This window comes from Pantoea sp. LMR881, from assembly GCF_027157825.1.
GTDB classification, from domain to species: Bacteria; Pseudomonadota; Gammaproteobacteria; order Enterobacterales; family Enterobacteriaceae; genus Pantoea; species Pantoea haifensis.
In genome coordinates this window covers 1-57,671 of record NZ_JAPVOK010000002.1, presented here as the reverse complement: position 1 = coordinate 57,671, position 57,671 = coordinate 1, and the positions used below count along the sequence as shown (strand labels likewise).

The following is a 57,671-nucleotide window of genomic DNA, read 5'->3' as shown; positions in this document are numbered from 1 at the left end:
CGCGGTTGAGGCTTTAATCCTGCGCTTTGCGGGTTGAATCACAGACATTTTTTCGCCAACCAGGTTGAATAGATCTCTTGATACCTGCCGCTCACTAAGCTGCCAGCACGACGTTTCGCTGCTGGCATTTTTATATCTGCCGCGTCAGGATAGTGTCGTTGTCTGGTTCAGTGCGGGAACTGCAATGTTTAAATGGCCCTGGAAAGCAAATGCCGAAGTCGCCTTAGCCGAATTGCCCTGGCAGCAAGCTCTGGCACAACCGATTTTTACGCTGCTTACCCACGATGAACAACGCGCCCTCGCGTTGCTGGCCCAACGCTTTTTATTACAGAAGAAACTGGTGCCGCTGGGCGGTGTTCAGCTTGATGAACTGCGCAGCGCACGTATCGCCCTTTTGTTCTGCCTGCCCGTGCTGAAGCTGGGACTCGACTGGCTGGACGGTTTTCATGATGTCTTGATTTATCCCGAGCCCTTTTCGGTAGAGGATAACTGGCAGGATGAAGATGGCCTGGTGCATCATGCCGCTGCGATACATGCAGGCCAGAGCTGGACTCAGGGGCCGGTAGTGCTCAACTGGCTGGATATTCAGGACTCCTTTGATCTCTCTGGCTACAACCTGGTCATTCATGAAGTTGCACATAAACTGGATGCGCGCGGTAGCGGCTACACCAGTGGTATTCCTGTTATGTCGCTGCGCGACGTGGCGGTATGGGAACGCGATTTGCGTACGGCAATGGATGCGATCGAGAGTGAAGTACAACTGGTCGGTGAACAAGCGGCCAGCATTGATCCCTATGCCGCCAGCGATCCCGCCGAATGCTTTGCCGTGCTGTCAGAATACTTTTTTACAGCACCCGGTCTGCTCGCGGAACGTTTTCCGGCAATGTATCACCATTTGCGACACTTCTATCAGCAAGATCCTTTAGCCCGAATGATGGCAATCTCAGCGGAATTTGTTTAATTCGCGATCGCTTTGCGCTAAAGCTAGCCAGTTGAATGATAATGTATTTTTTGCTGTTGACACCCACATGCCACACCGCTAATATTCGCCTCGTTCCAACGATTCCTCTGTAGTTCAGTCGGTAGAACGGCGGACTGTTAATCCGTATGTCACTGGTTCGAGTCCAGTCAGAGGAGCCAAATTTAAAAAGGCAGACGTTTACAGCGTCTGCCTTTTTCCTTTCTGTTATCGCGTCTTCACGCATCTGGCTGCGTTCCAATACTAATTTTCTGTCGCTGTTTACCCGGTGCGCCTGAGATCCCCTTCTTCAGGGCGAGGCTATAAAGCGCACAGTGAAAAAAAGCGCGCATAAAATGGCGGGCCTTCAGAAGGTTAGCGGAGAAAAAATATCATTTCTCATGATAGCGATGAATCAACGGATAGAGCTCTAAACCATAACGTTGACTGACAGGGATCATAATTTCTTGCTCTCGCCCCGCGTCTGACTCGTCAGCTGCCGCGGCGGTAAGCCAGGCTTCAAACCAGGCTTTCAGTTTTTGCTTCATTTACTTTTCTCCTGCAAGGTTGTCTGGCTGAGTTAACCTGCTTTCAGCAACAGAAAGAACCAAAAAATTCTGCACTGCTATGCTAAAACATCACTAAGGGACTCACCCCTTATCGCTGCGACTGTCGAGTGCGTCGCGCAGACCATCGCCGATAAAGTTAAAGCAGGTCACCGCCAGCGTGATAGCGATACCCGGCACCAGTGCCAGCCAGGGCGCCCGCAGCAAATATTGTTGTGCCCCATTCAGCATATTGCCCCAGCTCGGTAACGGAGGCTGAATGCCGTAGCCGAGAAAGCTGATATAAGCTTCAAGCAGGATAGCGCGCGCAACCGTCAGCGTGGCAGCAACAATAACCGGCCCAACCACGTTAGGCAGCAGTTCACGGAACATAATCCAGCGTCCTGACAGCCCCAGCATTCTTGCTGCCAGAATGTATTCCCGTTCCCGCAACGAGCGCACTTCAGCTTCGACAATACGTGCCACCTCCATCCAGCTGGTCACCGCGATAATCACCGTGATCATCACCGGGCTGGGTTTGATAAATGCCGCCAGCGCCAGCAGCAGAAAAACGCTGGGAAAGGCGAGAAACGCATCAACGATGCGCATCAGCAATGCGCCCGTTCGCCCGCCGTAATACCCCGCGACAATACCCACAACCGTGCCAAGCATGATACTCAGCAGCATGGCGAAGAAGCCCACCAGCAGCGAAATACGTCCCGCCATTAACAGGCGTGCCAGCACGTCTCGTCCCAGCGGATCGGTTCCTAACCAGTGCCAGCCGGTTAACGGCGGGGCAAAACGCGCCCGCAGGTCAATGAACAGATCGTCAAACGGCAGCAACAATGGCCCGAAGGCGCAGGCAAGCGCCATCAGGATAATGACAATCAGGCTCGCGCAGGCCAGGCGATGACGCAGGAAACGTTGTAGCGTGCGGTTATGCCACCAGCGCGCCGTCGCCACCGGTGGCGTCAATACCGAAGAAGTCATACATTCCCCTTACGTTGGACGAATACGCGGATCAACAAGCGCAGTGATCACGTCAGCCAGCAAATTTCCCACCAGCACCAGCAGAGCGGAACACATCAGCAATCCCATCACCACCGGATAATCGCTGTAGCCCAGGCTATCGAGAAACAATCGCCCCATGCCCGGCCAGGTGAACACGGTTTCTGCCACTAACGCCCCGCCAAGCACCGTGGGGAGTTGCATACCCGCCAGGGTAATCATGGGTAAAAGCGCATTGCCAACCACATGCTTCATTAACACGCGACGCGGCGGAACGCCTTTTGCGCGAGCGGTTTTGACAAAATCCTGATGGATCACCTCCAGCGTGGCGGTACGCATGTAACGGCTCCAGATCGCCACGTCAACGAATGTCAGAACCAGCACCGGCAGGATCAAATGGCGCAACACATCCAGCACGGAGCCGTCGCCCACGGTATACATGTTGCCCGCTGGCAGCCATTGCAGCTTGAGCGAGAAAAAGTAAATGGCCACTAACCCAAACCAAAAAGTCGGAATCGACAGCGCAATCATGGATGAGATCGTTGAGACCTGATCAAACAGACTGTCTCGCCTGGTGGCACTTTTTATCCCGGCCCAGGCACCGATTGCTATTGATAACACCATCGAACTCACCATCAGCAACAGCGTGGCGGGCAGGTGCGAAAAAATGATGCTTAATACCGGCTGACCATCACGATAAGAACGCCCCCAGTCGCCACGCAGCAGATGACTTAGCCAGTCGAAATACTGCACCGGCAGTGGCCGGTTAAGCCCCATTTGTTCGGCTATACGCTGCATCGCTTCCTGCGTCATGCCGGGCGTTAAGGCAAATTGTGATAGCGGTCCGCCAGGGCCAGGTTCAGCGCAGTGAAACCAATTACCGACACCAGTAAAAGCAGAATGAGGCTTTGCCCCACACGCCGTAACAGAAAAGCTGCCATACGCATTTTCCTCTTTAGATCTTCTGCGGCCTGATACTTTCACCCCAGCCCTCTCTCACCGGGAGAAGGAGACGCCGCTTTATCCCTTCCAGTGCCAGCTGTCCACATTCCAGCTATCAATGCGCACATTGATATTTGGCGTGATGTTTTCAGCCCCCTGTTTATGGCCGCGCACATTGGCAAACGTGAATAATGTCAAAAACGGCATATCCTTTCGTACCAGTGCCTGAAGCTTCAGATAAACCGCTTTACGCGCTTCGGGTGAAAACAGCGTCGCGCCCTCATCCAGCAATTTATCCACCTCGGGATTTTTATACTGAAAGACGTTTTGCCCTGCTCCACCCTGAGCAGGAATGGCATCTGAGCGCATATAGTTGGCAGTATCCGGATCGGATCCGATAAGATAATTCAGGCCAACGATGGCGCTGTCATATTTCGACTGCATCCAAAAGTCTCCCCACATCACCGCGGGCGGCAGGTTTGCAATTTTCATCTCCACACCAATCTCCTGAAAACTCTGCTGCATAAACTGCTGCATCTGTTCACGCAGATGGTTGCCTGCGGTAGTGGAATTATTGAATGACAAACGCACACCATTTTTTTCCCGGATCCCACCCGCACCCGGCTTCCAGCCAGCGTCATCCAGCAATTGTCTGGCTTTATCGGGGTTGTATTCGTGCTTCGGCAGCGCAGGGTTAAAGTAGAAGGACTGCATCGGCATATAGGTTTCAGTGGCCTTCGGCAAACCGTAGTAGAGCGCATCGATAATGGTCTGCTTGTCGATAGCGTAATAGAGCGCCTCACGTACCGCCGGATCCTGGAACTGCGGCTTGCCGAGATTAAAGGCGAAATTTTCAATAATGGCGCTTTGAAACACATCCACCACTTTATTCGGCAGCTTTTTCGCCTCGTCATAGTGATCGGCTGTGATCCATTGCAGTCCCACCACGTCAATATCGCCGGATGCAAACTGGGTATACATCACGTTGAGATCGGGGATGTATTTGTAGATCACTCGTGCCAGCAGAGGCCCCTCAAGGAAATAGCTTTTATTCGCGACCAGCTCAATATGATCGCCCGCTACGCGCTGTTGCCATTTGAACGGCCCGGTGCCAATCGGTGCGGTATTGAACGGGGCGGTATTCTTGTCGGCAACGCCCTCAAATGCATGCTTCGGCACGATAAAGGTGGCGGCGAGAATAGAGGTATAAGGCGCAAACGGTTTTTCCATTCGCCAGGTGAGTTCCGTCGGCGAGACGACTTTCAGATCGCGGATTAATTCATGTCCGCTACGGCTCCAGCTGCGAAATTCTTTATCGACCAGCAACTCAAGCGTGAATTTAACATCCTCGGCAGTGAAGGGTTTGCCGTCGTGCCATTTGACGTTATCGCGCAGTTTGATGTGAAAATGCAGGCCGTCAGCGGAGATGCCTCCGTTCTTTGTCGTGGGAACCTCTCGCGCCAGCTTAGGAAAGAAATTGCCTTTTTCATCCACGCCGATCAGTTGGTCAAACAGGCTGAAGTGCAGGCCATCATCCACTTCGATGTGCGGCATCAGTGGATTAAATACGGTGGGCTCCTGCGAGAAGCCGATCACCATTTGTCCCCCTTTCCCCCGTCAGGCATGGCCGCATGCGCCATGCTGCCACTAAACAGTGAAGGCAGCGCCAGTGCCGCCGTGCCCGATGCTAAATAAACCAGTGCCTGTCGACGCGAAATTTTAGGCCCGTTATCCACAAACTTATCGCTCATTTTTTTCCTCAGGTCAGGGAACGCGACGCCGGACACAGCCGCCCGACAAATCAAAAGCCAGTCATAATTTCGATTTTTGAACCGTCACTAAAGCGTGAAAACCGAAACGCAGCAGGATCAACCACGGGGGACGGCCCAGCACCAAATCGGCCATCAAACGCCCCGCTGCCGGGCCGATACCGAATCCGTGTCCTGAAAATCCGGTTGCCATGAACATGCCCGGATAACGTTCAACCGGCGAAATCACCGGGATCGCGTCAGGTAACACATCAATACAGCCCGCCCAGCGTTGAGCAATTTTTAAATTAGCGAAGGCGGGAATTTGCTGACGCAACTGATCCAGCACTTTGTCCGTTAAGGTTTTGGAGGGCGGCAGATCGAGAACGCGACAATATTCAAACGGGCTGGGTTCATCCATTTCCCAGCGATCGGGAATACGCATTTCATCAAAGAAGCGACCGCCCAGCCGCAGCCGCAGTGATTCCCATTCATGGCGCAGCGCAGGCATGAAGTCGCGGGCAAAACGAAACGTTTTTGGGACAATATCAACCTCGCTTTCATGCCCGGATGCGATGGTATAACCGCCGTCCTGTCGTTTTCGCACCGCAAAATCACGCGCCCACAAGGCTGATTCTGGCCCACCGGCCAGCGGAGCGGTGCGTACCACGCTGTTAAGCACTTTGAGCTGCGGCAGGCGTAGATCATAGCGACCAGCCAGCAGGCTCGACCATGCGCCGCCCGCCAGAACAACCTGCTGACAGGCGATGTAACCGCGCTCGGTGAACACACCGCACACCCGTCCGGCGGCAGTATCAATCCCGCGCACGGCGCATTCCGTCAGAATTGATGCGCCATGCTTGCGGGCGGCTTCAGCAATCGCCGGTGCCGCTTTTTGCGGTTCGGCACGCCCATCGTCTGGCGTATACAGCGCACCAATTCCGGTTAATTGCTGCCCCGGAAACAGTTTTTCAAAGCCGTGACGGTCAACCATTTCGCCCTTAAATTCGGTTTCCTGCAGATGGCGCGTCCAACGCTGATGTTGCTGATAAGTCTGATCGTCGGCACAGTGAAACACGATACCGGCACGCTGATAGCCCGTATCGGCCCCGACGCGCTGGTTAAGGGTTTGCCAGATACGCAACGACTCAGCCATGAGTGGTACTTCACGCGGATCGCGACGAGAAATGCGTACCCATCCCCAGTTCCGGCTCGACTGCTCCTGACCAATGCCCCCTTTTTCACACAGCGCCACGCTCACGCCCTGCTCCGCTATTTCCAGCGCGGTTGAGCAGCCAATAATGCCGCCGCCAATCACCACCACATCGACTTTTTCCGGTAGTTCAATATCCCCATGAACGGGTACAACAAACGGACCTGGCATAATAAAACTCGCGGTTGCCCAATATTATTTCGCCTGGTTGTTCAGGCGACCCCTGAATAAAGACAAAAGCTGGCCTGCCACGCAGACATAACTCTCCGCACGGCTTACATAACGAAAACGATCAGCCTGTGGCTGCTTCGCCGGGTATCGCCGCGACTAACTGGGCGGTATAAGCGTGCTTTGGCTGCTGAAAAACGGCCTGCGGCGTGCCTTGCTCAACAATTTCGCCTTTGTACAGAACCGCAATCTCATCGCAGATTTGGCTGGCAACACGCAGGTCATGAGTGATAAAGATCATGGCGATCTGGGTTTTTTCCTGCACTTCTTTTAGCAGCGCCAGTACCTGTGCCTGGATCGACACGTCTAAGGCCGAGACAGATTCATCCGCGACCAGTAACAGGGGATCAAACATCAAAGCGCGTGCAATACCGATACGCTGGCGTTGACCGCCTGAAAATTCATGCGGATAACGTTCCCAGACGCCCGGTTCCAGCCCGACCAGCCGCAACAGCTGCTGCGCTTTGCGTTTTACTTCCGCCTGGCTCATGCCGCCCAGCGCCAGCGGCCCGGCAGAAAGGATCGTGCCGATGGTGTGGCGTGGATTAAGTGAGGCAAACGGATCCTGAAACACCATCTGTATCCAGCGACGCAGCGGGCGAAAGGCGTTTTCGTTCATCGGCAGAATGTCGCGACCATCAAATAACACCTCACCGCTGTCGGCGGGTAAAAGCTTGAGCAGGACGCGCCCGAGTGATGATTTTCCTGAGCCGGATTCCCCGACAATGCCGAGCGTTTCGCCTTTTCTCAGGCTAAAACTGACATTGTTCAGGGCCGTGACTTCCCGGCTGCGGCTAAACCACCCGCCGTCGCTACGATAGGTTTTAAACAGATTTTTTACTTGCAGCACCTGCGGTGCCTTATCGCGTCGCGCGCGGGCCTGCTTATGTAAGCGCGGGACGGCGGCGATCAGTTGGCGTGAATAGGGATGCTGCGGATGACGTAATACCTGCTGCGCCGGCCCCGATTCCACCATCCTGCCTTTTTCCATAACAATAACCTGGTCGGCAATCTCCTCAACAACACCAAAATCGTGGGTAATGAACATCACGCTCATCCCTTTGCGCTGTTGAAGCTCGCGAATTAATTTCAGGATTTGTGCCTGGGTCGTGACATCGAGCGCGGTAGTGGGTTCATCAGCAATCAGCACATCCGGATCGAGCGCCAGTGCCATAGCGATCATCACGCGCTGACGCTGACCGCCAGAGAGTCGAAACGGATATTGGTGCTGAATGCGCGCCGGCTCAGGCAAGCCAACTTCATGGAGTAGCGACAACACTTTTTGCCGCTGTGAAAGTGCATCGCCCACATTATGTGCCTGCATAACTTCCATAATCTGCGCGCCAATGGTCATCAGCGGGTTCAGGGCTGACAGCGGATCCTGAAAGATGATAGCAAGGGTGCGGCCCTGTAGCTGGCGCAGCGCATCTGGCGTTAGCGTTAGTAAATCTTTATCGCGTAATAAAATTTCACCGCTGGTAATGCGCAGCGCGCGAGGTAATAAGCCCATTGCCGCATGAGCCGTGACAGATTTACCCGAGCCAGATTCTCCAATAATGCAAAGAATCTCTCCTGCCGCGAGATCAAAACTGAGATTTTCAACGGCAAACTGGCGATCCATTCCCGCCGGTAAAGCCACTGACAGCTGGCGAACCCGTAATAACGGTGAATGTTCTTCGGCGCTTTTTTCCATACTGAGCTTTCTCCTGGCTAAATAACATTCTGGCAAACAGGAAACGCGATAAATAAACCATTACAGAGTGGAAACAGCATTCACGCTTAAGCGTTTGGGAGTGAATAAATTTAACTGAATGACGATGTCGGTTAAAAAATGACACAGATCAATTGGTGGGAAATAATAGTTTTTACTTATTTTAAATAAGTGTGCGGATATTCCTACCTCAGCCTTCCCCGGCAATGGAGGAAGACAGAGAGAGGAACAGGCAGCAAAGCACTAGCCGCCCTTTGCCACCAGCTTGCGATAATTATTCAGCCAGTTACCGCTGTTCAGCCGCCACCAGAAGAACAGGCCGCGCACTGCCCAGTCCAGGAACATACCAAGCCAGACACCAATGACGCCCATACCTAAGACGATGCCAAGCAGATAACCGGCCACGACGCGAGCGCACCACATGCTGAACATGGAGACATACATGGTATAACGCGCATCGCGCGCCCCTTTCAGCCCGGCAGGCAGCACCCAGGAGGCTGCCCAGATTGGCATAAACAGCGCATTCAGCCAGATAAGATGCTGCGTCACGGTAATCACTTCCGGATCGCGGGTATAAAAACGCGCCAGAATGCCTGCCAGCGGCACCGTCAATAGCGCCATTGCAGTGAGACAAATTGTTGATAACCAGAAAATATGTCGCACCTGGCGTTCAGCCTGAAAGACCTGATTTTTACCCAGGCGCGTGCCGGTAATGATGGTCGATGCTGATCCCAGGGCGTTACCAGGCAGGTTAATCAACGAGGCGATAGAAAAAGCGATAAAGTTACCGGCAATTTCACTGGTGCCCATGCCTGCGACAAAGACCTGTGTCAGTAATTTACCGCCGTTAAACAATACGGATTCAATACTGGCGGGCACGCCGATGCTCAGCACCTCCAGTAAAATATTACTGTTCCAGCGTCGAAAGTAGCTCTTAAGGGTGATTTTCAGCGCAGCGTTAAAGCCAATCATCAGTACATAAATAACCGCAATCGCGCCAATGTAGCGGGTAATCGTCAGGCCCAGTCCGGCCCCGATAAACCCCAGCCCTTCCCGGGAGAAACAGCCGTAAATCAGCACGCTACTGATAACAATGTTGAGGATGTTCATTCCACCATTGATCAGCATCGGGATCTTGGTGTTGCCTGCGCCGCGCAGTGCGCCGCTGCCGATAAGGGTAATCGCCGCAGCCGGATAGCTCCACGCCGAGGTTTGCAGATAACTCAGCGCCAGTTCCTTCACTTTGGGTTCAGCCGCACCGGCGATCGCATCAATAATCAGATGGCCCCAGAATTCAATCGCAATCACCAGCGCAAACGACAACAGCGTCATCATGGCTAATGATTGCCGGGTCGCCGCACGGGCGCGTTTGCCGTTGCGTTTTGCCAGACTAAAAGCCACGACCACCGTGGTGCCGAGATCGATGGCGGCAAAAAATGAGATGATCACCATGTTAAAGCTGTCAGCCAGACCAACACCTGCCATTGCCTCTTTGCCGAGCCAACTGACCAGGAAGGTGCTCAGTACACCCATCAACAACACGCAGAGGTTTTCGATAAAAATGGGGACCGCTAATGGCGAGATTTCACGCCAATACAGCGTGCGATAAGCACGGCGTTTGGGATACCACGCCGTGCGCTTGATCGCCTGCATCACTGCTACGCCGGGATTTTGCAAGGGATTACCAAATCAGAATAGATTGGACAGGAGTTCTAATGATGATAGGGGGCGAGGATTTATGCAAAGTGTTTCCTCGCACTGTTTAATCATTATTACAAACTTTTTGCAGCGCCTGCGGCAGATTCAGCTCCGCCCCCAGATAGGCGCTGCGTACCTCTTCATTATTCAGCAATTCTGCCCCGCTACCGCTTAAGCGGATCTCGCCGTTGACCATGACATAGCCACGATCGGCTAACTTCAGCGCATGGCGCGCATTCTGCTCGACCAGAAACAGCGTCATCCCCTGAGCGGTTAACTCGCGCAAAATAGTGAAGATTTGCTTAACCACGATCGGTGCCAGACCGAGGCTGGGTTCATCCAGTAACAGCAGACTCGGGCGGCTCATAAGTGCACGCGCAATCGCCAGCATCTGCTGTTCGCCACCGGAAAGCGTCATGGCGCGCTGTTTTCGCCGTTCAAGCAGGCGGGGAAACAACGCGTACATGCGGTCTAAATCCTCTTTTTGAAAGCGATTACCAATAGCAATCGTGCCCATTTGCAGATTCTCCTCCACCGTCATATCGGCAAAAATGCGCCGTCCTTCCGGGGCCTGAGCAATACCGCTTGCCGCAATGAAATGGGTTGATTTATGGCTAATCGACTCGCCCCTGAAACGGATCTCGCCACTGGCGATGCGTGGCTGGCCAAAAATTGACATCAGCAGTGTCGATTTACCCGCACCGTTAGCGCCTATCAGTGCCACGGTTTCCCCCTCTGCCACCGTCAGCGATACGCCTTTCAGCGCCTGAAGCGGGCCATAAAACACATCTACTGCCTCAAATTCTAACAACCCGCTCATATCACTCCTCCTCATCCTCTGCGCCAAGGTAGGCGGCAATCACGCGCGCATCGTGCCGGATTTGCTGTGGCGTGCCTTGTGCAATGACATCACCGTGATCGAGCACCACAATATGATCAGAAATGCTCATCACCATCGGCATGTCATGTTCAATCAGCAATACGCTGATACGGTGATCGGCGCGAAGACGGTGAAGAATGGCGCTCAGGGCATCGGTTTCAACCGGATTCAGCCCCGCGGCTGGCTCATCCAGACAGATCAGTTCGGGTTGGGTACACATGGCGCGCGCGATCTCCAGCCGCCGCTGCTGTCCATAAGAAAGCGTGCCCGCCAGTCGGTTCGCTGCGGCAACCAAATCGACAGTTTCCAGCCAGTAGAAAGCCCGGTCGAGCGCGCGGTTTTCAGCGGCGCGATAGCTGCGGGTATTGAACACGCCCGCCAGCAGGTTACGGTTCACCCGCATATGCTGTGCCACCAGCAGGTTCTCAATCACCGACATTTCACGAAACAGGCGAATGTTTTGAAAGGTGCGTGCCAGTCCGGCGCGATTCACTAAATGCGCACCGCCAAACATTTTGTACCAGACACGTGCACCGAGCTGCGCAGGTTTAATCCAGTCGCTGGGATGAATTTTCTCGCCCAGTACCTGAATGACATCGGTTGAACGCTGGTTGGCATTAAGCTGAATGCGCCCGCCGCTGGCACGATAAAAACCGGTCAGACAGTTAAACACGGTGGTTTTGCCTGCGCCGTTCGGGCCAATCAGCGAGGTGACCGATCCGCGCTCGACATTCAGGCTGACATTATTCAACGCCTTGATGCCGCCGAAGCGCATCATCAAATTTTCCACCTGCAATATCGCATCACTCATGACGAACTCCTTTGCGCAGCGGCACGCCCACGCGGCTGGTGCGGACCAGCCCGCGAGGACGCCAGATCATCATCAGCACCATCAGCATGCCAAACAACAGCACGCGATATTCAGCAAAGCTGCGCAATAATTCTGGCGCAACGGTGAGCACAAACGCAGCCAGTACCACGCCTAACGTTGAGCCCATGCCGCCCAGCACGACAATCGCCAGGATCAGCGCGGATTCAAAGAAGGTGAACGACGTGGGATTGACGAAGCCCTGATAGCTGGCGAAAAACACCCCGGCAATGCCTGCGGTTGAGGCACCTAACATAAAGGCCGACAGCTTAACCAGTACGTGATTAAGCCCCATGGCGCGGCAGGCAATTTCATCTTCACGCAGAGCTTCCCAGGCGCGCCCGATCGGCATGCGCGTCAGGCGATATTTAATAAACAGCACCAGCATCACCACCAACACTAAAACGGTATAGATAAAGATGAACTTCATGTTGGGGTTATAGCTGAGATTGAAAAACTCATGGAACGGCACGCCGCCTTCACGCGCGCGCCGACCAAACTCCAGTCCAAGGAAAGTCGGAGACGGCACCGACACGCCATTCGGGCCACCGGTAAAATCGAGCCAGTTATTTAAAACCAGCCGAATAATTTCACCAAAGCCGAGCGTGACAATCGCCAGATAATCTCCGTGCATACGCAGCACCGGAAAACCCAGCAACGCCCCGGCAACCGCCGCCATCAGCGCCGCCAGCGGCAACATGCTCCAGAAGCCCAGGCCAAGATACTGATAACCCAGCGCCAGTCCGTAAGCCCCAATGGCGTAAAACGCCACATAACCGAGATCGAGCAGCCCGGCGAGGCCCACCACAATATTCAGCCCCAGCCCCAGCAGCACATAAATCAGGCCGAGGATCGCCACTGTCAGCAGGTATTTACTCGAGAGCAGCGGAAAGATAAACGCTGCCACCAGCAGCAGGGGCAGGATCCAGCGCAGCCGTGAACGATACCCCGGCTCGCGCACGTAGACACCGTCGTCTGCACCGGCAAGGTTACGCAGCAGAGTTTTGCCCTGTGTTGTTTGTAAAAACAGACTGAACAGCAAGCGCCCCGCCATGACCACCGCAACCAGTAGCGCAACGCGCATCGGCTCAAGCTGGAACTGATACCCCTCTAACACCACGCCAACAACAGGCCCAAACACCACCAACGCGATCAACCCAGCCAGCACCGTTTCTTGCAGCGACTGGCGCAGGCTTATTCCCTGAATGGCTTCACTCATGCTTGCGTCCTCACACTTTCGCGACCAGCGGTCGACCCAGCAAACCCTGCGGGCGAAAAATCAAAATCACCACCAGCAAAGCAAAAGAAAATACGTCTTTGTAGTCAGAGTTCACCTGTCCGGCGAACTGCGCTTCCGCCACGCCCAGCAGCAATCCGCCGAGCATCGCGCCCGGCAGGGAACCTATGCCGCCCAGCACGGCGGCAGTAAAGGCTTTAATGCCAATGATGAATCCGGCGTAGAAATCAAACGTGCCGTAGTTCATCGTCACCAGCACCCCGGCTAAGCCCGCCATTGCCGCGCCAATCACGAACACCAGTGAAATCACCCGATCGGTATTGATGCCCAAAATGGCCGCCATCCGTCGGTCCTGCTGCACAGCCCGGCAGATGCGCCCCAGCCGTGTGTACTGGATAATCCAGGTCAGCAGCGCCATGCCGCACGCCGCCGCAATCAGAATAAAGATTTTGGTCCAGGTGATCTGTACTGCCCCGCCATCAAACTCCATGCGTAACACGCCGGTTAACAGCGTCGGTACGCCTTGCTGGTTCGGTCCCTGACTGAGCTGAACGTAATTTTGCAGGATGAGCGACATGCCAATTGCCGAGATCAAGGGTGCCAGCCGGGTAGAGTTACGCAGCGGACGATAGGCGATGCGCTCGATCGTCCAGCCGTAGACCGCCGTGACGACAATCGTGAACAGCAGCGTACCAAAAATCAGCAGCGGGAAAGAGTGGATCCCAAAGAAGGAGAGCAGCGCCAGTCCAATAGCGCAGAGATAAGCAGACAGCATATAGACCTCGCCGTGGGCGAAGTTAATCATGCCGATAATGCCGTAAACCATGGTATAGCCAATGGCAATCAGGCCGTAAACCGCACCCAGCGTCAGGCCATTAACCAGTTGCTGTAAAAAAATGCATCCATAGCGAAATCTCACCGCAAAGGGCCTCGATACAGGCTCAGGAAAAATCGCCTCGCCAGCTAACGAGGCACGATTTTATTACCCTGCATAATTCACGTCACAGACGGGCGGCAAGTGCGCTCATCACCGGCAGTTGGCTGAAGTCAGTGACCGGTGTGAGCAGCGCAGCCAACGCCCCTGCGGCGTGAAGCATGACGGATAATTTAAAGTTGGTGATATTTGCCTTCGGCGTCCCACTGATAGATCACGTAGTCTGAGACTTTCAGATCGCCTTTGCTGTCCCAGGCTTTTTTGCCCATGACGGTATCGACGTTGTGCATTTTCAGCCAGTCGCTGGCTTTTTCGTTATCTTTACCCACGGCTTTGTAGGCGGCTGCCAGCGTCTGAACAGACGCATAGGCGTAGAGCGTATAGCCTTCAGGCTCAAAGCCTCCGGCACGGAATTTTTCAATTACCGCTTTACCGGCTGGAATTTGACGGGGATCGCTACCAAAGGTCATGTAAACCCCTTTGGTGTATTGTGGCCCACCTGCGGCTGTGACCATCTCTTCGGTGACAATACAGTCGCCAGAGAAAAAGTCAGCCTTCACACCCTGCTCGCGCATCTGGCGTACCAGCGGCCCGGCTTCGGGATGGCAGCCACCAAAATAGACCACGTCAGGGCTGATCTGAGCAATCTTCGTTACCAGCGCATTAAAGTCTTTCTCACCGCGCGATAAGCCCTCATAGAGTGACTCTTTCACACCGCGTTTTTCCAGTGCTGCTTTGGTCGCATCGGCCAGGCCCTGGCCGTAGGTATCTTTGTCGTGGATCACCACCACTTTCTTTGCTTTAAGCGTATCGATCATGTAATTGGCGGCAATCACACCTTGCTGATCGTCACGACCACACATACGGAACATCGCTTCCATACCGCGCTCGGTAATTTGTGGGTTGGTCGAGCCTGGCGTAATGGCTAACACGCCAGCTTCGTCATAAACCTCCGACGCGGGCATGGTTGAAGAGGAGCAGAAGTGCCCTACCACCGCCATCACTTTATCCTGATCGACCAGTCGGTTAGCCACAGAAACAGCCTGTTTAGGTTCGCAGGCGTCATCGCCCTGTACCAGAACAATCTTTTCGCCGTTGATGCCGCCTGCGGCGTTGATATCCTCGGCAGCTTGCGTCGCGCCCTTCCAGTATTGCGCGCCATAGGTAGCATTGGGGCCGGAGAACGGCCCTGCCACGCCAATTTTAATATCGGCCTGTGCATAAAACGCGGTGGTTAAACACCCTGCAATCACGACTTTCATAGGTAACTTGATCAATTTCACAGACATGCTGTCATCCTCAACACGGTTAAGAGCGAATGCCAAACAGGAAGAAATCAATTTCTGAATACACTTATCGGAGAGCACTTTGAGAACAGTCAGCGACCAGGACGGCCACGGTTAATGGGTAAGCAATAATCTCGCCATAATGCAGAGTTGATGGCGACATTTTTTGCTGAAGGGTGAATGCGGCGCTGTGGAGCGCACTGCGCCTTCACTGATTATTAACGATACAGTGCTTTGGCTAACTCACCAGCACCAGGTTGGTGCAAAATGCGGTTGATCACAGATTATTAACCTGACGTGACGTTAAACCCGCTAAGCTTGGAAAAATTGCCGTAAAAAACCAAGGAGAACCTATGCCAATACAACGGACAGCATTAACCAGCCAACAGGCGCTGGATGCGTTAGAGCAGCAGTATGATGATGCGGTTAATGCTCTGCGCACGGCCATTAAAGCCTATACGGAAAACGGGGAATTACCTGATTACACGGCCCGTGCGCAGGGCTTGTTTGTTTATCCGGAGTTACGCATTACCTGGCGCGGCGAAGGCCCGCAGCAAAACCGCACCCGCGCCTGGGGACGCTTTACCCATACTGGCACTTACAGCACGTCTGTTACCCGTCCGGCGCTATTACGCCATTACATTGCCGAGCAGCTGGCGATGCTGGAAAAAGAGTATGACGTTGAGATTGAGGTTGGGCCGTCGAGTCAGGAAATCCCGTATCCTTACGTGATTGATGGCTCTGATTTGTCGCTGGATCGCACCATGAGCGCAGGCATTGCGCGTCACTTTCCCACGACCGAACTGTCGCAAATTGGTGATGAAACCGCGGATGGCTTGTTCCATGCCGATGCGCTGTTCCCGCTTTCGCATTTTGATGCGCTGCGCACCGATTTTTCGCTCGCTCGTTTACGCCATTACACCGGGACCAGAGTCGATCACTTTCAGCCGTTTGTGTTGTTCACCAACTACACCCGCTACGTCGATGAGTTTGTCCGCTGGGCAATTGAGCAGGTTCAGGATCCTGATACGCCCTACGACAGTCTGGTCTGTGCGGGTGACGTTGTGATCACAGCGGATACGGCTGACGGCGACGCGATGTTGTCGGATCTGGCCTGGAAGAAGCATCAAATGCCCGCCTGGCATTTGACCTCGCCTTCACGTCGCGGCATTACCTTGATTAATATTGGTGTGGGGCCGTCAAATGCCAAAACCATCTGCGATCATCTGGCCGTACTGCGTCCTCATGCCTGGCTGATGATTGGTCACTGTGGTGGTTTACGTGAAAGCCAGCGCATAGGCGATTATGTCCTGGCCCACGCTTATCTGCGTGACGACCACGTGCTTGACAGTGTGTTGCCGCCAGATATTCCGATCCCCAGCATTGCTGAAGTGCAGCGTGCACTGTATGACGCCACCAAAATTATCAGCAATATGCCGGGAGAAGAGGTGAAAGAACGGCTGCGCACCGGCACGGTCGTTACCACAGACGATCGCAACTGGGAGCTACGTTATTCAGCTTCAGCCCTGCGCTTTAACCTGAGCCGGGCCGTCGCCGTGGATATGGAAAGCGCCACCATCGCCGCTCAGGGCTACCGCTTTCGCGTACCTTACGGCACCCTGCTCTGCGTTTCTGACAAACCGCTGCACGGTGAGATCAAGCTGCCCGGACAGGCAAACCGCTTTTATGACGGCGCGATTTCTGAGCATTTGCAGATAGGGATCCATGCCGTTGAGCTGCTGCGCGCAGAGGGGGATAAGCTGCATTCACGTAAGTTGCGTACGTTTAACGAACCCCCGTTCAGGTAAGGGCGATCGGAAACGCAGCGGCGTTTCATCGCGCCAACTGGCGCGGGTTTCGTTCGCTGCGCGAACGGGTGCTGATTTCGTTCGCTGCGCGAACCGGCACGGAGAAGGTTTCGTTCGCTGCGCGAACCGGGCCCGGAGAAGGTTTCGTTCGCTGCGCGAACCGGGCGTTGAGAAGGTTTCGTTCGCCCGGCAGCCGGGCAGTTTCATTTTCCCCGCTGCAGGCGACCGACAAGGGTTGCTGAGCGGCAACCCTTGACCCGCGCTTCCGGCCTGCCCGCCCGCCGCTGCGCGGTCCCTTCGCTCTTTCTGGATTTCTGACGGAACGGCTGAATTCACCCTCCGTGGTTCATTCCAGCCTCTTCGCGGCATCCATGCCGCTCGTCCTGAAATCCCTCATCCGCTCAGCGTGCAGGAAGGCCTCTGACAAACCCCCGCTGCACCCGCAGCTTCCGTTCTTTACAGACTTCATGGCGGTGAGTTTTTGAGTTTAGAGTTTTGCGTTTCAAAACCTCAGACAACACGAATCTGTTTTAATAAATAAAAGGATTACAGGCGGGGGTTGGTGGAGGCATCCGGCGCGCTGAGGAAAGAGCGCAGGCCAGGATGAGCCGACAGGACGTCGGCGAGAGGCCGGAACGCGCCAGGGACTGGCAAGTCCGGGCGGTCCGTCAGGCCGCAGCGAGAGACGAAGGTACAGCAGAGGCTGCCGGGCGCGGGGATTGTCAAGGGGCCGCGACGCCCCCTTGACACGTCCGCCTGCACGGAGGTGCTGAAACTGCCCCACGCCTGGCGGGCGGAACCTGCACGGAGCGTGTTTACCCGCACGGCGGGCGGAACCTGCCCAGAGTGTGTTTACCCGCACGGCGGGTTTCGTTCGCTGCGCGAACAGGAAGGCCTCTGACAAACCCCCGCTGCACCCGCAGCTTCCGTTCTTTACAGACTTCATGGCGGTGAGTTTTTGAGTTTAGAGTTTTGCGTTTTAAAACCTCAGACAACACGAATCTGTTTTAATAAATAAAAGGATTACAGGCGGGGGTTGGTGGAGGCATCCGGCGCGCTGAGGAAAGAGCGCAGGCCAGGATGAGCCGACAGGACGTCGGCGAGAGGCCGGAACGCGCCAGGGACTGGCAAGTCCGGGCGGTCCGTCAGGCCGCAGCGAGAGACGAAGGTACAGCAGAGGCTGCCGGGCGCGGGGATTGTCAAGGGGCCGCGACGCCCCCTTGACACGTCCGCCTGCACGGAGGTGCTGAAACTGCCCCACGCCTGGCGGGCGGAACCTGCACGGAGCGTGTTTACCCGCACAGAGTGTGTTTACCCGCACGGCGGGCGGAACCCGCACGGAGCGTGTTTACCCGCACGGCGGGCGGAACCCGCACAAAGTTTGTTTACCCGCACGGCGTGCTAACGCCTGCGGCCGGGCCGCAAACCTCACCGGGCCGCAAACTTATGCGCTCAGCCAGCCCAACTTAATCACAAACAGCACTGACAGCACGACCAGCGCGACGTTAACCTCTTTCTTGCGGCCGCTCAGCAACTTCACCACCGTCCAGGTAATAAAACCGAAGGCGATACCGTTGGCGATGGAATAGGTCAGTGGCATGGTCAACGCGGTCACCGTCACGGGTGCTGCGGTAGTCACGTCTCTCCAGTCAATTTCCGCCAGGCCGGAAGCCATCAGTACGGCGACAAACAGCAGCGCAGGTGCGGTGGCAAATACCGGCACGCTGGAAGCCAGCGGAGAGAAAAACAGGCTAAGCAGGAACAAAATCGCAACCACAATGGCGGTCAAACCGGTACGGCCACCAGCACTGACGCCTGCCGCAGATTCCACATAACTGGTGGTGGTTGAAGTACCCAACAGTGAACCAAACAGCGCAGCGGCACTGTCAGCGATAAGCGCACGACCCATCTTCGGCACGTTGCCCTGTTCATCCGCTAAACCGGCGCGTTTGGTTACGCCTAATAACGTACCGGTGTTATCGAACACATCCACAAACAGGAATGCGAAAATCACGCTGATCAGTCCAACGTTAAAGGCACCCGCAATATCCAACTGCATAAAAGTCGGCGCGATTGAAGGGGGGCAGAAAACACGCCCGCAAACGGCGACAGACCAATGGCCATAGAGATAAACGTGATGATCAAAATGCCAATCAGCACCGCGCCGGTTACGCGACGCGCTTCCAGCACCACGATAATAATAAAGCCCAGCATCGCCAGTAACGGACCCGGTTTAGTCAGATCGCCAATGCCAACCAGCGTCGCCGGGTTATCAACCACGATGCCTGCGCCTTCGAGCGCAATCAGGGCTAAAAACAAACCGATGCCAGCCGCAATACCGGCGCGAAGCGGCAGGGGAATACTGGCAATAATCCATTCACGGATTTTGAAGATTGATAAGGCGAAGAAAATCACCGCAGATAAAAATACCGCGCCCAACGCGATCTGCCAGCTGTAGCCCATATGCAGAACAACGGTATAGGTGAAAAAGGCGTTTAATCCCATGCCCGGTGCCAGTGCAATAGGATAGTTTGCGATCAGCCCCATCAGCAATGAGCCAATCGCGGCTGCCAGACAGGTCGCAACAAACACCGATCCTTTATCCATGCCGGTCGCGCTGAGAATGCTGGGGTTAACAAACAGAATGTAAGCCATCGCGAGGAATGTGGTAATTCCGGCAATGATTTCGGTACGGACCGTTGTGTTATGCGCTTTGAGTTTGAAGAATTTATCTAACATCATCATCTCTCGTTAGAGGAGACGCCACTTTTGTGGAGGCTCCCTTGCCAGTGTGGTTTGCATGCGTGTGGTTTTTATTAAAGAAGGCGCTGACGGTTGCATGCTCATCCGTATCGCTTACCGCCTGAATAAAAGGTGGCTTCCCCTGCTCACATAGCAATTGCTATGCCATAAATTGCGCCACGTATCTGGCGTTGCGCAACAAAACCTAAGACTATTCCTAACCAAAACAGGGCGTGATTATGGTGCAACGCACTGTTAGCGCGCAATCGTTTTCCTGAAAACGTTTTCAGTCGGGATAAATTTCTGCGCTACCGCACGCTTCAGCAATCTCTCAGGCGATATGGGTCACGTTTCAGCCGCCTGAATCGGCAGCCTTTTACGCCGTGTGTACACTCCTGTTTTAACCCTTTCGTAACATTGAGGCCGCGCAATGAAGCCAGCGATTTTGGTGGTGGATGATGATCGTGACGTCTGCGACGTGTTGCAGGACGTACTCAGTGAACATCTGTTTGACGTTTACCGCTGTCATCAGGAAAAGAGACGCTCGCGCTGCTGATGCAGCATCCAGAAATATCGCTGGTGATGCTCGATATGATGTTACCCGACACTAACGGGCTGCTGGTGTTACAACAGTTACAGCGCCAGCGGCCCGATGTGCTGGTGATTATGCTGACAGGCATGGGATCGGAAGCGGAAATGGTGGTCGGGCTGGAGATGGGCGCGGACGACTACATCGCCAAGCCATTTAACCCTCGCGTGGTGGTGGCCCGCGCAAAAGCTGCGCTACGTCGTGGTGGGCGGATCGCGCCGTGCGACGCAGGGCAAGGCTGGCGTTTTAATGGCTGGCAACTGGATGAAGCACGCTGCCAGTTACTCAATCCGCAGCGTGAAGCCGTACCGCTTACGCAGGGCGAATATAGCTTACTGCGTGCGCTGGTTCGTCATGCGCGCAAAGTGCTGACGCGCGATCAGCTACTGGAATTAACCCACAGCGAAAGCCTCGACGTCTTTGATCGCACCATAGATGTGCTGATCATGCGTTTGCGGCGCAAAATTGAAACCAATCCCCATCAGCCCAACCTGATTCGTACTATTCGCGGCCTCGGCTATGTCTTTTCAGCCGACGTGGTGAAACCTGAAGCTCTGGCACTTTCAACGCAAATTGCCTGATCCATCCACCGCAGCATCTCATCCAGCGGGCGAATGCCGTCAATGGCATTCGCTGCATGCAAATTAAAGCAGGCGCAGGTATGCGCCAACCGCAGCGTTTCCGGCATAGCGAAGCCCTGATGTGTGGCGTACAGCGCGCCTGCACAAAAAGCATCGCCCGCGCCGACGCTTCCGACAATCTCTTCCGGGCGCAGTTGCCAGGCAGCCTGCCACACGCCTTCGCCCCCGACATCCTGGCCCCATGCGCCCTCAGGCGCATGGATGATAATACGCTGGCGTATCCCCTGCTCAGCCAGCCAGCGTGCCGCCTCGGCAAACGCAGCAGGAGGCTGGATGCCAGCGGCGTCGCGTAACAGGATCCCGGTTAACGCTTCCGCTTCCAGCTCGTTAATCACCAGATAGTCAAGCCAGCGCAGCGACGGCAATATTAGCGGTCGGTAATCCCCGCGCGGGAAACCAGATCCAGCGAAGTAAAATAGCCACGCTGCTGCATCATCGCCAGCAAACGCGCGCTGCGCGTTCCAAACAGGTCATCCGGGCGATCAAGCGATTCCAGCAGCAACAAATAGCCGAGATGAAAAATACGTTGTGGGCCATCCAGCGTCGCGAAGTGTTCAAGATCCAGAAAGCGATTCGCGCCAGGGGCAAAGAAGAAAGTGCGCTGGCCATCCGGGGCTGTCATTACCTGGCTGGTTGAGGTCGTTATCGCGGCGGTGCGCTGCACGGCACGATGATCGATATGCGCTTGATCCATAACGTGCAGCAAATAATCACCCTCAGCGTCTTCGCCAATCAGACCCACTGCCGCCAGCGGCAGCGGGCACTGCATGCGCGATAAGGTCATCAAGACATTAAGCGGCCCGCCGCCTGCCGCTTTTTCACTGTGGCTGACTTCCGCCAGCCAGCCTTGCTGCGGCCAGTGATTGATGCAGTGAACATAATCCACCAGCATGATACCTGCCGCCACGATGCCGTTGCGCTCCGCCATATCAGGCTTTCCCGACGCTGCCAAAAATTTGCATCTGCTGCACCACAACCTCAGTAATGGCAGTTTCTACGGCCATCAACATCTCAGCAAACTCGTCATAACGGCTGTTGCGTGATGTCATACAGCGATCAATCGCGCCCAGCGCCGCCTGTGACATGCCGGTATAAAAATTAATTTTATGGATACCCAGTTCAATGGCGCGACGGAAATCGGCGTCGCTGATACCTGAACCGCCATGCAATACCAGCGGTATGCCCGCGTGCTGACGAATAGCCGCTAACCGCGCAAAGTCGAGTTTAGGTTCACCTTTGTATTTTCCGTGTGCATTACCAATCGCCACCGCTAAGGTATCAATGCCGGTTTCACGTACAAATTCGGCAGCCAGGGCGGGATCGGTGAATTTCGCGCTGTCTGCTTCGCCAAACAGCGCCCCGCCTTCATCGCCACCCACCGCGCCGAGTTCCGCTTCCACCGATACCCCCACCGCATGGGCAATCTTTACCACTTCACGTGTCTGGCGCAGATTCTCTTCATAACTCAGCGTTGAACCGTCGAACATGACCGAAGTAAAGCCGAGGCGGATCGCCTGCATCACCGCCTCAAAATGCAGGCCGTGATCGAGATTCAGCACCACCGGAATATCGTGCTTAGCCGCCTCAAAGCGCACCGCTTCCACCAGATGATCCAGCGTGATGTATTTAAAATGCACCTCAGCGATGTTAATGATAAAGGGTGAACGCTGCTGCTCTGCCGCCCTGAACAGGGCGCGTAAAAAGTGGGTGTCGATAACGTTGAACGCACCAAGCGCGTAACCCTGTTGTTGCGCGTGGGCCAGCCCCTGCGCTAAAGAGATCAGTGCCATTGTTTACTCCTTCAGGCCAGCCAGCGGTCATATTCGTTACACAGAAGCCAACGGGGATCTTCATCCTCGTCGAGGGGGTTAAAGCGGTCGAGCGGTGTGAGAAATACGTTGTCATTATCATCATCGTTGGGCATTGAGACCTCGCCGACCAGAACGTCACCAAAGCCCTCTTCGCCCCAAAAGCTGTGCCAGATGCCCGGCAACAGGGTGACGCTTTCTCCTGCTGACAAACGTAGCTGCGACCCGGCGGCATGCGTCTGGCTAATACCATCAAGCGTGACGTTAACCGGGGTATTAGCGAGACCGGCGCCGTCGCGATTATGCAGTGTGATGATCAAATTTCCGCCGCCGCGATTAATAATGTCTTCCATCTTTAGCGGGTGATAATGCATCGGCGTCACCTGCCCTTCGCGCACATGCATAATTTTTTTCGGCGTAGGGCTTGTGCCAGGGTTTGCCGCCAGGCGAGCCGTTACGCAGAGTAAACAGCGTCAGGCCGGTTTGCTGAAAGTCGGCCGCGCCAAAACTGGTCACATCCCAGCCGAGACGCAGTGCCAGCAGCTCAGCAGCGGCGGTGCGATCCAGACTTTGCCACTGGCTGAGACCGTAATCGGCCCAGGGCGGCAAATGGACGTCTTGCCGCATAAAGAATTCGCGCGTTAATTGCAGAATGGCATTCACTTCGGAGCGTTGCATTGTCGATCCTCCGATACTGGCGGCATCTGGCGATGCCGCAATGGGGTTATTTCACCGTCCAGCCTTTGTAGCTGCCGATGTTATTACGATCGATCATGCTCACCGGGATCAGCACCGGTTTATCCGGGGCAGCTTTGCCCTGCAAAATGTCATAACCAATCTCAACCGCTCTGGAGGCCATCACCTGTGGATCCTGTGCTGGCGTGGCGACAAACAGCGAGTTTTTACGCTTCAGTGCTTCTTCACCGTCGGGCGAACCGTCCACGCCAACAATAAAGAATTCACTGCGTTGTGCCTGTTTTGCTGCCAGATCGGCACCAATAGCAGTTGGATCGTTGATGGCAAACACCGCATCAATTTTTGGATTAGCCGATAACAAACCGGTCATTACCTCCAGCCCGCCTTCACGGCTGCCTTTTGCGTTCTGGTTGTAGGAGAGCAGTTTGATGTCAGGGTGGCGTTTCAGCTCAGTCATACAGCCTTCTACACGGTTTTGTACCGCCGAAACCGGTGGCCCGTTGATGATCACCACGTTGCCTTTGGCCTTCAGACGATCAGAGATATATTTACAGGCCATTTCTCCCGCCTGGGTGTTATCGGAGGTGATAGTGGCGTTGGCACCGTCTGCCGCCACGTCGACAGCCACCACCACAATTCCGGCGTCACGTGCGCGTTTCACCGCAGGCGCAATGCCTTTTGAATCAGCCGCATTCAGAATAATCATGTCCACTTTGGCTGCGATAAAGTTATCGATTTGACCAACCTGCTGGCCCAGATCGTAGCCACTGGACACCAGCGTGACGTTGACCTTGTCACCCGCCAGTTCGCGCGCTTTCATCTCCGCGCCTTTGGTGATCTGCACAAAGAATGGGTTCGCGAGATCGCCCACCGTCACGCCGATGGATTTAAGCTCTTTTGCCTGGACGACGCCGGTGCTCAACAGCGTTGCCGCCAGCAGCCCGGTAACAATCGGATTAAAACGCATAGATCTTCTCCTGCTGTTATATGATCGCCAACGGCTGAATGGCGTGATGTTGTTTGTTAGCGCCACAAAAGCGTGTGGCTGGCGCAGCCCGTTTAGCTCACATGGTGTCGGGTACGATATTTATCGATCAGCACGGCAATAATGATCACCGCGCCTTTGATAACCAGTTGCCAGAAATAGGAGACGCCCATCAGCGTCATGCCGTTATTCAGGGTGGCGATAATCAGTGCGCCGATCAGCGTGCCGGTAATGGTGCCGATACCACCAACGAAGCTGGTGCCCCCTAAAATCACCGCAGCAATCGCGTCCAGTTCATAGCCGACACCGAGGTTGCCGTTGGCGCTGTAAAGTCGTGATGCGCTCATCAAACCGCCCAGCCCCGACAGCAAACCGCTCATGCCGTAGACAAACAGCAGCACCGCGCCGACTTTAATCCCGGTGAGACGTGCTGCCTGCATGTTGCCGCCCACCGCGTAAATATGTACGCCGAGCGTGGTGCGTCGCAGGATGAACCAGCACAGCGCAATCACTGCAAAAGCGATTACAATCAGCCAGGGTACAGGACCAAGATAGCCATTGCCTATCCATTCAAAATTGATGTCAGAGTTGATAACCGTGGTGCCATCTGCCAGCAGATAGGCGGCGCCGCGCAGCGCGGTATAGGTGCCCAGCGTGACGATAAATGGCGGCAGACCGGCCCAGGCGACCAGAATGCCATTAAACAGCCCCATCGCCAGTCCGGCCCCGAGCGCCATGGGAATAGTCATTGAGGCCAGCATGGGATCAAGCGAGGCCACCAGCGCCACTACCGCTGTAGTACCGAGCATCGATCCCACTGACAGGTCGATCCCACCGGTCAGGATCACAAAGGTCATGCCTGCCGCCAGCACAATGTTGATTGAGGCCTGGCGTGTGATATTCAGCAGGTTTGCTTCAGTAAAAAAATTGGGGGCAATAAAGCCAAACACCGCCACAATCAGGATCAGAATCGGTAAAATACCGACCGTTTGTAGCAGATCGCCCATCAGGGCGCGTTTGAAACCCGGCGCTTTGGCGCGTGCGGTTGGTGCTGTCATCTTGTTCTCCTCACACTTCAAGCGGCGATGCGCTGTGCGCACCGGTCGCCAGCGTCATGATGTTTTCCTGACTGATCTCCTTCTCTTCCAGCTCACCGGCGATGGTGCCTTCACGCATCACGTAAACGCGATCGCTCATGCCCACCACTTCTGGCAGTTCGCTGGAAATCATTAAGATCGCCACGCCCTGACGCGCCATCTGCTGCATCATGCGGTAGATTTCACTTTTGGCCCCGACATCCACGCCGCGCGTTGGCTCATCCAGCAGCAGGATGCGTGGCCCGATGGCGACCCAGCGCGAAATCAGCAATTTTTGTTGGTTACCGCCAGACAATCCCCCGGCACGCACCTGCGCATGCGGCACGCGAATGTTAAGGTTATCAATCGCCTCACCGGCAATTTTCTGGCCTTTACGCCGGTTCAGCAGGCCATAGCTGGCGTCCCGCTCCAGGGTTGCCATCACAATGTTCTCCTGCGCAGCCATCTCCAGAAACAGGCCCTGCTCTTTGCGGTTCTCAGTCAAAAAACCAATACCGCGTGCAATCGCATCACGCGGTGAGTGGATACTGACTTTTTCTCCATCGATCCAGATCTCTCCCTCTTTAGGCTTGTGTACGCCAAAAATAAGCTGTGCCAGTTCGCTGCGTCCGGCGCCCACTAACCCCGCCAGCCCAACGATTTCCCCTGCCCGCACCACCAGGCTGCTGGGGTGCACTTTTTACCATCGCCGAGGTGATTCACCGCCAGGCGAATGTCGCCGAGGGGAATATTGCGATCTTTGTTAAACAGGTCACTCAGCGGTCTGCCGACCATCATGCGCACCAGCTCGCTGGCGTTGAGGTTTTCTCGCGTCAGGCTGCCGACATATTGCCCGTCACGTAACACGCTAACGCGATCGGACAACTCGTAGACTTCCGCCATGCGGTGACTGATGTAAATAATGGCCATGCCGTCATTACGCAGGCGTTTGATCAAGGCAAAAAGCTGTTCAGTTTCGCGGTTGGAAAGCGCGGCGGTAGGTTCGTCCATCACCAGAATGCGGCTGTTGCGATGCAGCGCACGGGCAATTTCGACCTGCTGCTGCTCAGCAATACTCAACCGGCTGACCAAATCATTAGCACTGAATTGCGCGCCTAAACGATTAATAACCTGCTGCGCCTCATCGGCCATTTGTCGCCGCTTTACCATGCCGCCACGGCTGATTTCACTGCCCAAAAAGATGTTTTCTGCCACCGTCAAATTTGGAGCCAGGTTGATCTCCTGATAGATCAGCGTGATGCCTGCCGCCAGCGCCTCTTTTGGCCCTTTGATGTCACAGGCTTTACCGTCAATATGAATTTCCCCGCTGCTGGCGCTATAGGCACCGGCCAGAATTTTCATCAGTGTGCTTTTTCCGGCGCCGTTCTCTCCCATTAGCGCATGGACTTCACCCGGATAGACCGTGAGATCGACCCCCTTCAGCGCATAAAAGCTGCCGAAGCGCCGGGTAATCTCCCGCATCGTTAATATCGGTGTGGTTGTCATCTGCCCGCTCCTGCTGACCGTGAATGTCAGGCAGTTAAGCAACGCCAGATAAATGGAAAATGTCAGCGCGCATTCATATTTGTCATAAATGGCCGCTGCCGCGCTCTTATACTCGCCCCATTCGCGGTAAGGGAGACGAAGTATGCAGCGCGATTATCCCTGGCAGGCAGGCGCACGCGGTCGCCTGCTGCTGTTCAATTTACTGGTGGTGTGCGTCACCCTGATGGTGAGCGCAGTGGCGATTACGGGCTTTCGTCATGCAGGATCGATTCAGGAACAGGCGCAGGCACAAACTCTGGCAGACATGAATGGCAGCCTGGCGCTGGCACGCGATACCGCCAGTGTCGCCACGACGGCCGTGCGGCTGTCGCAGGTGGTGGGCGCGCTGGAGTATCAAAGCGAGTCGCTGCGTTTACAGCAGAATCAACAGGCGCTACAACATTCACTGTCACTGCTGGCGTCTGCGCCACTGGCTGCGCGCCAGCCGGAGCGCGTGGCGCGTATCAGTAATCGCAGCCAGATGCTGGAACAAACCATCTCTCAACTGCTGCGTACCGGGCATCAGCGCCATTTACAGCGCAATAGCATGCTGAGCGGGTTGTGGCAGTCACAACTGCTGCTCAGCCATATCGATACGCTGAGTCAGGGGACGGCGTTTGCGCCCGATGCCGCACTGCGCCAGCAAACCGAACGGCTCATCACCGTTGCCATCCATACGCCCTCACCCGTTGCCGCCATCAGTCAGTTGCAGGATGTGATGGCCCAGTGGCGCAGCGTGCCGGTTAGCGGCGTACTGGCGGATAAAGTTCAGCGTTTACTGGATACGCAGCAGCAGCTGGTGCCGCTGGCAGCCGAGCTGGAGCAGAGCGATCTGGCGATCGCCTACTCAACCTATCGCATCAAGGCACTGGTGGCGATGCTAAATGAGGAGATCACCTCTTACGTACAACAGGTGGCACAGCAAAGTGAAACCCGTACCCTTGCCACGCATCAGGAACTCGATTCCATCATTGGTTTTATCGCCCTGTTTGTGCTGCTGGCGTTGGTAATTACCTGCTACGCCGGTTACTACATTTATCGCAATTTAGGTTCCAGCCTGACGGCGATTGCCGCAGCGATGACGCGCCTCGCACAGGGTGAGCACACCAGCGTGCCGGGTGTACAGCGCCGCGATGAACTGGGCGATCTGGCCCGTGCGTTTAACGTGTTTGCGCGTAATACCGCGTCGCTGGCGCACACCTCACGCTTGCTAAAAGAGAAAAGTAATCAGCTCGAATCCACTTTTCTGGCGATGCGTGACGGTTTCGCCCTGTTTGACAACAGCGGTCAGTTAGTGGTGTGGAATGCGCAGTATGCGCAGTTGCTTGGCATTGAATCGCGCGAACTGCATCGCGGTTTGCATTATCAACAGCTGTTACAGCGGCTCGGTATTCAGTTGCAGGATCCTGGTGAACCACAGGAAGTGCGGCTGGCCGATGGCCGGACGCTGGAGTTACGTTTTAGTCCGGTGCCGCGCCGTGGCATGGTGAATACGGTGCTGGAGCGGACGGCGCGTAAGGCGCTGGAGGAGGCGCTGGTGCACAGCCAGAAAATGAAAGCAGTAGGCCAGCTTACCGGCGGTATCGCGCACGATTTTAATAATTTGCTGGCAGTGATTATTGGAAGCCTGGCGCTCACCCAGGGCAGCTGCCTGCTGGCCCGCTTACCCACCGCATTGAACGGGCGCGTCAGGCAGCCGATCGCGCCGCACTGCTGACGCAACGCCTGTTGGCCTTTTCGCGCAAACAGGCCCTTTACCCGCGTGCGGTATCGGTAGTGTCACTGGTCGATAACCTGCAAGGGCTATTGCAGCACTCGCTGCTGCCAGGGCAACAGCTGGTGATTGATGCACAGCGTCCCGGCTGGCCAGCATGGATTGATGCCAGCCAGCTGGAAAATGCCTTGATGAATCTGGTGGTCAATGCGCGTGATGCGATGAACCAGCAAAGCGGTGAGATCCGTCTGCGCATCTGGAATCAGCGTCGCCTTGAGCAGGGCGAAAAACGTGACAATGTCACTATTGAGGTGATCGATCAGGGCAGCGGTATGACGGCTGAGGTGCGTGAGCGGGTTTTCGAACCCTTCTTTACCACCAAAGCCACGGGAAGCGGCAGTGGTTTAGGCTTGTCGATGGTGTACGGTTTTGTGCGTCAGTCGGGTGGTCAGATCGAACTGGATACTGCGCCAGGAGAAGGCACCCGGGTACGCCTACTGTTACCGCGCGCCTCCGGGGCCGTTGTGGCGAACCCGGTCGTGGCACCAGTGCAACCCGATGCTGCAAGCGATAGGCTGGTGCTGGTCGTTGATGATGAACCGGCGGTACGCCAGACGCTTTGTGAGCATCTGCACCAGCTGGGTTATTTAACCCTGGAGTGCGGCGATGGCGAACAGGCGCTGGCGCTGTTGCGTCAAACACCGGATATCGATCTGCTGATCAGCGATTTGATGCTGCCGGGTGAAATCAGTGGTGCTGAGGTGATTCGCCAGGCACAACAAAACTGGCCTCAGCTTGCCACGCTCTTGATCAGCGGCCAGGATCTGCGCCACCAGCCCGTTACGCTGCCGCTGTGTGAGCGGCTGGCGAAACCCTGGCAGGAGGCGCAGCTGGTCCAGGCGTTACAGCGGGCGTGGCAACGCAGCGAACGGCTTAGTCGCGCGCAGCAGGCTGCCACAGCGGCACCGTTTTCCCAATAATGTAGCGTTTGCGCAGGCGGCTGGAAATGGCATCCATGACCATCACAACCGCCACCAGGATCAGGGTGATAAACATCACCACGTCCCAGTTCCACAAGCGCATGTTTTCGGCATAGACCAGGCCTACCCCACCGGCGCCGACAAATCCCAGCACTGCCGCCGAGCGGGTATTGGATTCGATTTGATACAAACTGAGCGCCAAAAAGCTGGGGAAAGACTGAGTAAATATGCCGAAGCGATGTTTTTGCAGGCTGTTGGCACCCAGCGCGCTCAGGCCACGGCTCGGTGAACGTTCTACTGCTTCGTGGCCCTCGGAATAGAGTTTGCCCAGCAGGCCTACATCCTGCATCACAATCGCCAGCACCCCCGCCAGCGGCCCCATGCCCACCGCACGCACAAATATCAACCCCCAGATCGCCATGTCAACGCCACGCAGCAGATCAAACAGGCGCCGCACCAGCAGCGCAACCGGTTTAGCTGCCCGTTCGTGCATGACATTACGCGCGGCGAGAAACGACAGCGGCAAGGCAATAATTGATGCGGTAATGGTGCCGGCAAACACGATCGCCAGGGTAATACCAATCTGAGACAGGTAGTAACCAAAAGGCCAGCTGGCGAAATCACGCCAGACAAACATCCGCAGGAAGTAACGGCCTAGCTGCTGCACACCGTTTGTCAGACGACTCCACTCAATGCCGAAGACGTGGAAAAAGAACAGGTAATAGAGCAGCACGGCCAGCGCAAGCAGGCCGATACGGCGTAAATAGCGATTTTGCGCAGCGAACAGTTCCTGGTGTTGCTGTCTGAGCTTTGCAATATCCGGAGCAATGGCAATCATTTTTAACCCTCAACCACGCGACGACGCAGACGACCGGAAACCGTATCCAGCAGCGACACCACGATAATAATCAGCAGTAAGGTGATGCTGACCTGATCGAAACGATCGAGCTTGATATTGGTCATCAGCTCCTGACCGATACCGCCCGCGCCCACCAGACCCAGAATGGTTGAGGAGCGGAAATTGACCTCTAAACGCATAAAGCCGTAGGAGAGAAATACCGGTTTAACCTGGGGCCAGAAGGCAAAACGCATCCGTTGCAGCTTGCTGGCACCGCAGGCCGCTAACCCGCGTACCGGTTTGTCCGATGCTGATTCAATCGCTTCGTAAAACAGTTTGGTCAGGCTGCCAACGGCATGCAGCGCCAGCGCCAGAAAGCCAGGGATCGCGCCGATACCGAACGCCATCACGAACATCACGGCCCAGGCCAGTTCAGGCATGGTGCGTAAAAACGCCACGAAGGAACGAATAGCAAAACGCACAGCAGGTGGCGTCTGGGTATTATCAGCGGCAAAGAAAGCCAGTACGGTTGCCACGGCAACGGCGACAAGGGTGGACGCCAGCGCCAGTTGCAGCGTTTCCCAAATCAGCGGCAGCTGGATGTGTAACCGGTAGCCCCAGTAAGCCAGCGAACCTTCTGTTTTGCCATCAGCAAACAGCAGAGGCAGATGCAGTACCGGAATAATCTCGCGGAGGTAATCAAAGAAATGCGGCAGCGATTGCCAGACATTGACGAGGTTAAATTCCGCCACGTTGCCCGCTGCGAGATAGAGCGCCACCAGCAGCAGTGACCAGAGCAGCGAGTCGCGTTTCTGCTGGCTGCGGATGCGTTGGTAATAGTGTTCGAAATCGGTCAAGAGTCTTTCTCCGGGATGGTGGCGCGCTATCCCCCGCTGATCCTTACGCGCGTTGCGGAAAAAATCAGGACAGGAGACAGCGCGCTGGCGTCAGCTCATTAGCTGCGGCTGCCCTTCATCAAATCACGTTTCATATCAATAATGTTCTGGTAATCCGCCACGGTTGCCGGGCCGATATGCTGCTCACCGCCGACCGCTTTAACGAAACAGGCGTGATCTTCTTTATCCAGCTTTTTAATCGCAGCAACCACTTTCTCTTTAAAGTCGGCGGGCAGCTTGTTGCTGACCAGGACCGGTCCGTTGGGAATCAATGGCGACTGCCAGATGATGCGAATTTTCTTCATCAGATCGGGCTGATCCATACGGATCATGCGGGTAAAGGCACCCGAGGTATAACCGGTGTTGTAATCACCCACCATTGAGGTCCAGGTCACGGCACCCGCAAACTGGTCGTTCAGTACGCCGAGAATGTCCTGCTCGTGGCCGCCAGAGAACGTCACGCTGGAGAAGAAATTGTTATATTTGTCATCAACGCTGCCACCAAACTCTTTTTTAAACGCCTGGTTCGGCATCAGGAAGCCTGAGGTTGAATCCGGATCAGCCATGCCGAATGATTTACCCTTTAAATCTTCCAGCTTCTTGTACGGGCTGTCAGCTTTTACCACCACCACAGAGTGGTACCCTTTTGAGTGATCTTTATCGTCAACGACAATACCCACCACATCGACCGCTTTAGGATCTTGCAGGTAAACCGACGCGAATGACGCTGGCGACATGCTCAGCACCATATCGATTTTGCCGCCCAGCAGACCCTGAATAACGCCAGAATAGTCAGACGAGTTACGCATCTGCGTGTCAACGTTCAGCTCTTTATCAAAAAAAGCCTTCACACACTGGTTATCGCCAATCTGCTGTGTGGCGTTCTGTCCACCCAAAATACCCAGATTAAGCTGTTTCGGTGCATCCGCTGCGTTAACACCAAAAGCCATCAAAGCGCCAGTCAATAAAGCTAAAGAAGTCAGTTTCATTCGCGGTTTTTCTCTTGCCGTGGGAGTTAGTGGAGCTGGTTAATTTCATCACCGTACAGCTGGTGTAACAGGCTGTCGGTAAGGTGTGAAGGATGTCCGTCGAACAGCACCACGCCGCGCTGAATGCCGATGACGCGGGTGCAATATTTTTTAACCAGTTCGATGGAGTGCAGGTTGACCATGACACTGATGCCCTGCTCGCTCACCTGACGCAGCACATCCATGATGCGTGTGGTGTTTTTCGGATCGAGTGATGCCACAGGCTCATCTGCCAGCAGAATTTTGGGGTTTTGCATCAGCGCACGGCAGATTGCCACACGCTGCATCTGCCCACCTGACAGGTTCTCTGCCCTCTGTAGCGCCTGCGGCAGCATGTTCATCCACTGCAACAGTTCGATGGCGTGGGCGCGGTCGGCATCGGAAAAGATTTTAAAGAAAGATTTCAGCGTGGATGTCTGGCTCAGGCGGCCTAACAGCACATTGGTTAACACATCCAGGCGCGGCACCAGGCAGAAATCCTGAAAGATCATGCCGCACTCGCTGCGCCACTCACGCATCTGGCGGCTGTTCAGCGTAACCACGTCGCGATCGGCCTGACCATGACGCAGCGTGACAATTGCGCCTTTGCTTGCAGAGAGGGTTCCGTTGAGCATGTGCAACAGCGTCGATTTGCCTGCGCCTGAGCGGCCTATCACCGCGACCAGTTCACCCGCATGCAGATCGAAACTGACATTATCGAGCACCCGGTTTTCGCCATAGGCTTTACTCAGTCCCTGAACCGATAATACTTTTTGACCGGTCTGGCGGGCAGACGGCAGATCGTTGTCTACCACCGTTTTCAGAAGCGCCTGTGCCATGATGTTCTCCGTTGTTACAGATAAGTTCTGCGCTTATTAAGGGCAAGCGGGATGAAGGCTGAATGACAGTTAAGTGATCAAACTATGACAGGCTGATCGCTCCCCAGAAAAAGGGTTAAGCCGTCACGCGCAGGCTGAACCTGCTCAGGCAAACGATTGTTTGCTAACCAGTTATCCATCTCATGACTCAGATGCGTAAGCCAGGCCTGACGCGGTGCTAACCGCTCAATAATCGCTAACGCCTGAGTGACATCATTGTGGTTACGCGCCTCGCTGCCCGGCGGATCGTTGCAGTCCACCACGAGTTGATCGAGCGGTTGCCCACTGAGGTATTCATGGGTTTCGGGTGGCAAGCCGCAGGTGTCGCACAGCCACGCCAGGCGGGTGCCATGCCAGTCAAACAGATAGCCGTGCGTGAGGCGCGAATGTTGTAGCGGCAGCGGCGTAACCAGCAGGTTGCCAAACTGATGCGGCACAAACGGCGTCAGCGGCGGGCGGAAATCGAGTAAGCCCGGATGTTTAAACAGATCGTCGCTGCCCTTTTCATCGGGCGGTCCCCACACCGGAATCGGTGTGCCTTTGCCCCAGCGCAGCATGAATAAGCCCTGAACGTGATCCATGTGATAGTGCGTCAGCAGAATGCGTGTCAGTTCGCCCGGTTGAAAACGCTCAGTCAGTAACGGCAGCCCGGCGTCCAGCAAAATCCGCTCATTACCGATCTCAATCAGGGCGCTACAGGGTGCCCGTTTGCGTTTTTCATCGCGCCGGGCGCGGCTACAGGCCGGACAGTCACAGCCAAACAGCGGCGCAGCGGTGACGCCACCCGTTCCCAGAAAGGTCAGTTTCATCTGTGCGACTCCAGTAACTGGCGCAACTGCTGTACCGTCTCTGCCAGTGCGCCATCGTTATTGAGTATCAGACAGCCCTCTGGCTGCGGTTGTGTTGCGCGCTCCAGGCGTCGGGCAATCTGCGCTTCACTCTCCCGACCGCGCTGGCGCAGTCGGGCTGCCAGCACGTCGGGCGACACTACCAGGCAGATCGGCAAGAGCTGCGTACCATAATGCTGTTGTGCCTGCGCCAGATGCAGCCGTGATCCGTTGACCACTACGCTCAACCCCTGCTGTAACCACAGGTCAACCTCGCAACCGATGCCGTAATAAAAACCGTGTGCCTGCCAGCTAACCCCGAACAGCCCCAGCGCCGCGCGCCGGGTAAACTCGGTTTCCGTTAAGGCGACGTGATTTTCACCCCCTGCATCAGCGGCGCGCGTAATGTAGCGATGGGCGATCAGCAGCCCGTCAGGCGGCACTTCCCGCAGCGCATTAAGCAGGCTGTCCTTGCCCGATCCCGACGGACCTGTCAGCCAGATCAGCCGCGCCATCAGTAAACCTGCCTGCCCTGTGACCATACGTGGCGGATATGCGGATGACCGTGATCGGTATGGGCCAGTACCACATCGGCACGACGGCCTTCCGCGATCACCCCGCGATCCTCCAGCTTTAGCGCCCGGGCGGGGTTACGTGTCACCAGTGCAATTGCCTGGGGCAAATCCAACGCATTGCGCTCGTCGGCTGCCAGACGAAACGCGGCATCCAGCAGGCTGCCGGGATAGTAATCTGATGAGAGAATATCGAGCAGCCCCTGCGCTGCCAGCTCCCAGGCCGCAACGTTGCCAGAATGTGACCCGCCCCGCACGATATTTGGTGCGCCCATCAAAACCTGCATCCCGCGATGACGTGAAGCGCGTGCTGCTTCCAGCGTGGTAGGAAACTCAGCGATGGCGCTGCCCACGCCAAAGGATTCGTCAACGTGTGCTGCCGTTGCATCATCATGGCTGGCGAGGGCGATATGGCGCTCGCGGCACAGCGCAGCAATAGCCTGACGATTTGGCTGTGACCAGACGGCGGCCAGCGCCAGTTGGTCATGCTCGAACGCATCCATTTGTTCATCGTTGAGCTGATATTTGCCCTGATAATATTCGCGGTATTTATCCAGCGACGCATACTGCCGCTGGCCTGGCGAATGGTCCATCAGCGACACCAGCGCCAGTTCCGGGGTGGTCATCAAAGCTTCAAACAGCGGCAGCGTGGTGTGATGCGGCAGTTCACAACGCAGATGTAGCAGATGTTCGGCACGGTTTAGCCCTTTACGGTTGCTGTCGCGGATCGCATCGATCATTTTGCTCAGGTTATCGAGGCGATGCCCGCCGTCACGCACGTCGCCGACGCCAATCGCATCCAGCACCGTGGTAATGCCGCTTGCCACCATCAACGCATCGTGGCTACTCATTGCGGAGTGGGCTGGCCAGTCAACTTTCGGACGCGGCGTAAAAAACTTGTCAAGATTATCGGTATGCAGTTCAACCAGGCCCGGCAACAGAAATGCGCCTTCCCCATCCAGTGCGGCTGGCTGCTGGCTACGGGTTTCGCTGAAGCTGGCGATCACCCCGTCACGCATCTCCAGCGATCCGGCGACCACTTCATCTTCCAGCACCAGCTTAACGTTATTAACGATTATGCTTCTGATCATGCTTCCGCTCCTGATTTAACCGGTTGCATGACGTGCAGGCGATCCGCCACCCGTTTACGCACCGCGTCATCGTGGAAAATCCCGACAATTGCGGCACCGCGTGCGCGTGCCTGTTCAATTAAAGCCACCACGGCTGCGCTGTTGGCACTGTCGAGCGATGCCGTGGGTTCATCCAGCAGCAGCACCGGATAATCGGCGATGAATCCTCGCGCAATGTTGACGCGCTGCTGTTCCCCGCCGGAAAACGTTGAGGGTGCCAGCGACCAGAGGCGTTCCGGTACGTTAAGGCGCGTCAGCAGTTCTTTGGCGCGCTTTTCGCAAAAGCCCGTTCAACACCACGTTCCAGCAGCGGTTGCATAACAATCTCCAGCGTCGGTACGCGCGGTATCACACGCAGAAACTGACTGACCCAGCCAATCGTGTCGCGCCGAATGGCAATAATCTGGCGCGCCGGTGCCTGGGCCATATCCACCCATTCGCCTTGATGCTGTACCCAGATATGACCGCTGTTGGCCTGATAATTACCATACAGCGCCCGCAGCAGGGTCGATTTTCCACTGCCTGAATGACCGTGCAGCACAACGCATTCACCCTGACTGACCTCAAGGCTGGCATCCTGCAAGACCGGCAGCGCAACGCCGCTCTGGTTATGCAGCACAAAGGTTTTGTATAAATTCTCGACGCGAAGATGAGTGTTCATGTGAATTACCTTAATTGAGCACCGAGGAAACCAGCAGTTGTGTATAAGGATGATGCGGATCGTCCAGTACGCGATCGGTTAACCCGCTCTCCACCACGCGGCCCTGTTTCATCACCAGCAGGCGGTGCGCCAGCAAACGCGCCACGCCGAGATCGTGAGTCACAATCACAACAGCCAGATTGAGTTCCCGCACCAGCGTCCGCAGCAGATCAAGCAGACGCGCCTGTACTGACACATCCAGTCCTCCGGTTGGCTCATCCATAAACACCAGCTTTGGCTCTGTGACCAGGTTACGCGCTATCTGCAAACGCTGCTGCATCCCGCCGGAAAAGGTGGTGGGCAAATCATCAATGCGGTTCGCGGCGATCTCTACTTCCTGTAACCAGTGGCTGGCCTGCGCCCGGATGTCGCCGTAATGACGATGGCCGACCGCCATCAAACGCTCGCCAATATTGCCGCCCGCCGTTACCTGCGCACGTAAACCGTCCAGCGGATGTTGATGCACCACGCCCCATTCGGTGCGCAGCAAACGACGGCGATCGCTTTCGCTCATCTGATAAAGATCGTGCTCACCATAAAAGAGAGTGCCCTGCTGCGGCGTTAAGCGCGCAGACAGGCTGCGCAGTAACGTGGTTTTTCCTGAGCCTGACTCCCCGACAATGCCTAATACTTCGCCGGGATAGAGATCAAAGCTGACCTCTTCAAACCCCTTGCCTGGTGCATAGAGGTGCGTAAGGTTATTCACCGCAAGCAGCGGCTGATCACTGTGCATGTTGTTGTTCCTGCTGCTGGTGGCAAAAATCGGTATCGGAGCACACAAACATGCGCGTGCCCTGATCGTCCATCACCACTTCATCAAGATAGCTGTGGCGTGAACCGCACAGCGCGCAAGGCTCTTCCCACTTTTGCACGCTAAACGGGTGATCGTCGAAATCGAGACTTTCCACTTTGGTATAGGGGGTAATGCGTAGATGCGCTTTTCACGTCCGGCACCAAACAGTTGTAGTGCGGGCATCATGTGCATTTTCGGGTTATCGAATTTGGGAATTGGCGAGGGGTCCATCACATAGCGATCGTTGACCTTAACCGGATAGGCATAGGTAGTGGCAATGTGGCCGTAGCGGGCAATATCTTCATACAGTTTAACCTGCATGATGCCGTACTCTTCCAGCGCGTGCATGGTGCGCGTTTCGGTTTCACGCGGCTCAATGAAGCGCAGTGGCTCCGGGATCGGCACCTGAAAGATCAGGATTTGATCTTCAGCAAGCGGCGTTTCAGGAATGCGGTGTCGCGTCTGGATCAGCGTGGCGTCCAGGGTACGTTCGGTGGTTGCCGCCCCGCTCACGCGCTGGAAAAAACGGCGAATTGATACCGCGTTGGTCGTATCATCCGCGCCCTGATCGATCACTTTCAGCACATCCTGATCGCCGATGACGCTGGCCGTGACCTGAATACCGCCGGTGCCCCAGCCATACGGCATCGGCATTTCGCGTCCGGCAAACGGCACCTGATAACCCGGAATCGCCACCGCTTTTAAAATCGCGCGGCGAATGGTGCGCTTGGTTTGCTCATCCAGATAGCCGTTGTTATAACCGCTCAGTTCAGCCATGGTTGCGCTCCTGATGCTCCTGACGCAGCCGCTTCAACAGTTCCAGTTCCGCCTGGAAATCGACATAGTGCGGCAGTTTTAAGTGGGATACGAAGCCAGCCGCTTCGACATTATCAGCGTGTGACAGCACAAACTCTTCATCCTGCGCCGGACTGGTGATGCGCTCACCGTGTTCCTGGGTTTGCAGGGCACGATCCACCAGCGCCATCGCCATCGCTTTACGCTCGGCACGTCCAAACACCAGGCCGTAGCCGCGAGTAAAGTGCGGCGCATCGACGCCATTACTGGTGAAGCCATTAACCATTTCGCATTCGGTCAGCAGCAGTTCGCCAATCTCCAGTTCAAAGCCCAGCTCTTCCGGGCAGACGCTGACGCTGACAAAACCGGTGCGGATTTCTCCCGCAAACGGATGGGTGCGGCCATAACCGCGCTGGGTTGAATAGCCGAGCGCCAGCAGGAAACCTTCGTCACCCCGGACTAACTGTTGCAGCCGCGCGGCGCGTGAGGCGGGAAAGCCCATGGGTTCACGGGTGATGTCAGCGGGTTCGCTGCCGTCATCCTCTTCCCGCGCAGCCAGACCTTCCGCACTCATCATGCTGAACATATGAGGGCAACTCGTCGGCAGCGCCTGATCGCCTCGCGGCGCGGCAGGCGTTTCACCATTTGCTAACAGGGTGAAATCCAGCAAACGGTGACTGTAATCGTAGGTTGGCCCAAGCACCTGGCCGCCAGGCAAATCTTTGTAGACCGCTGAAATGCGGCGTTCAATGTGCATTTCAGCGGTTGCCAGCGGCATGCTTTCCGCCAGGCGCGGCAGCGTAGTGCGATAGGCGCGCAGCAGGAAGATTGCTTCCACTAAGTCGCCGCTCGCCTGTTTAATTGCCAGCGCCGCCAGTTCGGGATCGTAGATGCCGCCTTCTGTCATCACCCGGTCTACCGCCAAACCCAACTGTTGCGCTACCTGATCGCAGCCCAGCTCAGTGGTCTGACGATCGCCACGGCGTAAATCTGCCTGTAGCTGATGGGCATTGGCTATCGCCTTTTCGCCCCCTTTCACCGCGACGTACATCAGCAAACCTCCACGTCGGTGGAACGCGGTACGGCCATCATCGCTTCGCCACAGGTAAAAATAAGATCAACACCTTGTGGGAAAGGATGAGGGCGCGACCGCAAATATTCGAGCACGCTTTCAGGCAGCTGCGGCGCAATAGCGCGCGTTTCACGCAGGCCAGGGCCGGAGAGGCGCAGCGTCAGGCCACCATTCAACGACGGCACTTCAATAATCAGCGTGGTGCTTTTTTCCGGTGCCAGATTATCGCCTGCGGCGAAATGAGCAGGATCAGGCTGGGATGCTGCATGACTCAGAGCAAAGGGCGCATCGTAGCTGTCAGTAATCGGTGCGCCGGTGTGAAAACGCAGGTTATTACGCAGTTGTTCATTATCGATTCGCGCGTCGATCCACAAAGGGCTTTCCTGATCCACCAGCGTCAGTAACACTGCGGTAGCGGCGGGTGACAGCGCCCCCATCCCTGTTGCAGCGGCAGCGATACCATCACGCCAGGTTCGCTCATGGCTTTGAGAATGCGGCGAAAGGCGCGCTGCGCGTCTGCCACTGGATGATTAAAACTTGCCAGTAAAGTCATTAATTATCTCCGCGTACCAGCGTAAAGAAATCCACTTTGCTACTGGCGATTTCGCGGGCACGCAGTTGTCGCTGCTCCTCACGCATAGCCGCCAGCGGCGTAATAATTTTTTCCTGTAACAGCGCCTGCGTTTCAGGCTGCTGTAACAGCGCATCCAGCAACGCGCAGCGTTCAGCGTGCGCTTTATCGCGTCCCAGGACATAGCTGTAACCGAGCGTGCCGTCATACAGCTGCACGACGGCGCGCGTAACGGTGGCATCGCCCATAACAAAGCGTTTGCCTGTTGCCCCCATGCGCGCCTTAAGCCGCGTCAGACCAATCTCGGCGGGACGGACCAGGCTGAATTCAGGGTGAGATTGAGCGCCTTCCAGTGCGCATTGAGCTGCGCGGCGCTGCTGTGTGCCAGCACCGAAAGCCAGTGCTGGCGGGCCGTTTGCTGTTCCATTAATGCTCCAGTGTCAGTTCAATCATGTCGCCGCGCGTCAGGCTGACAGAGTATTCCGCCATCGCGCCGTCGGTGGTTGTGTTCAGCGTGCGCACGCACAGCAGCGGTGACTGCAAGGCAATTTCCAGCTGTTTGCACTCTTTCGCCTGGGCGCGGCGTGTGCTGATACGTGTTTGCGTTCGCACCAGATGTTTTCCGGTGTTGAGAAAGAGATAGTCATGCAGCGAGCCGCTGTTGAAGCGTTGCAGCAAGGGCCACCAGCTCAGGTCGGGTAAAAAGTGATTGATGACGCACACCGGCACGCCGTTGACGCGGCGCAGCGTGCGCAGATGGATCACATTGTTGCCTTCAGTAACGCCTGTGGCGCTGGCGACGTCTTTACTGGCCGGACGTAATACAGCCAGCAGCCGCTCACTGGTGGGGTGGCTGCCCTGCTCTAACAGGTTTTGGCTAAAGCGCGCCTGAGCATGCAGGGGGTAATCATAAGGACGCATCAACACCAAAATGCCGATGCCGTGACGGCGTTGTAACAACCCTTTGTTGACCAGCTCATCCACGGCGCGGCGCAGCGTATGGCGGTTGACCTCATAGTGATCGGCCAGTTGCTGCTCAGACGGCAGATAGTCACCACAGCGATAACGTTCATGCAGCGCCTGCTCCAGCTGTGCGGCTACAGCCTGGTATACAGTGGTCGGATGTCTGGATAACTCCATCACGATCGAATCCTCTTCGGTTTAAGAGTGCGGTAAGCAGCAAAAGCGAGGCTGCGTGATGGGCATACCTTGAGGTTTTCAGATGACAGAACAGTGACTGCTCAGTGACGCAACGATGAATTTGTTTTAAAGCAGCAGAATAGAGGGCCGATAACCCTGCTTATGATAAAAAACGCTTAACTGTTAAATTTGCGACGCACTTTGCAAATTTTGATGTAGATTCAACAACAAACCCGAAAGGGCGCTAACGTGCAGGATAGCTGAATTCTGCTAGCTTTTACCTGACTCTTCCTTGTTATGCGAATAAAGAAAATGATTAACAACATCAAACTTTCTGATGGTTTTCGCCGCAGTTTTTTTCGGCAGGTCTTGCTTCCGCTGGTCGCAATTTTGCTTTTAACTTTTACTGGCGCAGGTATGGCCCTGTTTCTTGGCATCTCATTAACCAATAATGAAGCCAGACAGCAGCAGCAGCGTATGATCGAAGCGTCATTTTCCCAAAGCCTCAGTGAACATTTGCGTCAACTGCGCAGTTTGTCGCGCTGGGCACCTTTGGCGCAGCATCTGGAGCAGACGCAAACTGACGTGCGCTGGCTGGACAATAATATTGGTCAGTGGCTTTTTGAGATGTTCGATCATCAAATTGTCATGGTGCTGGATAAACAAAACCGGGTGTTAAGAATGTGGCGCGACGGGCAAGCCATCTCACCGGAAAGCGAAAGTCAGCTGGTCCAGGATGTGTTACTGAGCGCACTAGTGCAAAAACCCGCTCACCCCGATCAGGTGGATTATGTACAGTCGGGTAATCGCGCAGCGGCGCTGGCAGTCGGCGATATTCAACGAGATTCGCAGCCTGGCGAACATTTTCGTTTGATCAGCCTAAAGTTTCTCGACGACAGATTTTTGGCGGGGCTGGCGGAGCGAAATCAGCTGCAGGGGCTGCATTTTTCCGATGGGACGCCCAGGCCAGGCACGGTGGCGCGCTATTTGATTATTTCGCAACAGGGTGAACCGGTTGGCTACTTAAACTGGATCCCTTCGCGACCTGGCGCACAAATGTTGCGGGCAATCGGCCCCTCGACCGGCATCGCGGTGCTGGTGATCACCCTGCTGTGCATTTACATGGCGCGTCGTTTATGGACCTCGTCGCTGAATTTGTCGCAATCTATGCTGAAGCTGGGTGCCAGCGAGGCACAGGCCCAGCATCTGGCGTTTCATGATGTGCTCACAGGTTTACCCAATCGCGCTCTGGTGGAAGATCGTCTGACGCAGGCACTGGCGCTGGCATCACGTCATGAACAGCGCGTAGCGTTAATTTTGATTGATCTTGATCGCTTCAAAACCATTAATGATACCCACGGTCATCATGCCGGTGATGAATTGATTGTTGCGGTCGCGCATCGCCTGAACAACCTGGTGCGCGCCAGCGATACCGTAGGGCGGCTTGGTGGCGATGAGTTCATCGTTGTTATGTCCGACGTCGATAACATTGGACAAGTCCAGGCCCTGGCGCAGCGCATCATCACTGAACTGGGCAAACCCTTTACCCTGTTTGGCAGTGAAGTCTGGAGCGGGGCCAGCATCGGTCTGGCGCTGGCCCCGAAGGATGGGCTGGATCGCCTGGAGCTGATGCGCAAAGCGGATATTGCGCTATATGAGGCCAAAAGCAGCGGGCGCGGTAAATATCGACAGTTTGAGCGTGCCATGGATGAATCGTTACGCACCCGGCAGATTATCGCCGCTGATCTGCGTGCTGCGCTGCAAAATTACACTGGGCTGGCGGTCTGGTATCAGCCGCTGATGGATATCAACGGGCAGCAGGTGGTCGGCGTGGAAGCGTTACTGCGCTGGAATCATCTGGAACGTGGCATTATTGCTCCCGGCGAGTTTATCGCGATCGCTGAAGAGACCGGTTTGATTATTCCTCTCGGCGAGTGGGTACTGCGTGAAGCGTGCAAAACACAACAACGCTTTCCGGGCTTAGTGGTTGCGGTTAACATTTCACCGGTGCAGTTTCGCACCACCGGCTTTGTGGAGCGAGTGGTGGATATTGTGCAGCAGGCGGGTGGCAATCCCGGCTGTATCGAACTGGAGATCACCGAAGGGGTATTGATTGAGGATGAGCGCGAGGCTCGTGCTATTATCATCGCGCTGCGTGAGGCCGGTTTCCGTATCGCCCTGGATGATTTTGGTACCGGTTATTCCAGCCTGAATTACCTCAGCACCTTTCCGGTCGATAAAATCAAAATTGATCGTTCATTTACCCAGTCCCTTGGCGTGGCGGCTAATTCTGTCGCGATTATCGAGTCGGTGGTGAAACTGGGCCATGCAATGGGATTAACGGTAACCGCAGAAGGCGTTGAGACCGAGGGCCAGATGTCGGCGCTGGCGGATGCCGGATGTAATCAGCTGCAGGGATTTTTGTTTAGTCAGGCAGTGCCGGTTGAGCAGCTGGCAGGCATAATGCAGTAGGCCTGGTTCGTTCGCCTTACGCCAGCCCTCTCCCTGCAGGAGAGGGCTGAGATGAAAAATCAGGCCGCACAGGGCAGCCCTCACCCACTACTCGGGAAAATCTGTCTCAACTGACGTCTGTTTCCAGGCCTCAATTTGCGCCAGACGCGCTTTCAGCTTGTCCGTTACCGCCTCATAGCCCCAGGCCCCCATCACCAGGTGACGCGGCGGGTTATCGTGCCTGGTAATCGCAATCATTGCTTTGGCAGCGCGCGCCGGATCGCCCTTCTGCGTGCCGCTGTATTCTGACGTGGCTTTCATGCGCGCTGCTGCCGTTTCGGCATAGTCTGGCAGGGTGCTCGCCGTTTGATGCAGTGAACGTCCCGCCCAGTCAGTACGGAACGGGCCTGGCTCAACACAGGTGACTTTAATACCCAGCGGGCCGGCTTCCTGTGCCAGCGAATCAGACCAGCCCTCTACAGCATGCTTGCTGGCAGAGTAGTAACCGGAGCTGGCAAAGCCAATGAAACCCGCCACGGAGGTAATGTTAATAACATGTCCACGGCGCGCTTTACGCATGACAGGCAGAACGGCGCGCGTCAGCTCAAACAGGCCAAACACGTTGGCGTCAAACTGGGCGCGAATTTCCTGTTCTTCGCCCTCTTCTACTGAACTTTGATAGCCATAACCGGCATTATTCACCAGCACGTCGATGGTGCCGAATTTCTCTGTTGCCGCGCTGACCGCCTTTTCGATGCTCGCTTGCTGGGTCACATCCAGAGCCAACGCCAGCGCGTTGTCGTGGCCTTCGACTAAATCGGTAATTTTGCTCGTATCACGTGCTGTCACGACGACCCTGAATCCCTGCGCGATAGTCTGTTGTGCCAGTTCGCGGCCAAAGCCGGTTGAACATCCCGAAATAAACCACACGCTTTGATTTGCAGTCATGGCTGAGACTCCCGTTGATTGTTGTTTGGCGAATTGCCTTGATGCCGGGCACGAGCGTGCCCGGAGGAAGAAAGGGTAAAGATTAGCGGCAGCGTTGCTGCCAGCTTAACCCTCAATGCTTTTTATGAAAAATCTGGCTGGCGGTATCACTGATAATTTGCGCTGCGCCACGATCGCCTTTTGCCATGGACGTCATGAAAGCTTTTGCCTGCTTAAGGGTAATATGCGGCGGCAGCGGTGCGACCTCCGGATCGGTTTTCACCTCCAGCACCACCGGGCGATCGGCACTCAGGGCGCGCTGCCAGGCATTTGCCAGCTCATCCGGATTGTCGACAAAAATACCCTGCAAACCAAGTGATTCGGCAAACTGCGCATATTTTACATCCGGCAGTTGCTGCGATGCCTCAAAACGCGGATTGCCCTCCATGACGCGCTGTTCCCATGTCACCTGATTGAGATCCTGATTGTTAAACACGCAGACAATCAGGCGGGGATCGGCCCACTGCTGCCAGTATTTCTGGATGGTAATCAGCTCGGCCATATTGTTCATTTGCATGGCACCATCACCCACCAGCGCCACAACCGGTTTTTCCGGATGAGCAAACTTAGCGGCAATGGCGTAAGGCACTGCTGCCCCCATACAGGCGAGGCCACCAGAGAGAGAAGCCCGCTGGCCTTGCTTAACACGATAGTCGCGGGCAAACCAGTTGGCACAGGAGCCAGAATCTGAGGTCACAATCGCATTTTCAGGCAACTGTGGTGACATTTCCCACACGACGCGCTGTGGATTCACCGGGTTGGCCGGTGCCAGCGCCCGTTCTTCCATTAGGGTCCACCAGTCACGCACCTGTAGCGCAATGTCCTCTTGCCAGCTGCGATCCTGCTTGTGCTCCAGCAACGGCAATAGCGCACGCAGCGTTTCAGCGGCGTCACCGTGCAGGTTCACTTCGCTGGGATAGCGCAGCCCCAGCATGGCGGGATCGATATCAATCTGTACCGCCCGCGCCTGACCTTCCTGCGGTAAAAACTCGGTCCAGGGAAACCGCTACCAATCATCAGCAACGTATCGCAGTTCTGCATCATATCTGATGAGGGTTTCGTGCCCAGCAGCCCGATTGAACCCGTAACAAATGGCGCATCATCTGGCAGTACATCTTTACCCAGCAGCGCCTTTGCCACACCTGCGCCCAGCACATTCGCCGCCTGAACCACTTCAACAGCCGCATTGCGCGCCCCGGCACCGATCAGAATGGCGACTTTTTTACCCGCATTCAGTATCTCAGCGGCACGCTGAAGATCGGTTTCGTAGGGGATAACTTTGGGACGCTGATAACCGGTTCCGGAATGGGTAAACCCGTGCAGATGCTGGGGCGCTTGCCACTCTTCATCCTGAATATCTTTTGGAATGATCAATACGGCGACGCCGTTTTGCGCAATGGCGATACGCACGCCGCGATCGATCAGATGGCGTACCTGGGCGAGCGCGGCAGCCTCCTGCACGAAATTAGCCACGTCTGAAAAAACCCGATCAAGGTTCATTTCCTGCTGATAGCTGGCGCCGCGCGCCGTCGCTTCAGCCTGTCCGGCGATGGCGATAACCGGTGCGTGATCCATCTTTGCATCATAAAGCCCGGTGAGCAGATGCGTCGCACCCGCCCACCGGTAGAGAGGCAAACTCCCGGTTCGCCGGTAAATTTAGCGTGTCCGGCCGCCATAAACGCCGCCATCTCTTCGTGACGCACCTGAATAAATTCGATGCCATCACCGTTTTTATTGGCGCGCTGAATCGCACCCAGTACGCCGTTAATACCGTCGCCCGGATAGCCGTAAATCCGCGTGACGCCCCACTCTTTCAGGCGCTGAACGAAAAAGTCACTGGTTTTGATGCTCATTAATGCGTTCTCCCTTTCGTGTTCGGTGCAGACTTAAAGGGTAGACCACACAGCCATTACCGTGACTTGCCCGACATTGCCGGATACCGCTGCCGCAGTTGGGTAAATATGTCTGCCATATCTGCCGCTTCGCCTGATGCCTCCACCGCACGGAAAACCTGAGTTTTCAGAAAATGTCGCCAGCCCACCGGCGCTTCGGCAAGAAAATTTGTTAATAATTGATAACGGGCAGGCGTCCACAGCCGTTCAAATGCGCTGCGGGCAGAGCCGTGATCGAAATGCTGCGTCAGGGTTTGTGGCATAGCGGCACGTAATGCCGCTGTCGCAGGGGCATCGATCTCATTATCGATAATCGCTACGCCATAGTGACTGCGCGCCGCCTCAACGCTGATAAAACCGCAGCGCACATCCTGTAACACAGCCTGCACGTCACGTTGCGACGGCAAGCCGTAGCCGCCCGCACCGGGACCTCTCACCTCCACTACATCCCCCGGCTGGCACTTGATGACGTCAGTGTTGCCGTGTTCAGTAATTTTGCCCTCGCGCAGAGTGCGAAAATGTGACAGCGCACCACATCGTCCCCCCACCGCACCCGCTGAAGCGAATACTGAACGATTGCGGTTACGTGCGGTAATCAGGGTATCTGGCGAGAAGATTTCAAATGCCATTTCGGTTGCCAGGCCGCCGCGATATTGTCCAGCTCCGGCGCTGTCCTGTGCCAGTCCGTAACGCAGGAAGCGAATCGGCACTTCGGCTTCATTAATCTCAATCGGCGTGTTTTCAGAAATGCCGACAGGCCGCCTGATCCATCAGGCCCATCGTGGCGCGGCGTGCCGCCTGCACCACCGCCTACCGGTCCCAGCGAAGCCACTACGCTGCGATTCTGCCCATCGCTGGTACGAATGTTCATGATTGAATTACCGCCTGGCGAATTGGCGGGCAGCCGATCCGCATCGCCAGCGAGAAGACGCCAACCGTCGCGATTTGCGACAGCGCACAGGTTAACGAGCGCATTCCCACCGCTGCGGGCGCTTCACAGTTCATTACCGTTCCCGGCGGCAAAATAGCGCGGGTCGACCGCAACGTCCCCGCATTGAGTAACAGGTTACGATCCAGTGTGGACAATACATAAGTCACACCTACCAGCGCCAGCGGATGACGTTCACGCCCCCGGTTGGCATATTGAGTGAGGAAGCCAGTTGCGGATCGCTGCCAGTATAATCGAGTTCCAGCGTATCACCCTGAACGCGCAGCGTGATGGCGACGCGGCAGGGATAACCGCCCTCACCATCCTCATCGGCGTAATCAGCATAGAAATATTCGCCATCAGGAATGGTCGCGATAATGCGACGTGCCTGGCGTTCGGCATAATCTAAAATACCGTCTATGCCCTGAAGAAAATCGTCTCTGCCAAAGCGCGCAATAATGTCGTGAATTTTACGTTCACCCACATTAACCGAGGCGATTTGCGCTTTAAAATCTCCCCAGTTTTGATCGGGCACCCGCACATTGAGACGCATGATGCTGGCAACCTCTTCATTCAATACGCCGTTGCGCATGATTTTTAGCGGCGGAATACGAATGCCTTCCTGCACGATATCGGTAAGTGAACGCGACAGCGAGGCGGGCACCGCGCCGCCCACGTCGGTATTGTGAATATGCCCGACCACAAAGCAGACGATTTCACCCTGATGGAATACCGGTTTCCAGATATGAATGTCGGGTGAGTGAGTCGCCACGTTCCCGGCGTATGAGTCGTTAGTTATGCAGATATCGCCCTCAGCGTAATCCTCAATCAACGCCAGTACCGGCGCGTAATCAATTCCGCTGTACCAGGTGCGCCAAAACTGCGCGGCGAAGCGAAGGCCAGCCCGTCAGACTGACGATCTGGCAGGAGAAATCTTCCGTCTCTTTGACAAAGGTCGAGGTGTGCGGTGCGCATTAAGGTGAATGCCATCGCGTCAGCGGCGGCAGCGCAGTAGTTCGCGAGGATCTGTAAGTTACGTCCGTCAATTGCCATGTTAGCTCTCCAGCGCCGTGATCAGCAGGTTGCCAAAATCATCCACATTCACCGTCATCTGAGGCGGCACGCAGGTTGTACAGTCATCCTGGGCAATGATTACCGGCCCGTTGAGTTGATGTCCGGCCCGCAATGTCGAACGCAATACCACATCCACCTGATGAAAAGCGCCATCAATCCACGCCTGCACCTGACTTACCGTCTCGACCGCCGCCGCCGCCGGAGACAGACGACTCAGGGCTGGTTTTGGCGTTGGTGAAGTAATCACCAGGCGCAGGTTGATTAGCTGAACCGGTGCAGCACCATCACAATGTCCAAAAAGCTGTTGATGCTGGCGATCAAAGCGTCATGCAGCGCAGTGACATTAGCCTGGGTCAGCCATTCAGCCGCGAGCGGTACTTCGATTTCAAACGACTGTCCGCGATAGCGCATATCGGCGCTGAATTGCAAACTGTAAGGCATGTCGTTGCCATGTTCTTCTGCCAGCCAGTGACGTGCCCGTTGGCTGAGAGCGTCAGCTTCGGTTGCCAGCTTATCGGCCAGTTGCGCAGTGAGATCGCTGTACAGCGTGCGGATAAAATCGTTACGAATGTCAGCAACTAACCCACCAAGCGCCGAAAGTACCCCGGCGTAGGCGGGACAATCCACACCTTTCATGTTGAGTTCACGCGCCAGAAAACATCCCATCATCGGACCGGCTCCGCCAAAGGCGAGAAACCAGAATTCACGCGGGTCGAGGCCAAAACGCGACAATAAGCCGCTGGTATCGCTGTACATGCTGGAAACTGCCAGTTCGATCGCCGTTTCTGCCGTCTCTTCTACTGAGATATTCAGTGCTTCCGCCAGGGTTGCCACGCGGCGCGAGCGGCAGCAACATCGACTTTCACTGCGTTATACCCAAGATCGCCATGGCCGATCATGCCGCAGGCGGCAAAAGCATCGGTAGCGGTTGGCTGCGTGCCGCCGCGCTGGAAACAGACGGGGCCAGGCAGCGAGCCGGCACTGTCCGGCCCCATTTGCAACACGCCTTGTCCATCGATCCAGGCCAGCGAACCTCCGCCCTGACCCACCGATGTGACCGCCACCGACGGAATAAAAAAGCGGAAATCACCAATAATTTCACCGTTACCCTGCGCGACTTTGCCGTCAATGATCACCGCTACATCGGCGCTGGTGCCGCCGATATCCAGGCTAAGAATCTTGTCGAAGCCGCAGGCGCTGGCAAGGTAGCTGGCGCCTGTTACGCCCGATGCCGTGCCGGATAAGACCATCTGAACGCATTCACGCTTCGCCTGCTCAACACCCATTACGCCACCATTGGATTTGGTGATGCGTGGCGGCGTCACAACGCCCATGGTGCGCAACGCATTCTCGAATGATTCCAGATAATTGATTACCATCGGCTGGACATAGGCATTGATGGTGGCAGTGATGGTGCGCTCATATTCACGAATAATCGGCCAGATATCAGCCGAACAGGAGGTGAGTAGTTCCGGCGCTTCCTCTGCAATGATATCTTTGACGGCCGCTTCATTATGACGGTTGCGGTAGCTGTGCAGCAGCGAGACAACGATACCCTGGCAATTGGCGGCGCGTGCTTTGCGATGGCATCCATGACGCTCTGACGATCAACCTGCTGTAATACATTGCCGTCGCGATCGGTGCGTTCCCGGATAGCAAAGACCCGATCACGTGTGATTAACGGCGCAGGCCGCCGGGAAAACAGGTCATGAATATGGGGATCTTTAGCCGTGCCAGTTCCAGCACATCGCAAAAACCGTCGGTGGCAAACAGCGCCAGCCGTACGCCTTTACGCTGAATGACCGCGTTGATGCCAACTGTCGTTCCGTGAGTAAAGTAGCCGATTGCAGCAGGTTCAATGCCCCTCGCGCTGTTGAAACTGCGCCAGACCGGTCAGAATTTCATTGCCGGGCCTGTCTGGCCGCGACAGCACTTTCAGGGTATGAATCTGGGTTTGTTTGCTGATCTAATATGGCAAAATCGGTAAACGACCCGCCAATATCCACGCCAACCCGGTAACGCATGTCGAATAAACTCCAGTGTCAGGAGAGAGGAAATTCCATCAGCTTGTGCGGCTCTTGCACCACACGCCAGCCGAGTCGCTGGTAGACCTGATGGGCATCGTTAGTTGAAAGCATCCAGCGGCGAACCGTTTGTAGCTCTTTATGTTCTCGCACGCAGGTGGCGAGCCAGCTTCCAAGCCCGTGTCCCCGCCAGTTTACGTCAATGATGACGTCACACAGCCAGCCAAAACGGGTGTAATCAGTGATTAAGCGGGCGAAACCGATTTGTACCTCCTGATGATAAAGACCAAACGGCAACGAACCGGCTATCGCCCGTAGCGTTTTTTTCCCGTGGCTGATCCTTGCCCAATACGAGCGTTGTAACTGACTGTGAATCCAGTCGAGATCGAGCCGCTGGCGCTCAGTAGAAATTATGAATTCCTCGCGCTGCCACTGTTGATCGGTTGAAATGTCCATAGCCTCTCCTTGTCATTGGGTATTCAGTGTAAAAGCATTGCTGTAAGCGACCCGGCTGAAGCAGCCGAACGAACAGAAGAATAAAGGGATTTTTGGTTCGGAAAAAAATTTTATGCTGCAGGCGTTGCGGAGTGAGGCGGTGAGTTAGTGATAGTTTGAGCCGGTTGTATCTGGAGTGTTGTGTTGTAATGGGAGCAGGCATCGCCTGTCTCTCGACGTTTTGCAAAACAGCTGATAAAGGCTGTTGAAACACGTAAGGTAACTTAAATCTTTGGTGTAGCTTTATTCCATTATGATGCAATGATTTTATGGTAAGTCCTGGCTGGAAAGTTTAATTATGGTGAATCAGATTGATTATGCGGCATAAGCATTTGAAGTAATGCCGACCATTAGGCAATGCCCGGCATATTTTAATTTTCGTGTGGGCTGATAATTTCTTAGAAGCGGTAACCTACGCCAATATTAAAGCCGTTATTATTATAAGACCCGAATTTATCTTTAATCCGTGATCCTTCATAACCAATATCGATTACAAAGTTCGCCGTGGGAGGTTAATTTGAAGGCCAACACCGTAAGCGAAACCATTACCATTCCAGCTCTCTTTACTTGAGAACCTTTCTGAGCTTTCAACCCAGGAAACATTTTCACTGGCTTTTAAATAGCTAAAGCCAACCTGTAACCACCCCGTATAATGCTGATATAGTCATTAACGCGCCATGCCGGCCCAGCCATTAGCGTCCATAATTTCTGCTTTATCTTTTTCATCTAAGACAACAGATTCATCATCAAAATATAACTTTTATCTCCTGACAGATAACTAAAAGAGCCAATAACGCTTAAAGAGGCTGAAATTCGCCCTGCACCCGCGCAATGTCCGCAACCTGCCCCTCGCTTTCATCGATGAACTGCGCGTCCGGCCAATCTATGCATTCAAAGTTGCTGCTGCGGGTTAACGTCGTACCCGCGCTAACGGCCTCTAGCCGTCAGGTACATCAATATCCGAATATTAAGCACGCTACCGGTATAACCACAACATAGCGACACGCCCAGTCTGGACCTTAAAGACGACTGGCTGACCGAGGCGGAATTCGGGACCGATAGGCCGGTCACCATTGCCGTTGAACGCGGCAACTGGTGATCGCATAAACCACTGAATGACGGGGTAAAAGATTCAGGCTTGATGGCCGGGATCTTTAAAGTTAAAAAGAGTCTGGATGATATTTGACCTTCGGCTTTCAGGTTTGAATAAAGCGATTAGGAGCATCTGTGATCCCTCGACCAAGTCATTGGAGTAGATTTCCATCTATGTGAAGCTATAAAAAAACCGCCTTCCATATAAACAAAATCAACAGATAAGATTGGGTCAGTAATTTTTACCACTGAAGAATATACGCTAAAAGGACATCATAACTTTTAGACATTCCGTAAAATGTAATCTTATTATTCATCCAGTACACTGCAAAAACATCAATATCTTCTTTAGATCGCTTATCTTCATTTTACTTTATCCTTTATTAATTCGATCACTCCTACTGGATCAGAGTCAACTCTTTGCGGCGTCGTAATTTTCACATCATAAGCCTTACAATTATTCACATTATAATAATGAAGAGATAACTACTTTGGCCACATCTGCGTTTGAGTGACCTGCATTTTCCTGAAACCCAGCAGATAGAGAATCGTGGATGTGTTTCCCATACCTCTAAGAGGCAATGACCTGCTGATGGTTGCCTTAACTTGATTCATAAAGTTGATGCATTTTAAATCTCTGGGCGCTATAAATTGCTGGCCGGGTTTGGCCGTCGATATTTTCTCCCGCCGCACTAATCAAAACTTTATTGATAATGACCTTCATAAGCTTTTCCGACAAGTGACAGCGATTTTCTGCCGGGATCAACCGCATGCCCAGCGCCAGCGCGTAATCGCTAACATCTTCCGCCCGGCCGACACCGCCATTGCTGTCCGAGCCGGGATTGTTGCTCCAGAATAGCTTTAATGATATCACGCACTTTCTGGCAAATCGCCTTTTACCATCGGGCCAGATCGTACAGCACCTGCTCTGGCAGTGAGTTCTTATCACAAGCATATTGAGCGTATGACTGTACCGATTGACCATAATCTACCATGCCCTTACCGAAGTCATTCAGACTCAGCGCATTATTCTCAATTGTCCCAAGTTCTTTGCTGAAGGTCAAATCCTTTGCTTTGAATACGGAAAGGAGCTATTCCAAAAACCCTAAATTGCCCCCACCCAAGCCTTAATTTTAACAATCACAAAATCTCAATCATGTCAATTCAAATTCATTGGTCAGCAGCCATAAAATGATGGCAAAGAATAATTTGACAATAACCTACGATAATTACTGAGAGCAAACCAGCCAAAAAAAATTACAAAAAGCTAAAGAGTTAAGCTCTTTTAAAATAATCATTATGGAAGACTCATTTTTTACCTTATCAATAATTTTCTGAGCTTCAGAACCGGCATATTCAGAACCAGAGGAACCACTAACGTTTCCCTATCGCCCTGAAAATCACCGCAGCAACATCTCTTTGGATATACCTAGTTGTCCTTGATCTCAGTATATTTCAGTAGGCTTGGATTGAACTGAAGTTCCCAACCTCCAGTAACCAACTTACCTGTTGCATTTTGCTATTAGCTTCACAAGCATGTGCCAACACCATGCCCAATACCAGCGCCAAGACCGGTTGTTATTGCTCCCGTAAGAGGATCATTTCATTTAGATGATTGGTCAGAGCACCAGCACCGGCGATCGGTCACTGTTCAGCAAGACCATTTCCCATAGATGACATTTGCCAATATGTCACTGAGTTCATCGGATTGATTTCACCATTACCAGTATACTGCATTCCAGCATTAGCTCCGGCACCCAGTGCGCACCTGCACAGGCGGAGGTGCTGACAGGGATCAGTACCACCTGTTGCCAGCGCGCCCGCAAACTGCCCTTGTTTACTGCTTCTCCGCGTTAACAAGTAGCTCCGTAGGATTATCCGCACACGAAGGAAATCTTTACCGTGGTCTTTTGCGAACTGCTCCTGTCAAGCTTCTGTACCTGCGCCAAACAGGTTATTAACCACAATGACCTTGCCCGCCTGCGCTGCAGCCGCTGCGTCCGCCGTGCCGTCTCCGGTCGGGCGGCTGCCCAGCCCGGCTGCCAGCGTGGCCAGTGCGCTCACCTTTTGCTTTTCGCTTTCGCTCAGCGCGCCAGCCTTTTTCCGTAAATCTCCAGCGCAACCGTCATGCCCGTCCAGCTCTGCCACACAGCACCCGCTGCGCCGCCCGGTGCTGTTACCTGCGCTGCGGTATTTTCCGCGTTCCTGCGCCGCGTGTGCCATCGCGCTACCGGCGTCATTCGGCCCGCTGTTACCGATAATGTTGCAATGGCAGAGTGCGGCGCCGCCTGCCGAGTGCCGCCTTCAGATCACGCCCGCCAGACCCTGTATCGCCGCCGTGGCCGCCTGAATGCTGCCCTGCTGAATGGCGCTGCCAGTTCCCCACTGCTGCTGTGTCGTTTATAGCCGTCCGTCGCCGCAAGCTTCTCGTTGTAGGCTTTCCAGTCGACCTGCGTGCCGCCTTCACCCGGCGCGCTGATGCCTTTCTCCCAGCTCGGCCTTACCGATAGCAAACTGATCCTGTGGGGTCAGCGGTGTATGGAAGTGATTTCTTCGAAGATAAGATGAGTTAAGGCGAAACCGTTGTTTCAGCGAGCGAAAGGATGCAGTATTGCGCATTGATCTGCACAATTTTTGCCAGTGCCGTCACTTTCATTCCAGTACTCTTCCGGCGCGGGCACAGCGCGAAACCAGCGATGTACCACGTTGATAGCTGATACCCAGATCAAGGGTTGCGCTGCCGACGTAATTTTGATGCTGGAGGCCCAACTCATTTTTGTGGTGTGAATGCGCTGCGCTTTTACTTCGGTATCGTTGATGAAGTTTCGCGTCTCGCGGGTAATAACTGCATAGCTCAGCGTGGTTTTCTGGCTACCGTTGCGGTGCAGAACATAACTGACATTCGCCGTTAGATTTTTACTTTTACCGCTGTATTGATAATCAGCATTGCCCCCGCCCTCGTCTGGCTGTAGCGATAATCGCTGGCGGTAATCCCTGCCAGCCAGTAGCCAAAGGGAACGGAATGATGGGCCTACGAAATTTTGCGTGCCTTTATTTTTGCCAAATTTGAGATCGTGACTGGCGTAAAGATAAACAGATCGCTCAGCGCATGGTGGATTATCCGGTGCAGGGTGACGCCGCCCTGGTAACGCCCGGTTGTGCGGCTACCGGCATCATCCAGTGATGCGCCGAGCCGCCACATTTGCGTTGATTCCCTTGTACCGCAAACTGGCTCTCTCCTGGCGCATCACACGGGATCAGCGACATATCGGCTTTACAACGCGGCGAAGCAGATGGTTTCAATCCCTGCCCGTTATCACGCAGATCATAAAGCGCCCCTTTACGCGACGGCAGCGCGCTATACAGCGTGACGTAATTATCGCTGGTAGCCGTTAACGCAATCTCACTAGTTTTACCAAAGCGGTTGCAGGAGAGTGTACCCAGTGTGAGATCCTGCGGCGGCGCAAAGCACGCGGCTGAGTGGCGTAGCCGCTGTCAATCAGGCGATTTGCAACGTGCGCATCAACAGATTAATACCCTTTCAGCGCCAGGCCGGTGGCCCTACGCCTGATTTGCTTGAACGTTCGAGCGGTAACCAGTGCGGAAACGCCTCCCGACCCTGAGTTTAATATTGCCGGCTGGAAGCAAGGCGTTTCCGCTGGAAAAGTGAGCCGCGACAGAGTAGCTGTACTGACAGAGGCGAACGTCGGTGCTGGCGGCTGGAGCTGCCCGCTTCAATCGCTTTAGCCTTCTTTGCTGCGATCTCTTCATTTGCTGCGTGTACTTTGTGGGCGGTAACAAGCAGCGTTGTGGCATCGAAAAATAAAGACAAAGACATTAACTGGCAGTCTGCCTCCTCGCTCGTCCATGAGTTGTCCCTGTTTATCCCTGTTGAAATGCACAGAGACTATGGGGCTATTTGATGTTAAAGGTTAATTTGCACGCAAATTATTCTTAAACAAAATAATTCCAGGGAGATCATTTCAAACGGGTAACGGATAGAGATAAATCACTGCGCGAAGTGAGGCTTTCTGTCGGGAGAAAGCAGAACTTTATGTCGCCATCGGGCATGGAGAGAAGTCGCGCGCCAGAGCGATTACCAGGCTGGAGGCCCTTCAGCTCAGTTTAAAAAACTACACGCCGAATTCCACAGGATTGTGCTTCGCGACTGAGCGATCGCAACGGCACGCTGCTGCTTTTCATGATGGGTGACTTGATCCGATATAACTGAAATACACTATCGATGCCGATTGGCCCATCGAGCATTTTTCAATCTTCACAGTAATGTTCAATGCCACGGGTAATAGAAGCGCAGCAAATAGTCGTAACCACCGGTAATTCGTGGCCTCCATTAATTCATCCACATCACGTATGGCATTTTCCAGACTTCATAAAATCTTCGCGGCGAAATCCCGGCAGCGTCACTTACATTAAATACCGTGACGGAGTCCGTGATCTTAGTGAGATTAATGTATTGCTTCATAACCCGTAATAAATCACCCGCTTGCTCCAGCCGCTTGACCCGTTGCAGGCAAGGACTGGGCGAAAGTCCCACAGCGTCGGCAGAGATTAACATTACCCAATCGGCCATCTTTCCGCAGTTGCGCCAGAATAATGATGTCGATGCGGTCGGGATTTCATTAAGCCGTTCATAGCGCCCCTCATTGTTAACCAACTGTGCAGGATATCGATGGTATATCACGCTTTTTCGGGTAACTGCTGCATGACGTTAAGACGGCGCTACCCGCGAGAGACTCAAATTGTTCAGCAATATCAATGAGGAAGCGAGTTTTGTCGGGCGTCCTGTTGCGTATGGCATAATATCCACAATATACATCGCTGCTTCCGGTTGCGAATCCGTGGTCACCAGCGGCGCAGGAAGCGCACCATGTGCGATGTACGCCGCGCTTAATCAGCAGCCCTTCACGGCAGGCACAATCGAGGATTTTTGCGTCAGCGCGGCGTCAGGACGTCAGTTTCGAAATAATTTCCATTGCCTGCATAAAGCCCAGCCCGCGAACATCACCGATGCAGGCATATTTCTCAGCCAGCTGGCGCAGACGCGCCATTCATCTGCTCGCCAAGCTGATTAGCACGTTGCAACGGGTTGTCATTTCCAGCAGATCAAGTACCGCCAGCGCCGCAGCGCAGGCTAATTCGTCGCCGCCGTAAGTGCCGCCAGGCCCCAGCGTGATTCCATCCATGATTGCCGCTTTTGCCCCACCACACCGGAGATGAGCGGCATATGACACTTTTCGCCACCATTGCCAAGATCAGGTTTGGTCTCCGAGGATGCTGGAAAGCGAACATTTTTTTTTCCGGGTACACGGCCAAAGGCCGGTCTGAACTTCATGCCAAATCAGCAAAATGCCATGCTGCTCAGTGATGAGAAACGCAGCGCCTGCATAAAGAGGCGGGTCCGGCAGAGCCCGAAGCCGCCATCGCCCTGCACCGGCTCAATAATGATGGCTGCTACGCGCTCCGGTAAAATCTGCACCGCGAGCAATGATCTAACCCTTTCGAGCAATCGACTTCCGTCACGCCATGCAGCGGATTGGGGGAGACAGCAAACGGTAAACTTCGGTGCTCGGCCGCCAGTTTTGTTTGTACGGTGCGCCCATGCCGGTAGGCGTAACCGCCCAACAGGGTGCGACCGTGAAAAGCGCCAT

At 54.9% G+C, this 57,671-nt stretch carries 40 protein-coding genes, 1 tRNA gene and 14 pseudogenes (1 of these 55 running past the window's edge); 8 read left to right on the top strand and 47 right to left on the bottom strand.

All coding sequences use genetic code 11. The features are described from left to right. The 3 genes from O3W44_RS01900 to O3W44_RS01890 all read left to right on the top strand — a co-directional run. A protein-coding gene (locus O3W44_RS01900) for a hypothetical protein (RefSeq protein WP_269291772.1) crosses the window boundary here: on the top strand, window positions 1-9 show its 3' end. The gene continues 669 nt to the left of window position 1, outside the view; only the last 9 of its 678 coding nucleotides appear in the window; its start codon lies off the left edge, out of view; it ends in the stop codon at window positions 7-9. 175 nt (window positions 10-184) lie between these two features. After that, window positions 185-961, top strand: coding sequence for a DgsA anti-repressor MtfA (gene mtfA, locus O3W44_RS01895; RefSeq protein ID WP_269291770.1), 777 nt, complete (start codon window positions 185-187; stop codon window positions 959-961). 103 nt (window positions 962-1,064) lie between these two features. Beyond that, window positions 1,065-1,140, top strand: a tRNA-Asn gene (locus O3W44_RS01890). A gap of 210 nt (window positions 1,141-1,350) precedes the next feature. Here the strand turns inward: O3W44_RS01890 and O3W44_RS01885 are convergent. The 13 genes from O3W44_RS01885 to O3W44_RS01825 all read right to left on the bottom strand — a co-directional run bounded on the left by O3W44_RS01885 (window position 1,351) and on the right by O3W44_RS01825 (window position 15,259). Continuing rightward, window positions 1,351-1,506 (bottom strand): hypothetical protein, encoded by a 156-nt coding sequence (locus tag O3W44_RS01885; RefSeq protein WP_269291769.1) that lies wholly within the window; start codon window positions 1,504-1,506, stop codon window positions 1,351-1,353. 102 nt (window positions 1,507-1,608) lie between these two features. After that, complete coding sequence (locus O3W44_RS01880) at window positions 1,609-2,493, bottom strand: ABC transporter permease (RefSeq protein WP_269291768.1); 885 nt, start codon at window positions 2,491-2,493, stop codon at window positions 1,609-1,611. A gap of 9 nt (window positions 2,494-2,502) precedes the next feature. Beyond that, window positions 2,503-3,309 carry an ABC transporter permease gene (locus O3W44_RS01875; protein WP_269291767.1) on the bottom strand — a complete coding sequence of 269 codons (807 nt, stop codon included), beginning with the start codon at window positions 3,307-3,309 and terminating at the stop codon, window positions 2,503-2,505. 222 nt (window positions 3,310-3,531) lie between these two features. Then, window positions 3,532-5,052: a peptide ABC transporter substrate-binding protein gene (locus O3W44_RS01870; RefSeq protein ID WP_269291766.1), complete on the bottom strand. Its 1,521-nt coding sequence runs from the start codon at window positions 5,050-5,052 to the stop codon at window positions 3,532-3,534. Continuing rightward, window positions 5,046-5,204, bottom strand: coding sequence for a twin-arginine translocation signal domain-containing protein (locus O3W44_RS01865; RefSeq protein WP_269291765.1), 159 nt, complete (start codon window positions 5,202-5,204; stop codon window positions 5,046-5,048). The genes O3W44_RS01870 and O3W44_RS01865 overlap by 7 nt, the downstream gene beginning before the upstream one ends. A 61-nt stretch (window positions 5,205-5,265) precedes the next feature. Beyond that, window positions 5,266-6,585 (bottom strand): NAD(P)/FAD-dependent oxidoreductase, encoded by a 1,320-nt coding sequence (locus O3W44_RS01860; protein ID WP_269291764.1) that lies wholly within the window; start codon window positions 6,583-6,585, stop codon window positions 5,266-5,268. A gap of 121 nt (window positions 6,586-6,706) precedes the next feature. Further along, window positions 6,707-8,335, bottom strand: coding sequence for an ABC transporter ATP-binding protein (locus tag O3W44_RS01855; RefSeq protein ID WP_269291763.1), 1,629 nt, complete (start codon window positions 8,333-8,335; stop codon window positions 6,707-6,709). A gap of 261 nt (window positions 8,336-8,596) precedes the next feature. Beyond that, on the bottom strand, window positions 8,597-10,006 hold the full coding sequence (locus O3W44_RS01850; RefSeq protein WP_269294342.1) for an EmmdR/YeeO family multidrug/toxin efflux MATE transporter: 1,410 nt from the start codon (window positions 10,004-10,006) through the stop codon (window positions 8,597-8,599). A gap of 109 nt (window positions 10,007-10,115) precedes the next feature. After that, window positions 10,116-10,871 (bottom strand): ABC transporter ATP-binding protein, encoded by a 756-nt coding sequence (locus O3W44_RS01845; RefSeq protein ID WP_269291762.1) that lies wholly within the window; start codon window positions 10,869-10,871, stop codon window positions 10,116-10,118. 1 nt (window position 10,872) lies between these two features. Continuing rightward, window positions 10,873-11,742: an ABC transporter ATP-binding protein gene (locus tag O3W44_RS01840; RefSeq protein ID WP_269291761.1), complete on the bottom strand. Its 870-nt coding sequence runs from the start codon at window positions 11,740-11,742 to the stop codon at window positions 10,873-10,875. After that, window positions 11,735-13,018: a high-affinity branched-chain amino acid ABC transporter permease LivM gene (livM, locus tag O3W44_RS01835; protein ID WP_269291760.1), complete on the bottom strand. Its 1,284-nt coding sequence runs from the start codon at window positions 13,016-13,018 to the stop codon at window positions 11,735-11,737. Before livM ends, O3W44_RS01840 begins: the two co-directional genes overlap by 8 nt. Window positions 13,019-13,028: 10 nt before the next feature. Beyond that, window positions 13,029-13,934 (bottom strand): ABC transporter permease subunit, encoded by a 906-nt coding sequence (locus tag O3W44_RS01830; protein ID WP_269294341.1) that lies wholly within the window; start codon window positions 13,932-13,934, stop codon window positions 13,029-13,031. 209 nt (window positions 13,935-14,143) lie between these two features. Beyond that, window positions 14,144-15,259, bottom strand: a complete 1,116-nt coding sequence (locus O3W44_RS01825; RefSeq protein WP_269291759.1) for a branched-chain amino acid ABC transporter substrate-binding protein — start codon at window positions 15,257-15,259, stop codon at window positions 14,144-14,146. 350 nt (window positions 15,260-15,609) lie between these two features. Here O3W44_RS01825 and O3W44_RS01820 point away from each other — a divergent pair, with 350 nt between their 5' ends. Then, window positions 15,610-17,064, top strand: a complete 1,455-nt coding sequence (locus tag O3W44_RS01820) for an AMP nucleosidase (RefSeq protein WP_269291758.1) — start codon at window positions 15,610-15,612, stop codon at window positions 17,062-17,064. A gap of 1,444 nt (window positions 17,065-18,508) precedes the next feature. Here the strand turns inward: O3W44_RS01820 and O3W44_RS01815 are convergent. Next, window positions 18,509-19,719: pseudogene (locus O3W44_RS01815) on the bottom strand (NCS2 family permease). 517 nt (window positions 19,720-20,236) lie between these two features. On the opposite strand from O3W44_RS01815, the pseudogene O3W44_RS01810 reads away from it, so the two are divergent. Beyond that, window positions 20,237-20,976 (top strand): annotated as a pseudogene (locus O3W44_RS01810) (response regulator). Here O3W44_RS01810 and O3W44_RS01805 read toward each other — a convergent pair. The 6 genes and pseudogenes from O3W44_RS01805 to O3W44_RS01780 form a co-directional block, all read right to left on the bottom strand. Continuing rightward, window positions 20,913-21,964: pseudogene (locus O3W44_RS01805) on the bottom strand (carbohydrate kinase family protein). The pseudogenes O3W44_RS01810 and O3W44_RS01805 sit on opposite strands and share 64 nt — an antisense overlap. Before the next feature lies 1 nt (window position 21,965). Further along, complete coding sequence (locus O3W44_RS01800; RefSeq protein WP_269291757.1) at window positions 21,966-22,826, bottom strand: ketose 1,6-bisphosphate aldolase; 861 nt, start codon at window positions 22,824-22,826, stop codon at window positions 21,966-21,968. Between the two features lie 11 nt (window positions 22,827-22,837). Continuing rightward, a pseudogene (locus O3W44_RS01795) lies at window positions 22,838-23,522 on the bottom strand (D-lyxose/D-mannose isomerase). A gap of 46 nt (window positions 23,523-23,568) precedes the next feature. Beyond that, window positions 23,569-24,507, bottom strand: a complete 939-nt coding sequence (locus O3W44_RS01790) for an ABC transporter substrate-binding protein (protein WP_269291756.1) — start codon at window positions 24,505-24,507, stop codon at window positions 23,569-23,571. A gap of 92 nt (window positions 24,508-24,599) precedes the next feature. Beyond that, window positions 24,600-25,583 (bottom strand): ABC transporter permease subunit, encoded by a 984-nt coding sequence (locus O3W44_RS01785; RefSeq protein WP_269291755.1) that lies wholly within the window; start codon window positions 25,581-25,583, stop codon window positions 24,600-24,602. 10 nt (window positions 25,584-25,593) lie between these two features. Further along, window positions 25,594-27,107 (bottom strand): annotated as a pseudogene (locus O3W44_RS01780) (sugar ABC transporter ATP-binding protein). A 142-nt stretch (window positions 27,108-27,249) separates the two neighbouring features. Here O3W44_RS01780 and O3W44_RS01775 point away from each other — a divergent pair. Then, window positions 27,250-29,840, top strand: a pseudogene (locus O3W44_RS01775) (ATP-binding protein). On the opposite strand, the gene phnE (O3W44_RS01770) reads toward O3W44_RS01775, so the two are convergent. The 14 genes and pseudogenes from phnE (O3W44_RS01770) to phnF form a co-directional block, all read right to left on the bottom strand. Then, window positions 29,794-30,678: a phosphonate ABC transporter, permease protein PhnE gene (gene phnE / locus O3W44_RS01770; RefSeq protein ID WP_269291754.1), complete on the bottom strand. Its 885-nt coding sequence runs from the start codon at window positions 30,676-30,678 to the stop codon at window positions 29,794-29,796. The pseudogene O3W44_RS01775 and the gene phnE (O3W44_RS01770) sit on opposite strands and share 47 nt — an antisense overlap. Before the next feature lie 2 nt (window positions 30,679-30,680). Then, window positions 30,681-31,535, bottom strand: a complete 855-nt coding sequence (gene phnE / locus O3W44_RS01765; protein WP_269291753.1) for a phosphonate ABC transporter, permease protein PhnE — start codon at window positions 31,533-31,535, stop codon at window positions 30,681-30,683. Window positions 31,536-31,633: 98 nt separating this feature from the next. Next, window positions 31,634-32,563, bottom strand: coding sequence for a phosphonate ABC transporter substrate-binding protein (gene phnD, locus O3W44_RS01760; RefSeq protein ID WP_269291752.1), 930 nt, complete (start codon window positions 32,561-32,563; stop codon window positions 31,634-31,636). A gap of 26 nt (window positions 32,564-32,589) precedes the next feature. Further along, window positions 32,590-33,420 carry a phosphonate ABC transporter ATP-binding protein gene (phnC, locus tag O3W44_RS01755; protein ID WP_269291751.1) on the bottom strand — a complete coding sequence of 277 codons (831 nt, stop codon included), beginning with the start codon at window positions 33,418-33,420 and terminating at the stop codon, window positions 32,590-32,592. Between the two features lie 77 nt (window positions 33,421-33,497). Beyond that, entirely contained in the window at window positions 33,498-34,268 is a 771-nt protein-coding gene (phnP, locus tag O3W44_RS01750) for a phosphonate metabolism protein PhnP (RefSeq protein WP_269291750.1), read from the bottom strand. Then, window positions 34,265-34,801 carry a ribose 1,5-bisphosphokinase gene (gene phnN, locus O3W44_RS01745; RefSeq protein ID WP_269291749.1) on the bottom strand — a complete coding sequence of 179 codons (537 nt, stop codon included), beginning with the start codon at window positions 34,799-34,801 and terminating at the stop codon, window positions 34,265-34,267. Before phnN ends, phnP begins: the two co-directional genes overlap by 4 nt. Then, window positions 34,801-35,937, bottom strand: coding sequence for an alpha-D-ribose 1-methylphosphonate 5-triphosphate diphosphatase (gene phnM / locus O3W44_RS01740; protein ID WP_269294340.1), 1,137 nt, complete (start codon window positions 35,935-35,937; stop codon window positions 34,801-34,803). Before phnM ends, phnN begins: the two co-directional genes overlap by 1 nt. A gap of 8 nt (window positions 35,938-35,945) precedes the next feature. Then, window positions 35,946-36,649, bottom strand: a pseudogene (gene phnL / locus O3W44_RS01735) (phosphonate C-P lyase system protein PhnL). A 10-nt stretch (window positions 36,650-36,659) separates the two neighbouring features. Continuing rightward, window positions 36,660-37,421, bottom strand: coding sequence for a phosphonate C-P lyase system protein PhnK (gene phnK, locus O3W44_RS01730; RefSeq protein WP_269291748.1), 762 nt, complete (start codon window positions 37,419-37,421; stop codon window positions 36,660-36,662). Then, window positions 37,411-38,258, bottom strand: a pseudogene (locus O3W44_RS01725) (alpha-D-ribose 1-methylphosphonate 5-phosphate C-P-lyase PhnJ). Before O3W44_RS01725 ends, phnK begins: the two are co-directional and overlap by 11 nt. Then, complete coding sequence (locus tag O3W44_RS01720) at window positions 38,251-39,327, bottom strand: carbon-phosphorus lyase complex subunit PhnI (RefSeq protein WP_269291747.1); 1,077 nt, start codon at window positions 39,325-39,327, stop codon at window positions 38,251-38,253. Before O3W44_RS01720 ends, O3W44_RS01725 begins: the two are co-directional and overlap by 8 nt. Beyond that, window positions 39,327-39,901, bottom strand: a pseudogene (gene phnH, locus O3W44_RS01715) (phosphonate C-P lyase system protein PhnH). The gene O3W44_RS01720 and the pseudogene phnH overlap by 1 nt, the downstream one beginning before the upstream one ends. Next, window positions 39,901-40,346, bottom strand: a pseudogene (gene phnG, locus O3W44_RS01710) (phosphonate C-P lyase system protein PhnG). The pseudogenes phnH and phnG overlap by 1 nt, the downstream one beginning before the upstream one ends. After that, a complete protein-coding gene (gene phnF, locus O3W44_RS01705; protein WP_269294339.1) occupies window positions 40,346-41,059 on the bottom strand; it encodes a phosphonate metabolism transcriptional regulator PhnF in 714 nt (237 codons plus the stop codon). The pseudogene phnG and the gene phnF overlap by 1 nt, the downstream one beginning before the upstream one ends. 312 nt (window positions 41,060-41,371) lie before the next feature. On the opposite strand from phnF, the gene O3W44_RS01700 reads away from it, so the two are divergent. Beyond that, window positions 41,372-43,531 (top strand): putative bifunctional diguanylate cyclase/phosphodiesterase, encoded by a 2,160-nt coding sequence (locus O3W44_RS01700; protein ID WP_269291746.1) that lies wholly within the window; start codon window positions 41,372-41,374, stop codon window positions 43,529-43,531. Between the two features lie 87 nt (window positions 43,532-43,618). Here O3W44_RS01700 and O3W44_RS01695 read toward each other — a convergent pair whose 3' ends face one another. The 5 genes and pseudogenes from O3W44_RS01695 to O3W44_RS01675 form a co-directional block, all read right to left on the bottom strand. Beyond that, complete coding sequence (locus O3W44_RS01695) at window positions 43,619-44,458, bottom strand: oxidoreductase (RefSeq protein WP_269291745.1); 840 nt, start codon at window positions 44,456-44,458, stop codon at window positions 43,619-43,621. A 112-nt stretch (window positions 44,459-44,570) separates the two neighbouring features. Further along, window positions 44,571-46,350, bottom strand: a pseudogene (locus O3W44_RS01690) (thiamine pyrophosphate-requiring protein). Window positions 46,351-46,406: 56 nt separating this feature from the next. Further along, a pseudogene (locus O3W44_RS01685) lies at window positions 46,407-48,370 on the bottom strand (hydantoinase B/oxoprolinase family protein). A 1-nt stretch (window position 48,371) separates the two neighbouring features. Beyond that, window positions 48,372-50,415: pseudogene (locus tag O3W44_RS01680) on the bottom strand (hydantoinase/oxoprolinase family protein). An 18-nt stretch (window positions 50,416-50,433) separates the two neighbouring features. Then, a complete protein-coding gene (locus O3W44_RS01675) occupies window positions 50,434-50,871 on the bottom strand; it encodes a GNAT family N-acetyltransferase (protein ID WP_269291744.1) in 438 nt (145 codons plus the stop codon). Window positions 50,872-51,922: 1,051 nt separating this feature from the next. Here O3W44_RS01675 and O3W44_RS01670 point away from each other — a divergent pair. Then, window positions 51,923-52,009 (top strand): hypothetical protein, encoded by an 87-nt coding sequence (locus O3W44_RS01670; protein ID WP_442954655.1) that lies wholly within the window; start codon window positions 51,923-51,925, stop codon window positions 52,007-52,009. Between the two features lie 594 nt (window positions 52,010-52,603). Here the strand turns inward: O3W44_RS01670 and O3W44_RS01665 are convergent. The 8 genes and pseudogenes from O3W44_RS01665 to O3W44_RS01635 form a co-directional block, all read right to left on the bottom strand. Beyond that, window positions 52,604-52,876, bottom strand: coding sequence for a hypothetical protein (locus O3W44_RS01665; protein WP_269291743.1), 273 nt, complete (start codon window positions 52,874-52,876; stop codon window positions 52,604-52,606). A 1,052-nt stretch (window positions 52,877-53,928) separates the two neighbouring features. Then, window positions 53,929-54,225, bottom strand: a complete 297-nt coding sequence (locus O3W44_RS01660) for a VENN motif pre-toxin domain-containing protein (protein ID WP_269291742.1) — start codon at window positions 54,223-54,225, stop codon at window positions 53,929-53,931. Window positions 54,226-54,590: 365 nt separating this feature from the next. After that, window positions 54,591-55,040, bottom strand: a pseudogene (locus O3W44_RS24850) (ShlB/FhaC/HecB family hemolysin secretion/activation protein); the annotation flags it as partial. Then, a complete protein-coding gene (locus tag O3W44_RS01655; RefSeq protein WP_269291741.1) occupies window positions 55,034-55,204 on the bottom strand; it encodes a hypothetical protein in 171 nt (56 codons plus the stop codon). The pseudogene O3W44_RS24850 and the gene O3W44_RS01655, both read right to left, overlap by 7 nt. Before the next feature lie 423 nt (window positions 55,205-55,627). Further along, entirely contained in the window at window positions 55,628-55,840 is a 213-nt protein-coding gene (locus O3W44_RS01650) for a hypothetical protein (protein WP_269291740.1), read from the bottom strand. Window positions 55,841-56,353: 513 nt separating this feature from the next. Then, entirely contained in the window at window positions 56,354-56,593 is a 240-nt protein-coding gene (locus tag O3W44_RS24845; RefSeq protein ID WP_442954588.1) for a winged helix-turn-helix transcriptional regulator, read from the bottom strand. 478 nt (window positions 56,594-57,071) lie between these two features. Continuing rightward, the gene (locus O3W44_RS01640) at window positions 57,072-57,206 is read right to left on the bottom strand and encodes a hypothetical protein (RefSeq protein WP_269291739.1); all 135 of its coding nucleotides are present in this window, start codon (window positions 57,204-57,206) and stop codon (window positions 57,072-57,074) included. A gap of 155 nt (window positions 57,207-57,361) precedes the next feature. After that, a complete protein-coding gene (locus O3W44_RS01635) occupies window positions 57,362-57,508 on the bottom strand; it encodes a hypothetical protein (RefSeq protein ID WP_269291738.1) in 147 nt (48 codons plus the stop codon). Window positions 57,509-57,671: the final 163 nt, after the last annotated feature.

Bases quoted from the DNA above. Each gene is read 5' to 3' on its own strand.
- mtfA (WP_269291770.1), top strand. From the start codon at position 185: ATGTTTAAATGGCCCTGGAAAGCAAATGCCGAAGTCGCCTTAGCCGAA.
- O3W44_RS01885 (WP_269291769.1), bottom strand. From the start codon at position 1,506: ATGAAGCAAAAACTGAAAGCCTGGTTTGAAGCCTGGCTTACCGCCGCG.
- O3W44_RS01880 (WP_269291768.1), bottom strand. From the start codon at position 2,493: ATGACTTCTTCGGTATTGACGCCACCGGTGGCGACGGCGCGCTGGTGG.
- O3W44_RS01875 (WP_269291767.1), bottom strand. From the start codon at position 3,309: ATGCAGCGTATAGCCGAACAAATGGGGCTTAACCGGCCACTGCCGGTG.
- O3W44_RS01870 (WP_269291766.1), bottom strand. From the start codon at position 5,052: ATGGTGATCGGCTTCTCGCAGGAGCCCACCGTATTTAATCCACTGATG.
- O3W44_RS01865 (WP_269291765.1), bottom strand. From the start codon at position 5,204: ATGAGCGATAAGTTTGTGGATAACGGGCCTAAAATTTCGCGTCGACAG.
- O3W44_RS01860 (WP_269291764.1), bottom strand. From the start codon at position 6,585: ATGCCAGGTCCGTTTGTTGTACCCGTTCATGGGGATATTGAACTACCG.
- O3W44_RS01855 (WP_269291763.1), bottom strand. From the start codon at position 8,335: ATGGAAAAAAGCGCCGAAGAACATTCACCGTTATTACGGGTTCGCCAG.
- O3W44_RS01850 (WP_269294342.1), bottom strand. From the start codon at position 10,006: ATGCAGGCGATCAAGCGCACGGCGTGGTATCCCAAACGCCGTGCTTAT.
- O3W44_RS01845 (WP_269291762.1), bottom strand. From the start codon at position 10,871: ATGAGCGGGTTGTTAGAATTTGAGGCAGTAGATGTGTTTTATGGCCCG.
- O3W44_RS01840 (WP_269291761.1), bottom strand. From the start codon at position 11,742: ATGAGTGATGCGATATTGCAGGTGGAAAATTTGATGATGCGCTTCGGC.
- livM (WP_269291760.1), bottom strand. From the start codon at position 13,018: ATGAGTGAAGCCATTCAGGGAATAAGCCTGCGCCAGTCGCTGCAAGAA.
- O3W44_RS01825 (WP_269291759.1), bottom strand. From the start codon at position 15,259: ATGTCTGTGAAATTGATCAAGTTACCTATGAAAGTCGTGATTGCAGGG.
- O3W44_RS01820 (WP_269291758.1), top strand. From the start codon at position 15,610: ATGCCAATACAACGGACAGCATTAACCAGCCAACAGGCGCTGGATGCG.
- O3W44_RS01800 (WP_269291757.1), bottom strand. From the start codon at position 22,826: ATGGCACTGATCTCTTTAGCGCAGGGGCTGGCCCACGCGCAACAACAG.
- O3W44_RS01790 (WP_269291756.1), bottom strand. From the start codon at position 24,507: ATGCGTTTTAATCCGATTGTTACCGGGCTGCTGGCGGCAACGCTGTTG.
- O3W44_RS01785 (WP_269291755.1), bottom strand. From the start codon at position 25,583: ATGACAGCACCAACCGCACGCGCCAAAGCGCCGGGTTTCAAACGCGCC.
- phnE (WP_269291754.1), bottom strand. From the start codon at position 30,678: ATGATTGCCATTGCTCCGGATATTGCAAAGCTCAGACAGCAACACCAG.
- phnD (WP_269291752.1), bottom strand. From the start codon at position 32,563: ATGAAACTGACTTCTTTAGCTTTATTGACTGGCGCTTTGATGGCTTTT.
- phnC (WP_269291751.1), bottom strand. From the start codon at position 33,420: ATGGCACAGGCGCTTCTGAAAACGGTGGTAGACAACGATCTGCCGTCT.
- phnP (WP_269291750.1), bottom strand. From the start codon at position 34,268: ATGAAACTGACCTTTCTGGGAACGGGTGGCGTCACCGCTGCGCCGCTG.
- phnN (WP_269291749.1), bottom strand. From the start codon at position 34,801: ATGGCGCGGCTGATCTGGCTGACAGGTCCGTCGGGATCGGGCAAGGAC.
- phnK (WP_269291748.1), bottom strand. From the start codon at position 37,421: ATGCACAGTGATCAGCCGCTGCTTGCGGTGAATAACCTTACGCACCTC.
- O3W44_RS01720 (WP_269291747.1), bottom strand. From the start codon at position 39,327: ATGTACGTCGCGGTGAAAGGGGGCGAAAAGGCGATAGCCAATGCCCAT.
- phnF (WP_269294339.1), bottom strand. From the start codon at position 41,059: ATGGAGTTATCCAGACATCCGACCACTGTATACCAGGCTGTAGCCGCA.
- O3W44_RS01700 (WP_269291746.1), top strand. From the start codon at position 41,372: ATGATTAACAACATCAAACTTTCTGATGGTTTTCGCCGCAGTTTTTTT.
- O3W44_RS01695 (WP_269291745.1), bottom strand. From the start codon at position 44,458: ATGACTGCAAATCAAAGCGTGTGGTTTATTTCGGGATGTTCAACCGGC.
- O3W44_RS01675 (WP_269291744.1), bottom strand. From the start codon at position 50,871: ATGGACATTTCAACCGATCAACAGTGGCAGCGCGAGGAATTCATAATT.
- O3W44_RS01660 (WP_269291742.1), bottom strand. From the start codon at position 54,225: ATGGCACACGCGGCGCAGGAACGCGGAAAATACCGCAGCGCAGGTAAC.
- O3W44_RS01655 (WP_269291741.1), bottom strand. From the start codon at position 55,204: ATGTGGCGGCTCGGCGCATCACTGGATGATGCCGGTAGCCGCACAACC.
- O3W44_RS01650 (WP_269291740.1), bottom strand. From the start codon at position 55,840: ATGTCTTTGTCTTTATTTTTCGATGCCACAACGCTGCTTGTTACCGCC.
- O3W44_RS24845 (WP_442954588.1), bottom strand. From the start codon at position 56,593: ATGGCCGATTGGGTAATGTTAATCTCTGCCGACGCTGTGGGACTTTCG.
- O3W44_RS01640 (WP_269291739.1), bottom strand. From the start codon at position 57,206: ATGGATGGAATCACGCTGGGGCCTGGCGGCACTTACGGCGGCGACGAA.